The organism is Bradyrhizobium barranii subsp. barranii, from assembly GCF_017565645.3.
Lineage (GTDB): Bacteria > Pseudomonadota > Alphaproteobacteria > Rhizobiales > Xanthobacteraceae > Bradyrhizobium > Bradyrhizobium barranii.
Window position 1 is genome coordinate 3,040,088 of the sequence record NZ_CP086136.1, and the last position, 57,671, is coordinate 3,097,758.

Annotated in this window: 43 protein-coding genes and 17 pseudogenes (1 of these 60 cut by a window edge); 35 read left to right on the forward strand and 25 right to left on the reverse strand. The window is 60.7% G+C overall.

Translation table 11 applies throughout. The features are described from left to right. The 3 genes and pseudogenes from J4G43_RS14660 to J4G43_RS14670 all read left to right on the forward strand — a co-directional run. A pseudogene (locus J4G43_RS14660) lies at positions 1-733 on the forward strand (IS3-like element ISRj2 family transposase); it begins 393 nt to the left of the window's first position. A gap of 374 nt (positions 734-1,107) precedes the next feature. Then, positions 1,108-2,460, forward strand: coding sequence for an HlyD family secretion protein (locus J4G43_RS14665; RefSeq protein ID WP_225004896.1), 1,353 nt, complete (start codon positions 1,108-1,110; stop codon positions 2,458-2,460). Beyond that, positions 2,457-4,402 (forward strand): annotated as a pseudogene (locus J4G43_RS14670) (glycosyltransferase). The gene J4G43_RS14665 and the pseudogene J4G43_RS14670 overlap by 4 nt, the downstream one beginning before the upstream one ends. Before the next feature lie 250 nt (positions 4,403-4,652). Here J4G43_RS14670 and J4G43_RS14675 read toward each other — a convergent pair. Further along, a pseudogene (locus J4G43_RS14675) lies at positions 4,653-5,243 on the reverse strand (ACT domain-containing protein); the annotation flags it as partial. Positions 5,244-5,578: 335 nt separating this feature from the next. Here J4G43_RS14675 and htpG point away from each other — a divergent pair. The 4 genes and pseudogenes from htpG to istB form a co-directional block, all read left to right on the forward strand. Further along, the gene (htpG, locus tag J4G43_RS14680) at positions 5,579-7,456 is read left to right on the forward strand and encodes a molecular chaperone HtpG (protein WP_208085218.1); all 1,878 of its coding nucleotides are present in this window, start codon (positions 5,579-5,581) and stop codon (positions 7,454-7,456) included. 157 nt (positions 7,457-7,613) lie between these two features. Next, positions 7,614-8,083 (forward strand): annotated as a pseudogene (locus tag J4G43_RS14685) (IS5 family transposase); the annotation flags it as partial. Between the two features lie 111 nt (positions 8,084-8,194). After that, positions 8,195-9,721, forward strand: a pseudogene (gene istA, locus J4G43_RS14690) (IS21 family transposase). Beyond that, a pseudogene (gene istB, locus J4G43_RS14695) lies at positions 9,718-10,443 on the forward strand (IS21-like element helper ATPase IstB); the annotation flags it as partial. The pseudogenes istA and istB, both read left to right, overlap by 4 nt. A 60-nt stretch (positions 10,444-10,503) precedes the next feature. Here istB and J4G43_RS14700 read toward each other — a convergent pair. From J4G43_RS14700 to J4G43_RS14725, 6 genes and pseudogenes are all read right to left on the reverse strand, one after another. After that, positions 10,504-11,266, reverse strand: a pseudogene (locus J4G43_RS14700) (IS6 family transposase). A gap of 50 nt (positions 11,267-11,316) precedes the next feature. After that, positions 11,317-11,708 (reverse strand): annotated as a pseudogene (locus tag J4G43_RS14705) (transposase); the annotation flags it as partial. Between the two features lie 200 nt (positions 11,709-11,908). After that, complete coding sequence (locus J4G43_RS14710) at positions 11,909-12,928, reverse strand: IS110 family RNA-guided transposase (RefSeq protein ID WP_208085219.1); 1,020 nt, start codon at positions 12,926-12,928, stop codon at positions 11,909-11,911. A 131-nt stretch (positions 12,929-13,059) separates the two neighbouring features. Continuing rightward, on the reverse strand, positions 13,060-13,293 hold the full coding sequence (locus tag J4G43_RS14715) for a hypothetical protein (RefSeq protein ID WP_208085220.1): 234 nt from the start codon (positions 13,291-13,293) through the stop codon (positions 13,060-13,062). Next, entirely contained in the window at positions 13,290-14,168 is an 879-nt protein-coding gene (locus J4G43_RS14720; protein WP_208085221.1) for an ABC transporter substrate-binding protein, read from the reverse strand. The genes J4G43_RS14715 and J4G43_RS14720 overlap by 4 nt, the downstream gene beginning before the upstream one ends. 86 nt (positions 14,169-14,254) lie before the next feature. Next, a complete protein-coding gene (locus J4G43_RS14725) occupies positions 14,255-15,160 on the reverse strand; it encodes a LysR family transcriptional regulator (protein WP_225004898.1) in 906 nt (301 codons plus the stop codon). Between the two features lie 161 nt (positions 15,161-15,321). On the opposite strand from J4G43_RS14725, the gene J4G43_RS14730 reads away from it, so the two are divergent. The 11 genes and pseudogenes from J4G43_RS14730 (at position 15,322) to J4G43_RS14780 (ending at position 26,252) form a co-directional block, all read left to right on the forward strand. Beyond that, positions 15,322-16,245 carry a VOC family protein gene (locus tag J4G43_RS14730; protein ID WP_208085223.1) on the forward strand — a complete coding sequence of 308 codons (924 nt, stop codon included), beginning with the start codon at positions 15,322-15,324 and terminating at the stop codon, positions 16,243-16,245. A gap of 159 nt (positions 16,246-16,404) precedes the next feature. Further along, a complete protein-coding gene (locus tag J4G43_RS14735) occupies positions 16,405-16,773 on the forward strand; it encodes a Rieske (2Fe-2S) protein (protein WP_100213550.1) in 369 nt (122 codons plus the stop codon). A gap of 75 nt (positions 16,774-16,848) precedes the next feature. Beyond that, the gene (locus J4G43_RS14740) at positions 16,849-17,547 is read left to right on the forward strand and encodes a FadR/GntR family transcriptional regulator (RefSeq protein ID WP_018273767.1); all 699 of its coding nucleotides are present in this window, start codon (positions 16,849-16,851) and stop codon (positions 17,545-17,547) included. A 183-nt stretch (positions 17,548-17,730) separates the two neighbouring features. Then, positions 17,731-18,708, forward strand: a complete 978-nt coding sequence (locus J4G43_RS14745) for an ornithine cyclodeaminase family protein (protein ID WP_018273766.1) — start codon at positions 17,731-17,733, stop codon at positions 18,706-18,708. A gap of 123 nt (positions 18,709-18,831) precedes the next feature. Continuing rightward, positions 18,832-19,800, forward strand: a complete 969-nt coding sequence (locus J4G43_RS14750; protein WP_018273765.1) for a dihydrodipicolinate synthase family protein — start codon at positions 18,832-18,834, stop codon at positions 19,798-19,800. 13 nt (positions 19,801-19,813) lie between these two features. Continuing rightward, positions 19,814-21,241: an NAD-dependent succinate-semialdehyde dehydrogenase gene (locus J4G43_RS14755; protein ID WP_208085224.1), complete on the forward strand. Its 1,428-nt coding sequence runs from the start codon at positions 19,814-19,816 to the stop codon at positions 21,239-21,241. A gap of 89 nt (positions 21,242-21,330) precedes the next feature. Next, entirely contained in the window at positions 21,331-22,464 is a 1,134-nt protein-coding gene (locus tag J4G43_RS14760; RefSeq protein ID WP_208085225.1) for an FAD-dependent oxidoreductase, read from the forward strand. Between the two features lie 132 nt (positions 22,465-22,596). After that, positions 22,597-23,802 carry an MFS transporter gene (locus J4G43_RS14765; protein ID WP_051393982.1) on the forward strand — a complete coding sequence of 402 codons (1,206 nt, stop codon included), beginning with the start codon at positions 22,597-22,599 and terminating at the stop codon, positions 23,800-23,802. Positions 23,803-23,973: 171 nt separating this feature from the next. Next, on the forward strand, positions 23,974-24,234 hold the full coding sequence (locus J4G43_RS14770) for a helix-turn-helix domain-containing protein (RefSeq protein ID WP_018273761.1): 261 nt from the start codon (positions 23,974-23,976) through the stop codon (positions 24,232-24,234). 374 nt (positions 24,235-24,608) lie between these two features. Next, a pseudogene (locus J4G43_RS14775) lies at positions 24,609-25,736 on the forward strand (IS3 family transposase). Between the two features lie 219 nt (positions 25,737-25,955). Next, positions 25,956-26,252 (forward strand): transporter family protein, encoded by a 297-nt coding sequence (locus tag J4G43_RS14780; protein ID WP_208085226.1) that lies wholly within the window; start codon positions 25,956-25,958, stop codon positions 26,250-26,252. Positions 26,253-26,262: 10 nt separating this feature from the next. Here the strand turns inward: J4G43_RS14780 and J4G43_RS14785 are convergent. After that, a pseudogene (locus tag J4G43_RS14785) lies at positions 26,263-27,371 on the reverse strand (IS630 family transposase). 109 nt (positions 27,372-27,480) lie between these two features. On the opposite strand from J4G43_RS14785, the gene J4G43_RS55935 reads away from it, so the two are divergent. Both J4G43_RS55935 and J4G43_RS14790 read left to right on the forward strand, forming a co-directional pair. After that, positions 27,481-27,660, forward strand: a complete 180-nt coding sequence (locus J4G43_RS55935) for a transporter (RefSeq protein WP_080650462.1) — start codon at positions 27,481-27,483, stop codon at positions 27,658-27,660. Positions 27,661-27,669: 9 nt separating this feature from the next. Then, a pseudogene (locus tag J4G43_RS14790) lies at positions 27,670-28,421 on the forward strand (IS6 family transposase). A gap of 117 nt (positions 28,422-28,538) precedes the next feature. On the opposite strand, the gene J4G43_RS14795 reads toward J4G43_RS14790, so the two are convergent. The 3 genes from J4G43_RS14795 to J4G43_RS14805 all read right to left on the reverse strand — a co-directional run bounded on the left by J4G43_RS14795 (position 28,539) and on the right by J4G43_RS14805 (position 31,046). Next, complete coding sequence (locus J4G43_RS14795) at positions 28,539-29,414, reverse strand: beta-keto acid cleavage family enzyme (protein ID WP_018273757.1); 876 nt, start codon at positions 29,412-29,414, stop codon at positions 28,539-28,541. A gap of 23 nt (positions 29,415-29,437) precedes the next feature. Beyond that, positions 29,438-29,971 (reverse strand): cupin domain-containing protein, encoded by a 534-nt coding sequence (locus J4G43_RS14800; protein WP_028182026.1) that lies wholly within the window; start codon positions 29,969-29,971, stop codon positions 29,438-29,440. A 76-nt stretch (positions 29,972-30,047) separates the two neighbouring features. Further along, on the reverse strand, positions 30,048-31,046 hold the full coding sequence (locus J4G43_RS14805) for a fumarylacetoacetate hydrolase family protein (RefSeq protein ID WP_018273755.1): 999 nt from the start codon (positions 31,044-31,046) through the stop codon (positions 30,048-30,050). Between the two features lie 174 nt (positions 31,047-31,220). Here J4G43_RS14805 and J4G43_RS14810 point away from each other — a divergent pair, with 174 nt between their 5' ends. Continuing rightward, positions 31,221-31,895, forward strand: coding sequence for a TetR/AcrR family transcriptional regulator (locus tag J4G43_RS14810; RefSeq protein WP_228411352.1), 675 nt, complete (start codon positions 31,221-31,223; stop codon positions 31,893-31,895). A gap of 21 nt (positions 31,896-31,916) precedes the next feature. On the opposite strand, the gene J4G43_RS14815 is transcribed toward J4G43_RS14810, so the two are convergent. The 8 genes and pseudogenes from J4G43_RS14815 to J4G43_RS14850 form a co-directional block, all read right to left on the reverse strand. After that, complete coding sequence (locus J4G43_RS14815) at positions 31,917-32,402, reverse strand: PaaI family thioesterase (protein WP_208085227.1); 486 nt, start codon at positions 32,400-32,402, stop codon at positions 31,917-31,919. Between the two features lie 24 nt (positions 32,403-32,426). Continuing rightward, positions 32,427-33,650: an MFS transporter gene (locus J4G43_RS14820; RefSeq protein ID WP_208085228.1), complete on the reverse strand. Its 1,224-nt coding sequence runs from the start codon at positions 33,648-33,650 to the stop codon at positions 32,427-32,429. A 103-nt stretch (positions 33,651-33,753) separates the two neighbouring features. Next, positions 33,754-34,516: pseudogene (locus J4G43_RS14825) on the reverse strand (IS6 family transposase). A 234-nt stretch (positions 34,517-34,750) separates the two neighbouring features. Beyond that, positions 34,751-35,557 (reverse strand): amino acid ABC transporter ATP-binding protein, encoded by an 807-nt coding sequence (locus J4G43_RS14830; RefSeq protein WP_018273725.1) that lies wholly within the window; start codon positions 35,555-35,557, stop codon positions 34,751-34,753. 8 nt (positions 35,558-35,565) lie between these two features. After that, positions 35,566-36,216, reverse strand: coding sequence for an amino acid ABC transporter permease (locus tag J4G43_RS14835; RefSeq protein ID WP_018273724.1), 651 nt, complete (start codon positions 36,214-36,216; stop codon positions 35,566-35,568). Beyond that, a complete protein-coding gene (locus J4G43_RS14840; protein ID WP_208085229.1) occupies positions 36,213-36,878 on the reverse strand; it encodes an amino acid ABC transporter permease in 666 nt (221 codons plus the stop codon). Before J4G43_RS14840 ends, J4G43_RS14835 begins: the two co-directional genes overlap by 4 nt. Positions 36,879-36,902: 24 nt before the next feature. Then, complete coding sequence (locus J4G43_RS14845; protein WP_225004900.1) at positions 36,903-37,745, reverse strand: transporter substrate-binding domain-containing protein; 843 nt, start codon at positions 37,743-37,745, stop codon at positions 36,903-36,905. A gap of 129 nt (positions 37,746-37,874) precedes the next feature. After that, the gene (locus tag J4G43_RS14850; RefSeq protein ID WP_208085231.1) at positions 37,875-38,792 is read right to left on the reverse strand and encodes a LysR family transcriptional regulator; all 918 of its coding nucleotides are present in this window, start codon (positions 38,790-38,792) and stop codon (positions 37,875-37,877) included. Between the two features lie 191 nt (positions 38,793-38,983). Between J4G43_RS14850 and J4G43_RS14855 the strand changes: the two genes are divergently transcribed. From J4G43_RS14855 to J4G43_RS14865, 3 genes are all read left to right on the forward strand, one after another. Next, positions 38,984-39,874: an NAD(P)-dependent oxidoreductase gene (locus J4G43_RS14855; protein ID WP_249814780.1), complete on the forward strand. Its 891-nt coding sequence runs from the start codon at positions 38,984-38,986 to the stop codon at positions 39,872-39,874. Between the two features lie 23 nt (positions 39,875-39,897). Further along, positions 39,898-41,403 (forward strand): aldehyde dehydrogenase family protein, encoded by a 1,506-nt coding sequence (locus J4G43_RS14860; RefSeq protein WP_225004902.1) that lies wholly within the window; start codon positions 39,898-39,900, stop codon positions 41,401-41,403. Positions 41,404-41,627: 224 nt separating this feature from the next. Then, positions 41,628-42,476 carry a glutamate cyclase domain-containing protein gene (locus tag J4G43_RS14865; RefSeq protein ID WP_249814836.1) on the forward strand — a complete coding sequence of 283 codons (849 nt, stop codon included), beginning with the start codon at positions 41,628-41,630 and terminating at the stop codon, positions 42,474-42,476. A 185-nt stretch (positions 42,477-42,661) separates the two neighbouring features. Here J4G43_RS14865 and J4G43_RS14870 read toward each other — a convergent pair whose 3' ends face one another. Continuing rightward, on the reverse strand, positions 42,662-43,078 hold the full coding sequence (locus J4G43_RS14870; RefSeq protein WP_225004905.1) for a hypothetical protein: 417 nt from the start codon (positions 43,076-43,078) through the stop codon (positions 42,662-42,664). Positions 43,079-43,162: 84 nt separating this feature from the next. On the opposite strand from J4G43_RS14870, the gene J4G43_RS14875 reads away from it, so the two are divergent. The 9 genes and pseudogenes from J4G43_RS14875 (at position 43,163) to J4G43_RS14915 (ending at position 49,941) form a co-directional block, all read left to right on the forward strand. Then, positions 43,163-43,996: a hypothetical protein gene (locus J4G43_RS14875; RefSeq protein ID WP_225004907.1), complete on the forward strand. Its 834-nt coding sequence runs from the start codon at positions 43,163-43,165 to the stop codon at positions 43,994-43,996. After that, positions 43,993-45,009, forward strand: coding sequence for a glutamate cyclase domain-containing protein (locus tag J4G43_RS14880; protein WP_208085236.1), 1,017 nt, complete (start codon positions 43,993-43,995; stop codon positions 45,007-45,009). Before J4G43_RS14875 ends, J4G43_RS14880 begins: the two co-directional genes overlap by 4 nt. A gap of 17 nt (positions 45,010-45,026) precedes the next feature. After that, the gene (locus J4G43_RS14885) at positions 45,027-45,776 is read left to right on the forward strand and encodes an amino acid ABC transporter ATP-binding protein (RefSeq protein WP_224517330.1); all 750 of its coding nucleotides are present in this window, start codon (positions 45,027-45,029) and stop codon (positions 45,774-45,776) included. A 50-nt stretch (positions 45,777-45,826) separates the two neighbouring features. Beyond that, positions 45,827-46,696 carry a transporter substrate-binding domain-containing protein gene (locus J4G43_RS14890; protein WP_208085237.1) on the forward strand — a complete coding sequence of 290 codons (870 nt, stop codon included), beginning with the start codon at positions 45,827-45,829 and terminating at the stop codon, positions 46,694-46,696. Between the two features lie 53 nt (positions 46,697-46,749). After that, entirely contained in the window at positions 46,750-47,412 is a 663-nt protein-coding gene (locus J4G43_RS14895; protein WP_224517328.1) for an amino acid ABC transporter permease, read from the forward strand. After that, positions 47,409-48,071 carry an amino acid ABC transporter permease gene (locus tag J4G43_RS14900; protein WP_028181947.1) on the forward strand — a complete coding sequence of 221 codons (663 nt, stop codon included), beginning with the start codon at positions 47,409-47,411 and terminating at the stop codon, positions 48,069-48,071. Before J4G43_RS14895 ends, J4G43_RS14900 begins: the two co-directional genes overlap by 4 nt. A 164-nt stretch (positions 48,072-48,235) precedes the next feature. After that, a pseudogene (locus J4G43_RS14905) lies at positions 48,236-48,638 on the forward strand (TrbI/VirB10 family protein); the annotation flags it as partial. Then, the gene (locus tag J4G43_RS14910) at positions 48,635-48,925 is read left to right on the forward strand and encodes a DUF2274 domain-containing protein (RefSeq protein ID WP_166354080.1); all 291 of its coding nucleotides are present in this window, start codon (positions 48,635-48,637) and stop codon (positions 48,923-48,925) included. The pseudogene J4G43_RS14905 and the gene J4G43_RS14910, both read left to right, overlap by 4 nt. 265 nt (positions 48,926-49,190) lie before the next feature. Next, positions 49,191-49,941, forward strand: a pseudogene (locus tag J4G43_RS14915) (IS6 family transposase). Positions 49,942-49,956: 15 nt separating this feature from the next. On the opposite strand, the pseudogene J4G43_RS14920 reads toward J4G43_RS14915, so the two are convergent. The 3 genes and pseudogenes from J4G43_RS14920 to J4G43_RS14930 all read right to left on the reverse strand — a co-directional run. Next, positions 49,957-50,103: pseudogene (locus tag J4G43_RS14920) on the reverse strand (oleate hydratase); the annotation flags it as partial. Positions 50,104-50,148: 45 nt separating this feature from the next. Then, complete coding sequence (locus J4G43_RS14925) at positions 50,149-50,907, reverse strand: glucose 1-dehydrogenase (RefSeq protein WP_026193380.1); 759 nt, start codon at positions 50,905-50,907, stop codon at positions 50,149-50,151. Positions 50,908-52,069: 1,162 nt separating this feature from the next. Then, a pseudogene (locus tag J4G43_RS14930) lies at positions 52,070-53,337 on the reverse strand (IS256 family transposase). Between the two features lie 231 nt (positions 53,338-53,568). Here J4G43_RS14930 and J4G43_RS14935 point away from each other — a divergent pair. Beyond that, positions 53,569-54,141 (forward strand): acetoacetate decarboxylase family protein, encoded by a 573-nt coding sequence (locus J4G43_RS14935; RefSeq protein WP_225004909.1) that lies wholly within the window; start codon positions 53,569-53,571, stop codon positions 54,139-54,141. On the opposite strand, the gene J4G43_RS14940 is transcribed toward J4G43_RS14935, so the two are convergent. Then, positions 54,142-55,410, reverse strand: coding sequence for an IS256 family transposase (locus tag J4G43_RS14940; RefSeq protein ID WP_038952271.1), 1,269 nt, complete (start codon positions 55,408-55,410; stop codon positions 54,142-54,144). 643 nt (positions 55,411-56,053) lie between these two features. Here J4G43_RS14940 and J4G43_RS14945 point away from each other — a divergent pair. Then, positions 56,054-56,816 (forward strand): annotated as a pseudogene (locus J4G43_RS14945) (IS6 family transposase). Positions 56,817-56,935: 119 nt separating this feature from the next. Here J4G43_RS14945 and J4G43_RS14950 read toward each other — a convergent pair. Continuing rightward, positions 56,936-57,529 (reverse strand): HdeD family acid-resistance protein, encoded by a 594-nt coding sequence (locus tag J4G43_RS14950; protein ID WP_208085239.1) that lies wholly within the window; start codon positions 57,527-57,529, stop codon positions 56,936-56,938. Between the last annotated feature and the right edge of the window lie 142 nt (positions 57,530-57,671).

The following is a 57,671-nucleotide window of genomic DNA, read 5'->3' on the forward strand; positions in this document are numbered from 1 at the left end:
GGCCGAGGACCTTGCCTTGATGCGTCGGCTCGATGAGCTGCATCTCGATTATCCCTTCGCGGGAGCGCGTATGCTGCGATCGTTGCTGCGGCGGGAGGGCGTATACGCCGGTCGCCGCCACATCGCGACGCTGATGAAGCGCATGGGGATCGAGGCGGTCTATCGTCGCCCGAACACGAGCAAGCCGGCTCCGGGTCACAAGATCTACCCGTACCTGTTGCGCGGATTGAAGATCGAGCGGCCCGACCATGCGTGGGCAATGGACATCACCTACATTCCGATGCGGCGTGGCTTCGTCTATCTCGCGGCGGTCGTCGATGTGTTCAGCCGACGGGTCCTGGCCCATCGCGTCTCGATCACAATGGAGGCGGCCTTCTGCGTCGAAGCGGTCCAGGAGGCGTTGGCGAAGCACGGCAGGCCCGAGATTTTCAACACGGATCAGGGCAGCCAGTTCACCAGCCTCGAGTTCACCGATGTGCTGCTGGACGCGAAGATCGCCATCAGCATGGACGGCAAGGGCGCCTGGCGCGACAACGTGTTTGTCGAGCGGCTCTGGCGCACGGTCAAATACGAAGAAGTATATCTCCGCGCCTACGACAGCGTGTCCGAGGCGCGAGCGTCAATTGCCAAGTATCTGGCCTTCTACAATCAGGGACGCCCTCACTCGAGCCTTGACGGGCGCACGCCCGACGAGGCTTACTTCGGCACGCAAGCTATGGTGATGGCCGCATGACCGTCGCCGACGGTTTTGTCGTCGCTCTGGTCGGGCTACGCCCTCCCGACGCAACGACAAAACCGTAAAGCCCCGCGTTCAGCATAACCCGGCAGGAATCCACTTAAATCCAGCGGGGCGCTGTCCAAACAACCGGGGCCAGCTCTCGCCCTGAGTAGAAAATGGCTGTTGCAAACGCCTAGGTTGTATGCAACCGTAGGCTTGGGCCTCAGAAACCCGAGATAGCATCAGTGGCCATCAATCGGCCAGCGTATAACAGCCCCGTTCGGTGGGACGGTGCGCCCATGTCGAAGGGGCACCCCAAAAGCACATTGGCCGTTCAGGATTACGGTTTCTGACCCCCGCGCGCACTGACAGTTCAGGGGCCGGTCATCATGAATCAGGAACAGCAGAAGCCCGTTCCCGAAGATCATACGTCCGTCAGCAAGGACGAGGAATCGGGCGCACGAGGGTTGCGGCGCGATTTGCAGGATCGGTTGCAGCCGGCGCACGACGAGCCGGTCAGCGATAGCGCTCCCCATCCCGAAACGCCCCGAGGCTCCAGCCGATGGGTTCGCCGCCTGCTCAAGGTCGGCATCGGCCTTGCCATCGTCGCCGTCTTCGGATGGCTGCCGCTGAAGGCGGTGCTGCAGACCTCGAGCGTGGAGGCCGTGGTCAACGCCAGGATCGTGACCTTGCGGTCCCCGATCGACGGCACCGTGAGTGCGAAGCCGCAGGGCTCCGCGCAACTCAGCGTGGTTCACGAGGGCGACGCGATTCTTCATGTCGTCAACGCGCGCGGCGATCGCGTACGGCTCGATGACCTCCGGCGGCAGATGTCGCGGCTGGAGAACGAGCGCCCGAGCCTGGCCGCCAAGCTCGCGGCCGCCGAGACCGCGCAACAGGACCTCGCCCGCCAGGCGGGCCAGTTCCGCGATGGCCGCATCCTTCAGCTCGAGGCGCGCATCGCCGAAATCCAGTCGGCGATCGAGGCCGCGGCCGCGCGACGGGAGGAGGCCGTGGCCGCCGTCGAGCGGGCCTCTTCACTGATCAAATCGGGCACCGTCTCGACGGTCGAAATGGCCCGCCTGACGCGCGAGCAGGCGATCGCCCAGCAGACCGAGATCGGTGCCCGCCGCCGGCTCGATGCCGCCAAGGTTGAGCTCACCGCTGTCAGGAGCGGCACCTATCTCGGCGACAGCTACAACGACCGGCCGAGCTCCGCTCAACGCGAAGAGGAGATGCGACAGCGCGCCAGCGATCTGCGCGCCGATCTGGCACATGCCGATGCCGAGATCGACTGGCTGACCCACGAGATCGCCGTCGAGCAGCTGCATTACGTCAACCGGGCGGAAGCCGACATCAAGGCGCCGGTCGCCGGGCGTATCTGGGAGATGATGACGTCGCCGGGCGAGGATGTCCGGGCCGGGCAGCCCTTGCTCAAGCTGCTCGATTGCAGCGGCGCCGTGGTCACCGCCAACGTCACCGAAGGCGTCTACAACCGCCTCCGGCTCGGCGAGCAGGCGAGCTTCGAGCCGAATGACGGCAGTGCGGCGATCCATGGTGAGATCGTCAATCTCACCGGCGCATCGGGCGCGCCCGCGAACCTTGCGATCAATCCGGATGCGTTGAACAAAGAACCGTATCGTGTGACGGTCTCGATGCCGGCGCTCGACAGCACGGGCAAGGAATGCGCGGTCGGCCGCACCGGGCGGGTAGTGTTCAACGGGGACGCGGCAAAGTCATGATGGCGGCCTTTGCGCCCGGGCTGGTCGCCTTTGGCGCCTGCCTTGCGATCCTGCCGCTGCTCCGGCGCGAGCACACGCTGGCCCGCGTCATGATGACCGGCGTGTCGTTCGTGCTGCTGCTCCACTACTTCGTCTGGCGGGTGACCCAGACCTTGCCGCCTCCGGGCCTCACCGCCGACGCGCTGGTCGGCTTTCCCTTTGTGGTGGCCGAGGCGGCCTCGATGATCGCGGTGTGCCTGTCATTGCTGTTCCTCTCCAGGACCATCGACCGCTCGCCCGAGGTCAATGCGATCCTTCGCCGATCCAGGGCGTCGACAGATGGGCCGCTCGTCGACGTCTTCATCTGCACCTACAATGAGGAGAAGGCGATCCTGGAACGCACCATCATCGGCGCGACGGGACTGAACTATCCCAATTACCGCGTCTGGGTGCTCGACGATGGGCGGCGGCTCTGGCTGCGCCGGCTCGCCCAGGAGCTCGGCTGCAACTATCTGACCCGTCCGGACAACCGCCACGCCAAGGCCGGCAACATCAATCATGCGCTCCGGCACGTATCCACCCTGCCGGAGAGGCCGGAGTTCATCTCGATCCTCGATGCCGACTTCGTCCCGATGCCGGACTTCCTGACCCGGGCGATCAGCCTGATGCAGGACGGCAGCGTCGGCGTCGTGCAGACGCCGCAGCACTTCATCAATCCGGATCCGATCCAGACCAACCTCGCCGCGACCGACGTCTGGCCCGACGAGCAGCGCTTCTTCTTCGATATCCTGATGCCGGCCAAGGATGCGTGGGGCACCGCATCTGCTGCGGCACCTCATCGCTGATCCGCTTCTCCGGCCTGATGCAGATCGGCGGCTTCCCGACCGATTCGGTGACGGAAGACTATCTCGTCACGCTGCGGCTGAAGGAGAAGGGGCTGCGCACGGTCTATCTCAACGAGCGCCTGACCATCGGCCTCGCGCCGGAGGGACTGAAGGAATACATCACCCAGCGCGGGAGGTGGTGCCTCGGCTTCATGCAGATCTTCAGAGGCCGCAGCGGGCCGTTCTCGCGGCAATCCAGGCTCGCCTTCATCGACCGGCTGTCGCTGATCGATGCCTTCATGAGCTGGTCGGCGGTCTACGGCACCAAGGTGTTCGGCCTGGTGGTGCCCTGGCTCTATCTGCTGTTCGGGATCAAGGCGGTCCATGCCGATCTGTTCGAGCTGCTGAAATATTTCATGCCGTTCTATGTCTGGCACGCCTTCACGATGGCCTGGATATCGCGTGGCCGCTCGCTTGCGATCATGACCGACGTCTCGCAATACATCGCGGCGCCGGCGGTCCTGAAGGCGGTCGTGACCGGCCTCGCCAAGCCGCAGGGCCACAAATTCAAGGTGACCGCCAAGGGCGGCGACCGCAACCTCCGCTTCATCGAGTGGCCGCTGCTGCGGCTCTATGGCGGTGCCTTGCTGATCACGCTGGTGGGGATCGCCTACGCCTTCATCCTGCACCTGCGAGGCGAAAACATCGCCTATGGCGGGCTGGCGCTGGCCTGGAGCCTGCACAATTGCGTTGTGCTCGCGATCGTGTGCTTCATCTGCATCGAGCAGCCGCGGCGCCGCAAGGCCGAGCGTTTCGAGCGCGACGAGCCGATCCTGATCCACGAAGGCGCCGAGCCACGGCTGGTGCGGATGGCCGACATCTCGATCTCGGGCGCGCGCTTCATCGATCCTGCGCCGCCCGCAATCGGCGCCGCGATCAAATGCAATGTCTACGGCCAGAGCGTGACCGCGACCGTGGTCCGCCGCACCCGCGACGGCTTCGGCGTCCGCTTCGAGGATGCGGTCGCGACCCGGGTCAACGTCGTGCGCGCCTTCTATGCCGGCGAATATGTCCGCGCCTTCAGCGGCGTGCGCGCCGCGCCGGTCGGCAAGGCCCTGCTGATGCGGTTGTTCGGCTGACGACGAGCGGCGACAAGCCTGAGTGGCGGCGCAGTCTCTCACCGTCATGCAGTCTCTCACCGTCATCCCCGCGCAAAGGCTCCGCCTTTGTCGCTGGAGGAGCGCGCTCTTGCGCGCGTCTCGAAGGATGCACGGCCCGGATATGTCCGCGGGTTGGGTTCTCACGCGGCGCGAGCCTGGCCATCGATCCTTCGAGACGACCGCCGTGCGGCCTCCTCAGGATGACGGGTCTTGCATGCTCCGCTTTAACCTACGCCGCCGGCTTCGCGGCCTGGTCCTCGCTCGCGGGCAGATGCAGCAGCGCGCTCTTGATCGCGGCCTGCCGGGTCGGCGCCGTGATCTGGGCGCCGAGCAGGTCGGTGACATAGAACACGTCGCGGGCGCGTTCGCCGAAGGTCGCGACATGGGCCGAGGCGATGTTGAGGTTGAGCTTCGAGATCGCGGTGGTGAGCTGATAGAGCAGGTCGGGGCGGTCGAGGCCGGAGACCTCCATCACGGTGTAGCGGTCGGACCACTGGTTACTGATGGTCACGTCGGGCTCGACGATGAACGGCCGCGCCTTGCTGCGCACCGCGCGCTTCGCAACCGCCTCGGGCAGCCGCAGCTTGCCTTCCAGCACCTGCTCGATCATCTCGCCGATCCGCGTCGCGCGGCGGCCTTCGTCATCGTCGCGATCGTATTCGCGCGAGATCGAGATGGTGTCGAGCGCGCGGCCGTCGGTCGTGGTGTAGATCTGCGCTTCGACGATGTTGGCGCCGGCCGAAGCGCAGGCGCCGGCGATGATCGACAACAGCCCGGGATGGTCGGTTGCCAGAATCGTCAGCTCGGTGACGGCGCGGATAGGACAGCGTATCGATTGCGGATCGTGCGTTCGTGGCGATGGCCTCATGGTCGCCACGCCTCATAGCTTCGCAGGCGACGGTTATTCCGAAGCACTCGGTCGCGGGAACGGGGACCACGGACTTTCAGGGACATTTCCTCAGGGGCCGCGGCGGAACTTCTGTGGTCGACGGCTCGTTGTGGTCGCGCGGAGCCTCCCGCTTGCGCCCTTCAGTGGGCCTCGGCCGACCTCCAGCCACAGGCGGGAAAGGTCAACAGTCCCATCACGACTCTTGATCCATCGTATTTCTGCGCTATATCCGGGTTCCCCTTACCCAATTGTGATCCGGTGAATGCATGACGACGTCAGATACGGCTGTGCATACGCAGCCCTTTCAAGCCGAGGTGTCCGAGCTGTTGCACCTAATGGTGCACTCCGTCTATTCGGAGACCGACATCTTCCTGCGCGAGCTTCTTTCGAACGCGTCGGATGCCTGCGACAGGCTCCGCTATGAGGCTATCGCGATCCCTTCATTACTTGGCGAGGGCGAGGCGCTGAAGGTCCGTATCATTCCGAATAAGCCGGCGAATACGCTGACGATCGCCGACAACGGCGTCGGCATGGAGCGGCAGGAGCTGGTCGACCATCTCGGCACCATTGCCCGCTCCGGCACCAAGGCGTTCGTGTCGAAGCTGAAGGAGGCCAAGGACGGCCTAGGCCTGATCGGTCAGTTCGGTGTTGGCTTCTATTCTGCCTTCATGGTCGCCGAGAAGATCGTCGTGATCAGCCGCCGCGCCGGCGAGAGTGACGTCTGGACCTGGACGTCCTCCGGCGGCTCCGGATTCGAGATCGCCCGCGCCAGCGACGAGGACGCAGCGCGCGTGGCGCGCGGCACCGAGATCGTCCTGCACCTGAAGGACGACGCGAAGAAGTATCTCGAGACCTACGAGATCGAGCGCATCGTCGGTGCCTATTCCGACAACATCCTGTTTCCCATTGAGCTCGTGCCCGGTGAGGGCGAGCCGCGCCAGATCAATTCGGCAAGCGCGCTGTGGCAGCGCTCGAAATCCGAGCTGACGGCAGACGACTACAAAAAGGCCTATCAGCAGATCGCTTCCGCCTTCGGCGATCCCGCGATCACGCTGCACTACCGCGCCGAGGGCCGCCACTCCTACGCCGTGCTGCTGTTCGCACCGTCGACGAAGCCGTTCGACCTGTTCGAGCCGAATCGCAAGGGCCGCGTCAAACTCTACGTCCGCCGCGTCTTCATCACCGATGATGCCGATCTGCTGCCGGGTTACCTCCGCTTCATCCGGGGCGTCGTCGACAGCGAGGATCTCCCGCTCAACATCTCCCGCGAGATGCTCCAGAACAATCCGCAGCTCGCGCAGATCCGCAAAGCCGTGGCGACCCGCGTCGTGTCCGAGCTCGAAAGCCTCAACGAGAAGGACCCGGAGAATTTTGCCAAGATCTGGGATGCTTTTGGCGCGGTGCTGAAAGAAGGCATCTACGAGGATTTCGAGCGTCGCGAAAAGCTGCTGGCGCTGTCGCGCTTCACCACCACCTCAGGCGAGAAGCGCTCGCTCAAGCAGATTATCGCCGATTTCAAGCCGAACCAGACCGAGATCTATTATCTCGTCGGTGACAGCATCGAGCGACTGAAATCCAATCCGCGGCTGGAGGCCGCCACCGCGCGCGGCATCGAGGTGCTGTTGCTGTCCGATCCCGTCGACGCGTTCTGGACCTCGATGCCGTCGGAGTTCGAGGGCAAGCCGCTGAGGTCCTTGAGCCAGGGCGATCTCAACCTCGACCTGATTCCGCGCACTGACGAGGTCGACGAAGCGAAGCAGGACGAGCCGGCCGCCGATGAAGCGGCCACCATCGCCTTGATCAAGGCCGCGCTCGGCGAGCGCGTCAGCGACGTCAAGGCTTCCACGCGCCTCACGAGCTCCGCCTCCTGCCTCGTCGCAGGCACTGACGGCCCGAGTCGCGAGCTGGAGCGCATTCTGTCGCAGCAGAACCGCGGCATGCGCACCAAGCCGATCCTCGAGATCAACCTGCGCCATCCGATGGTGGCAGCGATTACCAGGGCAGAGGCCGGCTCCAAGGCCGTCGACGACCTCAGCCTGCTTCTGCTCGAACAGGCGCAGATCCTGGACGGCGAATTGCCGGAGCACGCGGCGGCCTTTGCAGCAAGGCTGAACCGGCTGGTGCTGCAGGGGCTCGGTAGGTAGCCCAGACACGTGCCTCCGGGTGGATAGTGATTTGCCGCTGCGCATTTCCTCCAGATGGAGTTAGAGTCCGGCCGAAGATGTAGCGCTAGGTCGTGTGGACTCGAGGGATTCCCTTTTAGGAGCAAATCAGATTCAAAGCTGCTTTTGGGAGGCAGTCTTGGGTGTGATGGAGCGGTTGGTTTTGAGCGATGCGGCGTGGGAGCGGATGGCGCCGCTGATCATCGGCCGGCCTGACCAGAAGGGCTCAACGGGACGCGACAACCGGATGTTTGTGGAGGGCGTACTTTGGATCGTGCGCACAGGCTCGCCCTGGCGTGACCTTCCGGAGGCGTTCGGCGACTGGAACAGCGTGTTCCGACGCTTTAGCCGGTGGAGCATCAAGGGAGTTTGGGCACGGATTTTCGAGGCGATGTCGGACGATCCGGACTTCGAATATCTGATCGTCGACTCCACCATCGTCCGGGCGCATCAGCACGCCGCCGGAGCGAAAAAAGGGGGTCTGAAGATCAAGCGCTCGGCCGCTCGCGCGGCGGCCTGAGCACCAAGATACATCTGGCCGTCCGAGGCCTGGGATGCCCGGTGCGGTTCACGCTGACCGCAGGCCAGAAGGGCGACGCGCCGCAAGCTGTGTTTCGGCATGGAATAAGGACCCCGTTTTCGGGGTGATCGGCATCCAATCGGGACCCCGGGATAAGGGTCCACAGTGGCTTCCATCGAGTCATGGAAGCCGAGGTTGGGATGCTGGTGGTGGAGACGATTGGTAAGATCCGTCGCGCCTACTTTGTTGATGGTCGTCCGATCAAGGCGATCTGCCGAGAACTTGGCGTATCGCGGAAGGTGGTTCGCAAGGTCATTCGTTCTCAAGCGACGGAGTTCCGGTACGAGCGCGAGACGCAGCCGCTCCCGAAGATGGGTGCCTGGAGTGCCGAGCTTGATCGGTTGCTGGCAGGGAATGAGAGCAAGGCGGCGCGGGAACGGCTGACGCTGATCCGGCTATTCGAGGAGCTTCGCGGCCTGGGTTATGCCGGCGGCTATGATGCGGTTCGTCGATACGCACGACGGTGGAGCAAGGAACGCGGCACCTCGACAGCGTCGGCTTATGTGCCGCTGAGCTTTGCACCCGGCGAAGCCTACCAGTTCGACTGGAGCCACGAGGTCGTCCTGCTGAGCGGCACCACGGTGATGGTGAAGGCTGCTCATGTCCGGTGTAGAAGTTTTCATTTAATCTGACAGAATGGTTTTGGACCGGTGGGAATGGAGCTGCGGGGCGAGCGGGAGACGCAGGAGATGGTGTTCGACGCCCACGACCGAGCGTTCGCGCTGTTCAAGGGCACCTGCAGCCGCGGCATCTACGACAACATGAAGACCGCGGTGGAGACGATCTTCGTCGGTAAAGGGCGTCTCTACAATCGCCGGTTCTTGCAGATGTGCAGCCACTATCTGGTCGATCCAGTCGCCTGCACGCCAGCGTCGGGCTGGGAGAAGGGGCAGGTCGAGAACCAGGTCGGGCTGGTCAGGGAACGCTTCTTCACGCCGCGGCTGCGGTTCAAAAACCTCGACGAGTTAAACGCCTGGCTGCTCGACAAATGCATCGGCTACGCCAAGGCTCATCGTCATCCGGAGCTGGTCGATCAGACGATCTGGGACGTGTTCGAAGTCGAACGCCCTAGGCTCGTTCCCTATGCAGGCCGCTTCGACGGCTTCCATGCGGTGACGGCGTCGGTCTCGAAGACCTGCCTGGTGCGCTTCGACAACAACAAGTACTCGGTCGCAGCCAGCGCAGTCGGACGACCGGTCGAGGTTCAAGCCTATGCCGATCGCATCGTGATCCGTCAGGATGGACGCATCGTTGCCGAGCACCTGCGATCCTTTGGCCGCGGCGATACCGTCTACGACCCTTGGCACTATGTGCCGGTGCTTGCCCGCAAACCGGGCGCCTTGCGCAACGGTGCTCCCTTCAAAGATTGGGTGCTGCCGGCAGCGATCGAGCGGATCCGGCGCAGGCTCGCAAGCACTGACGACGGTAACCGGCAGATGGTCAACATCCTCAACGCGGTGCTGACTGACGGTCTGCCCGCGGTGGAAGCAGCCTGCGCTGAAGCGCTCAGTCACAGCGTCCATTCCGCCGATGTCGTGCTCAATATCCTGGCCCGTCAACGTGAACCGGCCCCGCCGGCCAACATCATGACGCCAGCCGCACTGACGCTCCGTCACGCACCAATCGCCGATTGTGCCCGCTACGACAACCTCCGGAGGACCAACTGATGGAACGAACCCAAATACTTCGATCTCATGAGCGAACTCAAGCTACGGCATGAAGGCTGCCTTCGACGAGATCATGGCGACTGCCGTCAAGCGCCAGCACGAACCTCAGCGCATTGTCGGCGACCTGCTCAACGCCGAGATCAACGAGAAGCAAGTCAGGTCGATCAAATACCAGCTCACTATTGCCAAGCTGCCGCTTGCCAAGGACATCGCCGACTTCCAGTTCGACGGTACGCCAATCAATCAGACTCTCGTCAATGATCTCGCTGGCGGCGGCTTCATCGCCCAACAACGTAACGTCGTTTTGGTTGGCGGCACCGGCACAGGCAAGACCCACCTGGCCATTGCCATCGTCAGAAGCTGCATCCGCGATGGCGCTAGAGGACGCTTCTACAACGTCGTCGACCTCGTCAACCGGCTCGAGACCGAAACCCGCAACGGTCGGCAGGGACGTCTCGCCGAGCATCTGACCCGCATGGACTTCATCGTTCTCGACGAGCTGGGCTATCTGCCGTTCGCGCAATCCGGCGGTCAGCTCCTGTTCCATCTCATCAGTCGGCTCTACGAGCGCACCTCCGTCATTGTCACCACAAATCTTGCGTTCGGCGAATGGCCGAACGTGTTCGGCGATGCCAAAATGACCACCGCGCTACTCGACCGATTGACCCATCACTGCGGACATCGTCGAGACCGGCAACGACAGCTGGCGATTCAAAAGCCGCGACGATGTTCAAACAACCCGCGCTCGCGCCGTCTCCGCAACCGCGACCGGCATCATCAACTTAATCGACCGCCGAGCCGAAGGAGGCGATTCTCAAAGGTTCGAGATTCGGCGATAGCGCTTGTCGTGGAGATTTCGCGCCAAGTCGCAAAGGCTCGCTCGCGCGAAGCACGACGGAAGTCGGCAGTGACAGCTCCGGGATAGGGGATGTGGAAAAGGTTCGCGACCTGATCGTGAACTGACAGAAACCGTTGAGCCTGACGGGACGATTTGAAACGCTTCATGATCCGCTCGTGTCGCCGCGTCGGCTGATGAGAATTCTCGGCCCGATTGTTGAGAGCTTTGTGCTGGCGATGTTCGACGTGAAAGCCCATCTTCGCCCTCGCAGCGCCGTACGAACGGAGCTTGTGCGTGATCATCACGCGCGGCGGCGTGCCGGCGGATTTCAAGAGCTTCTTCATGAGCCGCTGGGCAGCGCGCGAGTCTCTTCGGCGCTGGATCAAGACGTCGAGAACGAAGCCATTCTGGTCGACAGCGCGCCAGAGCCAATGTTGTACGCCCGCGATCGAGATAACGACTTCGTCCAGATGCCATTTGTCACCGCGAGCGGGTGCGCGCTGGCGGATCCGATCGGAGAACGGCTTGCCGAATTTCCGTCCCCACTGGCGCACGGTTTCATAGGTCACGCCAATGCCACGCGCCGCCAGCATTTCCTCGACCATGCGCAAGCTTAAGGGAACCCGGAAATACAACCAAACGGCATAGCTGATCACTTCCGGCGGGAAGCGATGGCGGCGATAAAGAGGGTCCTTGGCAGTCCGCAGGCCGCTCGTCTACCCCCTCCGCCGCTCCAATTCGTTAACTTGACGGTACCGTCCGGTCGCCTGCTGCGGTAGCGCACCGATGTGCGGTCTGCCTCCAGGACTTTGCACGCCCGCCGTTCGCTCACCTCGAAGGTGGTCCGCAGATGAGCGACGGCCTGTCGCCTCGCGGCGGGCGTCACCATTTTTTTGCGGCGACGTCCTTGAGCATGGCGTTGTCGAGCATTGCTTCGGCCAAGAGCTTCTTCAGCTTGGCGTTCTCGTCCTCCAACGCCTTGAGCCGCTTGGCGTCGGACACCTCCAGACCACCGTACCGGGCCTTCCATTTGTAGAACCTTGCGCTGGAGATCCCGTGTTTGCGGCAGACATCAGCCGTCGCCGCACCCGCCTCCTGCTCCCGCAAAATCCCGATGATCTGTTTCTGTATTCGGTCTGCTTCTGTCAATCCCTTAAGAGCGCGTGCCGCGGGTACCTTGCTTCTGTTCGTGGTCGGCAAAGCCGCCACACGATGGGATTCGGTTGAATGGTCGGTTCAAGCTCTTCGGCGTAGTCAGCCGCCTGGAGGGCGGACGCCACGACAGATCATACGAACTCGACCATCCCCACGCCCCGCGACGGGCGTCTCTTGGGATGGCGATGGCGTCCTTACGCCACCGCCGTCCATCGGAATTCGGTTCCATCAACCCACATTCGGTGAAGGACGACCGCCATCTTTCTGGCCAGCGCGACCTTCGCACGCTTGCTTCCTTGCCGGTGGGCAACACGCACCGCCCAAGCCTTCATCGGAGACCATCGGGTTGATGGCCTGAGAACAACGTTGGCAGCTTCGAACAGGGCTGTGCGCGTCTCTCCATCTCCGACTTTTGTGATCCGTCCCACCCGATCAACCTCGCCAGATTGGTATCGCCGGGGCGTTAACCCGAGATAGGCCCCGACGGATTGGGAATGCAGGAATCGCCTAGGATCGTCCACAGTGGAGCGGAAGGTCAACGCAGAGACCGGGCCGATCCCCGGCATCGTCATCAAGAGCCGACAAGCCGGGTCACTGCGCACGACCTTCAGAACCAGACGATGCAGTCGGGCGTACTCCCGCATCAGCGCTTCGCGTCCGGCAAGCAGCGGATTCATGATCGCCTCCAGCAAGGCGTCATCGCCCACCAACTCACGAACTCGCGTCGCGAACAGAGTCCGCGAGACGACTCCGACTTTGAGACCGAGCGGACGCAGAAGTCCGCGGATGACCTGCTCTGCGGCAGCGATGGAGCGGATGATATGCTTGCGAGCCGCGGCCAGCGTCCGCGCCCTTTGGCTGCCGATGCTCTTGACGTGAACAGGCTTGAACCATCCCGTTCTCACCACCTGCGCGATCCCACGGGCGTCATTCCGATCGGTCTTCACCGGCATGGCCGAAAGTGCCGCCTTAACCTGGCGGGCTTCCAAACTGACGGCCGGCAGCCCCAGTTCGATTAGATTTGCGGTCAGCCATTCTGACGTCGGTCCTGCCTCAAGGCCCACCCGTTCAACTTGACCAGCCCATGGTTCGAGGTACTGCACAATCGATGGCGCGTCCGCCAAGGTGGTTCCCTCCCGGATAAGCTTTCCGGTCTCGTCCACCGCACATACCGCAACGGAATTCAGCGAAACATCGAGGCCGACGTAGATCATGACTTTTCTCCTTCGGATGGAGTAGGTCCGTGATCATCAGCCAAAACGTGCCGCGCGGCAAATAGGTCAGGCGATCGGGACCGAATACCCCATCTCTTCCGTGAACCGACTTGGTTTCATGGTCCATCTCCTCAGAGGTGACGGACTCTAACTGCCGCCCGCAAATTGCCGAGAGCTTCCAGAGCAGAATCCCAGTTTCGAAGAAGTTCGAGAACGCTCTTGCCCGCCAAGAGCTCGCGGCTGGTTGCGGGGCAGATGCGAATGAGATCGTCGAGCGCCGCAACACGTTCGCCGATGGCCAAGCCCGCTCGCGGCGTCTCGGCACCACGGCGGAAAGTGGCTACTGCGTATTCATGCAGCGTCATCGGTTGGGCTCCCGTGAATAGCCGGCACTGTCGAAGAGACTGGAATCGACCAGATCTGAATAGGTAACATTGGCCCCGCGCAACCTCGCACGCTCGCGTTGGGCAATGAGGAGGGCGACACCGTCCCGGTCCGGAACGAGCGACCTGGGTAGAATTTCGATCATCGCTTCAGCAGAGGGACTCGACATGCCGGCCTCAATGAGATGCGAGACGGCGATTTTCCTACTTGTCAGCGCCCGCGCCCGCGCGTGATCCAGTGCCGCTTGCCAAGCGATCACACCGGCGCGAACGCGATCGTCTGAGCTGCGCCGCACGACCAGCCCTTGGCCGGGAAATGCAGGATAGCGATCGTTCACGCGTGACAGCACTCGCGCCCCCTGTGCGATGGCCGTGCCGTCGAAGGGGGGCCCGAGCAGGGTGGCGTCCCCTTCTCCGGCCAATAAACTCTGGTATCGTTCACGCACGCCGCCGGCAGCTTTGAGTGCATACGATCCGCTCGGCAATCCGGCATCGTCCAGCAACGCTCTGGCGGCCACCACGAAACCGTTCTTCGTCGAATCGACGAGAAGCTTGCCGCCTCTCAAGTCTTCGATTTCGGAAACGTCCGCACCGGCAATCAGGGAGAGGGGAGTCGTCTGCTCGACTTGCGCGATGATACAGAGATCTCGTCCGAAGTCGCGCATCCTCCAGTCCATCACATTGTCCATGGCAGTGACGACTGCATCTGCCGCCCCGCTCACGAGAGCCACGAACTGCTCATCGGAGGATTTTGTTGCAATGCCGTCAATTCGCGGGCGCGCCGGCGTCGATCGCGTGCTGGCGCGCGCCAGGATCGAGATTGCGGGCTCGACAAACCAATTGACGGTGATTTGCATTCCTCGTCACTCCTCCCGCCGAGGAGAGCTAAACGAAACGTATCGTTGTGTAAAGAACGCGCCGGAATAGCTTTGCTGCCCCGCGGCTACTTCTTCTGCATCTTAGCGGCGGCTTTCTTGAAGATGTCCCGTATCCAAATAATGCCGGGGTCGCGGCTGCGATAGTGGTGCCACTGCATCTGCTGCTCGAACCGCTCCATCGGGAACGGGAGCTCGAGGACTGAAATGGAGAGGTGACGTGCCCAGAGTTGCGCGGTGCGGCGATGGACGACCGCTATGCGGTCGGTCCCGACAACAAGGTGCGGTACGGAAGAAAAAGCGAAGGTCGAGATCTCCGTCCGCCGCGTGATCCCCAATTGATCCAGGAGAACGGAATCGAGCGCGCCCCCCGTCGGCGAGGAAAGATATCGCACGTGACCTGCGGCTGCGAACGCCTTCCGGGTGAGCGGTTCTCGGCCGTACTTGCCGCGACGCCATGCCACGTAACAATAATCGTCGTCGAACAGCTTGATCGACGGGTGTTCCGGTGAACAAACGATACGCGGCGCGAGCAGAAGATCCGCCTCACCCCGTTCCAGATAGACGTTGGGTCGATCCGTCTGCCGCAAGAAATGGAAGCGGATGTGATCGCCGAAGGGGGCCGTGAGCTCGAGTACCGGCGGAATGATGGTGTGAAGCGAGTAGTCGGAGACGAGCAGGCGGAATTCACGGCTCGCCTGTTTGGGATCGAAATCAGGCTTCTTGGCCAAAGCGGCCTCGATGCGCGTGAGCACGTCGGCGATTTCGGGGCGCAGTATTTCGGCGCGTACGGTCAGTTCCATTTTTTGACCAACGCGAACGAGCAGCGGATCGTCGAAATATTGCCGAAGCCGGCCAAGGGCGTTGCTCATCGCGGACTGGCTGAGGTTCATGCGCTCTGCCGTCTGGCTGATGGACTTTGTGACAATCAGGTGGTCGAGCGCGACGAGCAAGTTGAGATCGAGATTGTTCAACCGCAACTTTACCTCCAATTTATTGATCTGATGAATAGATATGATTTAAACTATCCATTTTCTTGATGAATTGCCAGGGCATATGCTGATGTCTCGGATCACCCGCGCAATGCGCTCCTTGGATTGGCGGGTTCCGACAAAGATAATGGAGGAGGAAAGCCTTGAAAATCGTCGGCCCCGATGAGCTTGTGTTCGGTGTTGATAGTGTGGAGGCGTGCGCCGCGTTCATCACCGATTTTGGATTGAAACATGTCGGTGAGAAGGACGGCTCCGGGCTTTACGAGGCCCTCGATGGAACGGGCTTGTCGATCTATCCCAAGGATGATCCCAGCCTGCCGCCGCCGCTGCCGACCAGCAACATGCTCAGAAAGACGATTTATGGCGTCGAGGATCAGCAGACCCTGGATCAGATCAAGGATGAACTCAGCAAGGACCGTCAAGTCCAGGTTCGGCCGGATGGTACGGTTGAAGCGGTGGACGACTTAGGGTTCGCGCTCGGCTTCCGCATTACGCGGCGCCGCCAGCTGACCCTGCTGCCGGAGCGCATCAATTCGCCCGGTGCTGCTCCCCAGCGTGGCTTCAACGAAATCGGCGCTAATGAGGACGCCGCGGCGTTGCCGCGAACCCTGTCGCACGTCGTCTATTTCGTGCCCGATGCGGCAAAGATGGAGGCCTTCTACATCCAGCGTCTTGGGTTTGCCGTGATGGACCGGTTCACCGGGGGCGGTCCATTCCTGCGCCCAGCTTCGAACACCGATCATCACACGCTATTCCTGATCCAAACCCCGGAATACATGAAAGGGATCGAGCATTTTGCATTCCACATGCAAGGTCCGACGGAATTGATGCTTGCCGGATCGCGAATGGTGAAGAAGGGATACCAGTCGTTCTGGGGACCGGGTCGCCACAAGTTCGGCTCCAACTGGTTCTGGTATTTCAACAGCCCAATGGGTACCCACGCTGAATTCGACGCTGATATGGATGTCTTCGATGATAAGTGGGAGCCGCGCGTCTTGCCGATGAGGACCGAGCATTCTCAGATCTTCCTGCTGGAGCATGGGGAAAAATGGGCTCCGGGCGGCTAGGTCGCGGCGGGTACCAACGGGTGCGGGAGTAGGGGGCCGCGCCCGTATTCTTGTTCCGTGAAAATGCAAGGCAGCATGCTTACACAATGATGCGGAAATTTCCTCTACCGCTGCGCGGGGCCTGATTTGAGCGCGGACAAAACGAAGCCGCTAACCAAAGTGCTATGCTGTCTTTCGGATCTGGAGGACGGTGAGGCTCGCGGGTTCGACCCTTTCAAAATAGGGCGCGACACCGTGTTCGTCGTGCGCAGGAGCGACAAGGTCTATGCCTATCGGGACGTATGTCCGCACTATGGCAGCACGCCGCTTCCCTGGAAGAAGAACGCTTATCTGACCAGAGACGCGCAGCACATCTTCTGCAGCGCGCATGGGGCAACGTTCGATATTGAAACCGGCACTTGCACACTGGGCCCGTGCCTGGGCCAATCGCTGACCTCAGTGCAGATCGCGATCTCCCAGGCGGGGGAGATCCGGCTTTTCCTCGAACCGGAGGAGGGCCCGATCCGCACACCGGTTGCCACCGGCTGACCCCTCTGATCGCGATCACGTTCGCTCAGAAAGCTCGGCCTTGTCATTCGGCTGGAATTGGTTGATATTGGGCGGATGAATGAAATCTCTGATTCCCGTCAACCCGCCATCGAAATCCTCCGGAGCTATCTGAAGGAGCGCGGCTTCCGCCCCAACGAACAATTGCCCCCCGAGCGCCAGCTCGCCGACGACCTGAACCTGACCCGTAGTCGCCTGCGCACGTCTCTGGCAAGGCTTGAACGTGAGGGAGTGATCTGGAGGCATGTCGGGCAGGGTACGTTCATGAGCGCGCGGGCGGAAGCGCAGGGCTTGGCTCAGTTTACGGACGCCGGCCCAACCCTGGAAACCAACCCAGCTGAGATCCTGGAGACCAGGCTTACGCTAGAGCCGCAGATCGCCTTCCTTGCGGCGCAGCGCGCGACTGGCAGTGATGTCGAAAGGATCAAGGGAATCCTCGAAACATCGAAGGAAATAGAGGCTTGGGAGGAGTGGCGCGAACTCGACAAGGCGTTTCACCTCGCCATCGCGCAGGCTTCCAAGAACCAGCTGCTGCTGAAAATTCTGGTGATGATTCAGGAAAGCCAGACCCAGAGAAATTGGGGGCGGCTCTCCGACTTGCCGTCCGCGATTGCTAGGCGCAGCCATATTACGCACGAGCATGATGCGATCTTTCACGCCATCCAGTCGCGAGAAGCTCGCGATGCTGCGGTTCTCATGCGCCGACATCTCGAGGAAGTGCGCAAGGCCCTGCTGGGCCCGTTCGCGCCGATCTGACCCCAAACGTAAGCCTCGCAGTATCCTTGTATCGGCATCGGGCCCCGTGCCCGCCGATTGCTATTCCGATTGGGCCAACGCTCAAATTGGTTGATTGACTCTTCCAAATTGGTCGATTATTGATCTTAATTGGGTGGTAATTGGTTATACAAGGATTGGGCCTTGACGGTATCAAATGCGGCCGTGAGCTTCGTGCCGGCCTCGGCAGTTTTGGAAATCCTGGATTGGAAACAGGTCATCGAAAGCCTGTCTCGCGCCTATTCCGTGCCGCACGGGCCGATGGTCAGTCCGCTTCGGACGGTGGCGCGGAATGGCCGGATTTGGCTCAGAAGCCTGACGGCGATTCCACCGGGCGCTCGCTTCATGGGCGGCAAGCTGTTCGGCATGGGGCCGAAGCCGGCGATCAACTATCTGATCCCACTGTTTGAGCAGGAAACCGGCGAGCTCCGCGCGCTTGTCGATGGAGCGTTCATCACCAGCTTCCGCACCGCCTCTACCTCCGCGGCAGCCCTCGACGTGCTCGCACCGAAAGAGGATTTGGTCATTGGCATGATTGGTAGCGGCCAGGAGGCCGTAGCCCACGCCCGCGCCATTCACGCCATTCGCAGGATTGGCGAGCTGCGCATCTTTAGCCCCACGCCGGAAAGCAGGGCACGCTTTGCAAAAACATTTCAGGCCGAGACCGGCGTCACTTGCGTCGCGGCAGATACGCCTGAGGATGCCGTAAGGCCGGCGACCCTCGTGGTCGCGGCAGCGCGCTCGCGCGACGAGTCACCAATCCTGTACGGTGACTGGCTGGATAATTGCCGGGCCGTGGTCTCGGTCGGATCCACGGTCCCCGAACAGCGCGAAATCGACACCAGCGTGGTCGCGCGTTCTGATCTGATCGTGTGCGATGTGCTTGAGGAAGTCATGCACGAAACGGGTGACATGATCGCGGCGAAAAAAGCGGGCGTCAGCTTCGAACAGAAATGCGTATCGCTCAACGATCTCTTGTGCGGAAAGGTCGCGGACAGGGTCAGAAGTGCGAGCATGCCGATGTTCAAGAGCGTCGGCGCCGGTATCCAGGACATCGTCTGCGCCGAGCTTGCTTATGAGCTTGCCGACAAAGCCCGTCGTCTCGTTCCGTTGCCGATCGAGTTCTACAGGAAGACGATCTAGCGCAGAGCTCTGCGTCTCTCTTGGTGGAGTGTTGAGACTGGCCGTGCATGTTCGGCAGTCCGGGAGGAGATAGAAGTGGCCTCTTATTCGAAAAATGAAACACGCGGCTGGACTCGCGAAAGGATGATCGGTGCTGTGAACTGCACCATCCCTTCCTTCACCGGGGACATGAACGGCATCAACGAAACGGCGATTCGCCACGATGTCGCGCTCGCCAAGAAGCACGGCTTCGTCGGGTCGCTTGCCATCGGTGAAGTCAACATCACGCTTCCCGAATACGTCGATTTCGTCCGGATCATGAAGGAGGAGGCCGGCAAGGACTTCTACGTCATGCATCATGCAAGCTGGAATACACTCGAGCAGAACATCGAGGCCGTGCAGCTCGCTGAGCGTGCCGGAGCTGACTACGTGCTCCTGACCTATCCCGCAAACTTTTATCCGCAGTCCGAAGATGAGATCTTCCAATACACCAAGGCGTTCTGTGATGCGACGAATCTCGGTGTCCTGCTGTTTCCGATGGCGATCTGGGGATTTTCTCGGCTGCATCCGGCCGACATCTCATCGAGTGTGATCCGGCGGATGCTGGACGCCTGCCCCAACATCGGCGCCATCAAGGCGGAGGGCGGCCATCCCTCGATCATGAGCGTGATCGAATGCCATCGGCTGTTCGGCGAAGAAGTGGTGATCTCGATGCCGCTGGAATGGGATCTCATCCCGTTGTCACAGCTATTTCCAATCCAGCTCTCGGCGACTTCGGACCACGAGTTCTGGGGCCCGCTGATCCCGCACGTCATGAAGCTGCTACGCGAGCGCAAGTTCGACGAGGCGACCGAAATCTACTGGCGTATGCATCCGGCACGCAAGGTGAAGAACCAGATGACCCAGTCGATGACGGGTGCGTTCATGCTGAACCGCATGCAGTGGAAATTTCAGGGTTGGTTGCAGGGCTACAATGGTGGCCCATTGCGCGGGCCGACGCCGAGGTTGCACGAAAATCACATGCTTGCGCTGCGCAACGCGCAACGGGCCTCAGGTCTTAATCCCAGTGAGGATCCGCTCCACGAGTACTTCATAGGCCGCAGTCCCTCCTGATCAGGACGAGGACATGACGATTGCCAGGAAATATCAGTCCGGCCGCCACCCGATCCTGATCGGAGATTGGCGGGATAGCGAAACCGGCGCGACGATCGAGGTCCGAAATCCCTCGAATGATGAAGTGATTGCCCATGTCGCCAACGCCAGCGTGGCCGACGCGCTTGCTGCCGTAGATGCCGCCGCGGCCGCCGCGCCGGCGTGGGCCGCCGCGTCGCCGCGCCAAAGAGCCGAAATCCTGCGCAAATGCTTCGAACTGATGATCGCAGAGGAGAGGGAGCTGGCGCGCCTGATCTCTCTCGAAAATGGCAAGGCTTACTCAGACGCGCTAGGGGAGGTACGCTACGCTGCCGAGTTCTTTCGCTGGTACAGCGAGGAAACGCCGAGGATCATCGGCGAGATGAGCTTGGCGCCTTCGGGGCAGAACCATATTCTCGTATCCTATGAGCCCGTAGGCATTGCCGTCCTTGTGACGCCCTGGAATTTCCCCGCGGCCATGGCCACGCGCAAGATGGCGCCGGCCCTTGCAGCCGGCTGCACCTGCGTGCTCAAGCCTGCGACGGAAACGCCGCTGACCGCACTCGCGGTGAAGGCGGGTGTCCCAAAGGGCGCGATCAATGTGATCGTGACCTCTCAGTCGGGCAAGTCGGTTGGTGCGATGTTGCACGACCCGCGCGTGCGGACTGTCTCGTTCACCGGCTCAACCGAGGTCGGTCGTATTCTGCTGAGAGAGGCCGCCGACCAGGTTCTCACCACGTCGATGGAGCTTGGTGGCAACGCCCCGTTCCTGGTTTGCCATGACGCGAACCTCAACGCCGCGCTCGACGGCGCCATGGTCGCGAAGATGCGCAACGGCGGAGAAGCATGCACGGCGGCAAACAGGTTCTATGTCGCGCGCAATCTCTACGAGGACTTCACTCAAGGGCTGGCCAGACGGATGTCGGGGCTCAAGATCGGTGATGGGGTCGACGAAGATACGCAGCTCGGCCCAATGGTGAATGCCGAGGCGGTGTTGAAGATCGACGAGCTCGTCCGGGATGCCATCGCGCGCGTCGTTACCGGCGGGCACCGGCTCAATCGCGCAGGCCATTTTTATGCACCCACAGTACTCGCCGACGTCCCTGAGGATGCAGCCATCCTGAAGAACGAAATCTTCGGACCCGTTGCGCCCATCGTGCCGTTCGACGACGAGGCGCACGCCATGAAACTTGCCAACGACACCGAATTCGGACTGATCTCCTATTTGTACACCGAGGATTTGAAGCGAGGTTTGCGCCTGTCGGGGCAAATGCAGAGCGGCATGGTTGCGCTCAACAGGGGGCTGGCAACTGACCCTGCCGCGCCCTTCGGCGGCAGCAAGGCAAGCGGTCTGGGGCGCGAAGGTTCGACCGAAGGCATCAAGGAATATCTCGAAACCAAGTACATCGCGGTCTCGCTGTAACGAGCGACAAGGAGCCGTTTGCTGATCATTGCGTGGCCCGTGTAGGACCGGGAGCCAAAAAAATAGAATACCACGAGAAGGAGGATAACATGGGCGCGGTGAAGAAGGCTTTCGTCGTGGGCGGCGGGATTGGCGGCTTGACGGTCGCCCATGCGCTTCAGCGGATAGGCGTATCCACCAGAGTCATTGAAATGGGCGACAGGCATGACCGGATCGGCACCGGCATTACGCTGCTTGGGAATGCCTTGCGGGCACTCGCCGAACTGGGATTGGTGGATGCTTGCCTCGAAGGCGGCCATGGTTGGGACATCGTGTCGGTGCGCGATGGTGCCGGAACGGTCCTGAGCGAGCAATCCTCGCCAAGAATTTGGGACCCCAATCGTCCGGCTGCGCTGGGGATCATGCGCCCGCGTTTGGGGCAGGTCCTGGAGGACTTTGCGACGAAGAGCGGCGCGAAGATCGATTTCAATACAACGGTCACCCAGATTGACCAGGACGATGATGGGGTGACGGTTCATCTATCGAACGGCGAGACAGATCGCGCCGATCTGCTGATCGCCGCGGATGGCGCTTATTCGAAGATACGCCAGAAAATCTTCGGCGAAGAGTTCAAGCCGCATTATGCCGGCCAGGGGGTGTGGCGTTACACGGTCTCCCGCACCCAGTCCATGAATGGCTTCGTCCTATACCGTCTTCCGACAGGTCGAATGGTGGGCTCGCTGCCGCTGTCGAAGGAATTGTGCTATCTGTTCTTCCTGGAAAGCACGGATGAAAAGCTTCGTGTCCCGCAAGATCAGGTGTGCGATTATCTCCGTAACCTGCTCACCCCCTTTACGGCGCCCGAACTGGTCGCGGCTGCTGAAATGGTCGGCGTGGACAAGCACATAAGCTACCGCCCATTCGATGTCTTGATGATGCCGGCTCCCTGGCACTGCGGCCGGGTCGTGCTGCTGGGCGATGCGGCCCATTCACTGACGCCGCAAATGACGTCTGGCGGCGGTATGGCGATTGAGGATGCGCTGGTTCTCTCTCAGGAACTGGATCGGAACGACGATCTGGAGACTGCGCTCGTGAGCTATTGCCGTCGGCGCGAGGAAAGGGCCAGGCGCGTCTACGACATCGCATACGCCATTTGCCGGGAAGAGCGCAAACCGGAGCATGGTCGGGACTATTCGATGGGCCTTCTTCGCGAAGGCTACGCGTTCCTGGCCGCGCCTGTCTGATTGCGGGTAGGCGAAGTCGAACCGGAATCAACGGACGTCGCTTCCACGGTGATAGGGCCCATCCGAGGACAGAAGGCAAACTCCGTCACTTAACTTCGGCCTACGACAAATAAATCACGAGAGGGGGAATGCATGACAAGGCAAGCGGGCTCGTTGCAGGGATGGATCTTGACGTCTGCTCCATGGATGACGGTTTTTGGGGTGGTTCTGTTGTCGCCGGTCCTGCCGTTCATGATGAAAGAGTTTGCGCAGCACCCGAATGCGCAGGTATTGGTTACGACGGTACTTGCCGGCCCTGCGTTGATCATCGCGCTGCTGTCTCCTTTCGTAGGCGTTTTGGTCAAGCGCGTCGGACGCAAGAATGCCCTGATAGCGGCTATTGTCGTTTACGCTATCGCGGGATCGGCGCCGGTCTGGCTCAATGATATCTACCATATCATTGCCAGCCGCATGATCGTCGGCGCGACCGAGGCGGTACTGACGGCGGTGGCCACTGTCTTGACGGTGGACTACTTCTCTGGCCGGGCGCGAGAGCGGTGGCTGGCATTCCAATTCGGCTCTGCATCGGTGATTGCGGTGATCGCGTTCGGCCTAGGTGGTGCTTTGGGCGGGCTGGCGTGGGGGTGGCACACCCCCTTTCTTGTCTATGGCTTCATGATCCTGCTGTTGCCGCTCTTCATTTTCTTCCTCTGGGAGCCAACTCAGCCGATCGATCGGCTTACGGACGAAGCCAAACAATCAGCGCCGTTCCCTTGGCTGCACATTGCGCCGCTTTGGTTGATGACGATGCTCTCATCCATCGCATTCTACGTTGTGCCGGTCCAGCTCAGCTTCGTGCTTAATTCTCGCGGGCTTGCAACGCCCGAGAGTATTGGTTTGGCGAGTGCCATCGCCAACCTCGGTGTTCCGCTGGGCTCCTATCTTTTCCAGGCCTTCGCGCGACAGCCGGTGATGCGCCTCCTGACCTCGGGTCTCGTGTTGTTCGCGGCTGGATTTGCGATCGTTGCCGCTGCCGGAACTCCTCAGCTCACGGTCGTTGGTGCGTTCATCGCATGCATTGGTGGCGGCCTCGTCATCCCGCTTCACCTGACGTGGATCATGTCCAGGCTTCCTTTCGAACAGCGCGGGCTGGGTGCTGGCGGATTCTCCGGTGCGTTCTATGTCGGGCAATTCTTCAGCCCGATCGTTGCCGGTATTCTTGCTGCGGGAGCAGGCGGACTTGACGCTGCGATCGGCATACTGGGATGGACCGCCGCCGCAGCCGCCATCATCGCTCTGGTCTACGGCCTGACACGGCTGGGCGGGACTATCCGACTTGAACTGGCAGAAGCAAAGTAGGGCGTGGTGAATGAGCGCGCGGGCATTGATCGATCACTGCCATTGGCGACTGGAGGCAGCCGATCATGCCCGCCACTGTCCGCGTATTCCGTGCGCATCGCCCACGACGTCTACGAAGCAAGGCATGTGATGAACGCCACAGAGCGCTTGTTCTTGAAGGTGACCTAGCCGATGTTGGTGATCGCGCGTCAAATCAAAGCTGCGCGGTCGCTCCTCGGTTGGGAGCAGCACGATCTCGCGGCGCGATCAGGCGTGGCGATCTCGACGATACGCCGGCTCGAAGGCTTCAAGGATGCGCCGTTGGGCGCGCATGTCGAGACGCTCACGAAGATAAGTCGGGCATTCGAAGCAGCAGGAATCGAATTTCTGAACGGCCCAGGGCCGGGAGTGAAGCTTTCTGCCGAGCCGTCAGTAAACAAGCTGGCGGAATGAGGTGGGCGCAGAGCCACAAGCCGGCGCTTCAAGTATATCATGTCGTATCGCAGAACCGAATGCTTGTATCTCAAATACAAACTAGTGTGATTACTGTAATTAACTGGATTATTTGAATATTCCATCGCGTCATCTATTGATGACGCGTGATTTTTGTACTGCTCTACCCCCGCAATCCGCTTGGCGGATACTGGCAAAGAGTCCGTTGAAACGGGATATTTGGAAACGCGGGAGGGGGAATGATGAAGAAACGCAACGTGGCCGTGATGGTCGGAACGCTGACGTTAGAGCTGGCCCCGCAAATTCGGACAGTAGCTTGAGTGGATTTTCTGCCTGACAGCGGCGAGGATTCTTGCTGCGAATCAGGAGCGAAGATGACGAAGAAGAGCCGCCGGACGCATTCTCCGGCATTCAAGGCGAAGGTTGCTTTGGCTGCGGTCAAAGGCGACAAGACACTGGCGGAGCTGGCGCAACTGTTTGATGTTCATCCGAACCAGATCACGATCTGGAAAAACCAGCTCCTGGAAGGCGCCGCCGGCGTGTTTGGGCATGACAAGACATCGGCCGAGACGCCGGTCGATTTAAGGCGTTACATGCCAAGATCGGCGAGCTGGCGTTGGAAAACGATTTTTTGTCCGGCGCGCTCACCAAGGCGGGCCTGCTGAGCGCAAAGCGATGATCGACCGCGATCATGATCTTTCTATCGTGCGCCAGGCGAAGGTCCTGAAGCTGGCTCGCAGCACGGTCTACTATGAACCTCGGCCAGTTTCGGCCGAGGACCTTGCCTTGATGCGTCGGCTCGATGAGCTGCATCTCGATTATCCCTTCGCGGGAGCGCGTATGCTGCGATCGTTGCTGCGGCGGGAGGCGTATACTCCGGTCGCCGCCACATCGCGACGCTGATGAAGCGCATGCGGATCGAGGCGGTCTATCGTCGCCCGAACACGAGCAAGCCGGCTCCGGGTCACAAGATCTACCCGTACCTGTTGCGCGGATTGAAGATCGAGCGGCCCGACCATGCGTGGGAAATGGACATCACCTACATTCCGATGCGGCGTGGCTTCGTCTATCTCGCGGCGGTCGTCGATGTGTTCAGCCGACGGGTCCTGGCCCATCGCGTCTCGATCACAATGGAGGCGGCCTTCTGCGTCGAAGCGGTCCAGGAGGCGTTGGCGAAGCACGGCAGGCCCGAGATTTTCAACACGGATCAGGGCAGCCAGTTCACCAGCCTCGAGTTCACCGATGTGCTGCTGGACGCGAAGATCGCCATCAGCATGGACGGCAAGGGCGCCTGGCGCGACAACGTGTTTGTCGAGCGGCTCTGGCGCACGGTCAAATACGAAGAAGTATATCTCCGCGCCTACGACAGCGTGTCCGAGGCGCGAGCGTCAATTGCCAAGTATCTGGCCTTCTACAATCAGGGACGCCCTCACTCGAGCCTTGACGGGCGCACGCCCGACGAGGCTTACTTCGGCACGCAAGCTATGGTGATGGCCGCATGACCGTCGCCGACGGTTTTGTCGTCGCTCTGGTCGGGCTACGCCCTCCCGACGCAACGACAAAACCGTAAAGCCCCGCGTTCAGCATAACCCGGCAGGAATCCACTTAAATCCAGCGGGGCGCTGTCCAAACAACCGGGGCCAGCTCTGTTGTCAGCTGTTGCTACGGTGGCCAATGCGTATGAGTTTGGATCGTCCGGTTGGGCTCAAAAGCCCGGGATCGTGCTTGGAGCTGCCGCCGCGGCGCCGCCGCCTGGCCTCTACGGATTCGATCAGGTGTTCACCTATCAGTCGAACCTGGTCGGTCCAGGAGCCCCGGTTAATCCCGGAGGAGCGTCGACCGGCGTGAAAGCCGATGTCTTCGCGCAAGGCCTGCTCTGGGTGCCCGGCTGGAATTTCCTCGGCGCGACCTATGACGTTGTTGGCGTGGTGCCATTCATTTCGGCGAGCGTTGGTCCTCCGATGGACGCCAACCCCTCGGGCATGCACAACATGTTTCTAGCCAACGAATTGAGCTAGTCACGTGAATCTAAAGTTCGCTACATAAAGTCTGCTGGGCTCTGTGGCAGAAGCGTTTGACGGAAGCCAAGATCTGGTCTGCGGACTTGGTCCATTTGAAGGGCTTCGGGTTATTGTTGTGCAGTTCGATGAAGGTACGGATGTCGGCCTCGAGCTGCCTGACGGAGGTGTGAACACCTCGCTGGATCTGCTTTCTGGTGAGTTCAGCGAACCAGCGCTCGATCTGATTGATCCATGACGTGGAAGTCGGCGTGAAGTGGACATGATAGTGCGGCCGGCGAGCGAGCCACGCTTTGATCTTGGGTGTCTTGTGGGTGGCGTAGTTGTCCATGACGATATGGACAGCGAGCCCCTCAGGGATTTGAGCGTCGATCTCTTTGAGGAACTTCAAGAACTCGACCGCCCGATGGCGCTTGTAGCATTTGCCAATGACAAAGCCGGAAGCGACATCGAGCGCGGCAAACAGCGTGGTCGTACCATGCCGCACATAGCTGTGCGTGCGACGTTCCGGCACCCCGGCATCATCGGCAAGACCGGCTGCTCGCGATCGAGTGCCTGGATCTGGCTTTTCTCATCGACGCTGAGGACAACGGCTCGGGTCGGTGGAGACAGGTAAAGCCCGACAATATCGCGGACCTTGTCGACGAACAGTGGATCGCTCGACAGTTTAAATGTCTGGCTGCGGTGAGGCTGCACGCCGAACGCCGCCCACATTCGGCGGATCGTGGTGTGAGAAAAGCCAGCTTCCGCAGCCATCGAGCGGATCGCCCAGTGCGTCGCGTCGCGCGGCGTCGTACGCAATGTCCGCTCGATTACCTCAGCAACCTGATCGTCGTCGATGGTTCGAGGGCGGCCAGGGCGGGCTTCGTCAAGCAGGCCATCACAGCGATCCTTCAAGAATCGGCGGCGCCACTTGCCAACGGTGTGTTCATGGATGCCAAGTTCGGCAGCCACAGACTTGCTTGGCAGACCATCTGCACACCGCAGGATCGCGCGGCACCGCTCAGATAGCGATCGGGCTACACGATGACGACGAACTTGCCTCTCCAAGTACGCCCGCTCCTGCGCACTCAGCACTAACGGCGCAATCGGCCGGCCCCGCACACCTGCATTCGCCACTAGCACTCTGCTCTCTAGAGATTCGAGCTATCAACTAATGTGACGAACTTGCGTTCCAGATGACTAGAGACTCGGCGATAGCGGGTTCTTCGTCAAAGCCGCTCTGGGCATGTATATACCCACCGGCACTTTGCAGGGACCTGCGGGGCTCTCCAATGTGGGGGATCCGTGGTGGACCTTTCAACCCAACCTGGCCTTCTCCTACCTGAAGGATGGATGGAATCTCACGGTCAACGTGTTCGACGAGAGGTACCGTCAAGTTAACGAATTGGAGCGGCCAAGGGGATAGACGAGCGGCATGCCGATCGCCCGGGACCCTCTTTATCGCCGCCATCGCTTCCCACCGGAAGTGATCAGCTATGCCGTTTGGTTGTATTTCCGGTTTCCCTTAAGCTTGCGCATGGTCGAGGAAATGCTGGCGGCGCGTGGCATTGGCGTGACCTATGAAACCGTGCGCCAGTGGGTACGGAAATTCGGCAAGCCGTTCTCCGATCGGATCCGCCAGCGCGCACCCGCTCGCGGTGACAAATGGCATCTGGACGAAGTCGTTATCTCGATCGCGGGCGAACAACATTGCTGTCGACCAGAATGGCTTCGTTCTCGACGTCTTGATCCAGCGCCGAAGAGACTCGCGCGCTGCCCAGCGGCTCATGAAGAAGCTCTTGAAATCCGCCGGCACGCCGCCGCGCGTGATGATCACGGACAAGCTCCGTTCGTACGGCGCTGCGAGGGCGAAGATGGGCTTTCACGTCGAACATCGCCAGCACAAAGATCTCAACAATCGGGCCGAGAATTCTCATCAGCCGACGCGGCGACGCGAGCGGATCATGAAGCGTTTCAAATCGTCCCATCAGGCTCAACGGTTTCTGTCAGTTCACGATCAGGTCGCGAACCGTTTCCACATCCCCTATCCCGGAACCGTCACTGCTGACTTCCGTCGTGCTTCGCGCGAACGAGCCTTTGCGACTTGGCGCGACATCTCCACGACAAGCGCTATCGCCGAATCTCGAACCTTTGAGAATGGCCTCCTTCGGCTCGGCGGTCGATTAAGTTGATGATGCCCCCCGAACCGGTTTGATCGCTTCACGAAACTGCTCGAGGCTTTTCCGGGTTTCCATCGATCAGCTCTGGACCCTCATTCTCGCACCGTTTTCGCCGGCAAGCGAGTTAGCTGCCGAGCAACAGCTTCCTCGCCTCGCTCGGCGAAGCCGGCCTCGACCCGTGCCGCATCACAATCCGAGCCGCCTCTTCGACAAGCTCCGCGTTGTTCCCGGCGAGCTTACCTTTGGCGATGTAGAGATTGTCCTCGAGGCCGACGCGCACGTGCCCGCCAAGCTCGCACGCTGCGGCGGCGATCTTGAACTGGTCATGCGAAATGCCGAAGGCACTCCAGAGCGCTCCGGATGGCAGCATGCTGCGCATCAGCTGCAGCACATCGGCTTGGGCCGGCGCGCCCCAGGATACGCCGAGACAGAACTGGAAGAAGGTGGGTGCTTTCAGCACCCCAATTTCCAGCAGATGTTTGGCCAATCGTATGTGGCCGAGATCGAAGACCTCAATCTCCGGCTTGATGCCGGCGTCGGATATCGTTCGCCCCATGAACTCGAGATCGCTCACAAGGTTGACCATTGCTATTCGTCCGAAGTTCAACGTCGCCACGTCGAGGCTGCAGATTTCCGGCTTGAGCTTGAGGATATGGTCGAGCCGCTGCTGCGGCGTCATGGGTGGATTGACTCCGGGGGCTGGCTGCAGCCGCAAACCATCTGGGGCATATAGGGAGCCGGGTCCGCTGGTCAGGTTGATGATGACGTCCGTCGATGCCCCCCTGATGCGCTCCACGACCTCCGCGTAAAGTTCGAATTCGACCGACGGTGCGCCCGTCGCGGGGTCGCGCACATGAATGTGGACGACCGCAGCTCCAGCATTCGCCGCGTCAATGGCTTGATCGGCGATCTGCTTTGGCGTGACGGGGACCGCCGGACTCCTGCCGACGGTGTCCCCCGCACCGGTCAGGGCACAGGTAATGATGGTCGGATTGGACATCGAATTGCGCGGCTCCCAGCTTTCTATTGGTGCTCGGCATCGATCAGCACGAACGCGACCCTGGAGATCCGGTCGGAACGATTGGACCACGCATGGTTGGTGCCGCGCTGGATCAATACATCGCCGGGCCGCATCAGCGTCTCGCCCTCGTCGAGCAAGGCCCAGATCTCTCCTTCCAGCACGATCGCGTAGTCGAGCGTATGCGTCTTGTGGAAGAAGAAGTGCCGCGCCTTGGTGTCGAAGGCTTCGGGGCTGCCGATCCCCGCCCTGAACTTCTCGAGCTCGTCGCGAGAGTAGAGGCTGTCCGGCGGGAATTCGGCGATACGCAGAACGTTCCCTCCGGCTGGAGGCTCGATGGCGAGCTTGCGATCCCCTGGAGCGGGTTCCTCCTGCTGCACGATGTCCGCGGGAGTTTTGTCGGCAACCCAGATTACGGTTCCTGCCAACCCCGGTGTCCCCGGCACAACATGCACGTTGGGTGCTGCACCATCCGAGACAATGACTGACCGGCCATCGGCGCGATGGCCGGTCACGATACGGCGAACGGGTTTTGCCATGATGATGTAATTCTCGATTGGATCTGAGCGGGTTGGGTTCGGGCGCTCCTGCCCTGACTAGGCTGTCCCAAGCGGATCACCAGAACTTCTGGCGCCTCTCGGGCCACCAGCGCTTTTCTTCCGGAGGGCCGATCTTGGTGCGGAGCGTACCGATCCGAGAGACCTCGAGTTCAAGGACGTCACCGGCTTCAAGTTTCCGGCCGATCTCCAGGCCGGATCCGTTGCCGACGGTGCCCGAAGCAAACAGGTCTCCCGGCTGCACGTATTCCGAGATCGACATGTAAGCCAGCGACTCACCCGGCGTCCAAATAGTCTCGGCACTATCTCCGCGCGAGCATTCCTTGCCGTTGATGCGAACCGCCATCTCAAGATCATCGAGACGGCCGATCTCATCCATCGTTACGATCCACGGACCGATACCGAAGGCACAATCCTTGCCCTTTCCGGGGCCCATGCCGATCTTCATCTCGAGCTTCTGGATGTCGCGCGCGCTGAAATCGTTGAAGATCGTCACGCCGAAGATCGCCCGCTGCGCCTCGTCGGGCGTCAGGTTGTGGCAGACGCGTCCGACGATGTAGCCAAGCTCCAATTCGTAGTCGAAATAATCGGTATAGAACGGCTTGGGCACTTCGGCATCGTGCCCGACGGCGGTGAACGGGGTACCCTTGAAGTAGCCCGGAATCTCAAGCAGCGCCTCGGTCGGCTCGGCCCCAATGCGCTCGTGGAATTGCTTGATGTGCTTGACGAAGGTGAGGCCATCCCGGATGACCGGCGGATCGATCGCGCTCAGCCAGTTCACGCTTGAGATTGCGGTAGAGGCATCATCGGCGCGCGCCTGTACGGCCTCATGAGCAGCCTCCAGGAAAATGTCGCCAAGACCGATCGCAGCCGACATGCTCCCTGGGAAGATCGCCGACGCCAACCGCTGGGCGCCCTCCTGCGTGGCCCCCTTCGCTTGCCGTCGCAGGATCTCCGCGGTCGCGAGGTCGATGACCCTGCTCTTCGCGGTATCCACCGCGACGAGGCGCGCGACCGATCCGAACGGCGTTCCGACTGAAATTCGTCCGAGCTTCACGTCGTCCTCCTTATTTATTATACGATACGTTTCGTATCGTTTCTGCTGCGGAGAGTCAAGCGGGCCGCTGCCGTCTTTCCGACCGGCCTTAATGGAACTCGTTTGTCGAAGGACGTGACGCCGTGCTACGGAAACGCACTGGCTCGATATCCATTGAATTGCTCGACACTGGCTATGGCATCAACCAAACGCGCTACTGCAGGCGGACCGATGAGTTCTCAAGATACCGAACCATCGGATTCAAGGCCGATCGGAAGACCGCGCGATCTCGCCTCCAAGCGGTCGATTTTGTCGGCCACAATGGGCCTTCTGCAAACGGTCTCGGTCGCCGATCTCGCGATCGAAACAGTGGCGCGCGACGCCAGGGTTTCAAAAGCCACGATCTATCGCTGGTGGGACAGCAAGGGCGCGCTGGTCATCGACGCGTTCATGGAGTCCCATTTCAGCAATACTCCGATGCCAACGGCGGTCGACCCGCGGACCGCTATCAAGCGGCACCTCACCTCCCTCGCGCAATATTTCAGCGGCCGCGCCGGGAAGCTGGTCGTTCAAATCCTGTGCGAAGGCCACGACAACGATGCGCTTTTGGCAGAGTTCAATGAACGGTTCGCGAAGAACCGTCGGCGTCTCGTTCAGGAAACCTTTGAGCGTGGACAGCAGGAGGGACTATTCAGGCGCGGCATCGATGCAGCCTGGGCTGTCGAGATGCTGTACTCGCCGATCTACCGGCGCTTGATCTTCGGCCAGCCGCTGGATGCAGAGTTCATCGAGCTCCTTTGCGGGAGCGTCGACTCTATGTTTTCCACGGATGTCAAGTCCAAGACGTCGCGACAGAAATCAAAAGCATAACTCTCGCTGGACTTCACAATCTCACGCGGTCTCGGCGCCAGCAAATGGCTCGATGCCCGACTTGCGGCGCGCCGCCACGACGGCCAGCGAGGACACAGAGGTGGCCACTGCCTTGCTTTCGCGATCCAGAAGCTGTGCACGCGTGAACACGACGGCCTTTCCGCAGCGTTCGACTTCGGCGACTGCTCTGTATTGGCCCGGCTTAGCCGACCTGAGATACGAGACGTTCATGTTGATCGTTGCAACGGAAAGTCCATCAGCAATTGCCAACAGCGCCGCATAGGCCATGGCGAAGTCGAGCATCATCGCGACCGCGCCCCCGTGAACGACGTCCTCGGCCTGCAAAAATTGCTGACCGACAATAAAGGACAGCTCGATGCGTGGCCCCGCGAGGTCGATTTTTTCGAGGTTGATTTTCAATGATTCGGCAAGGGAGCTCGATTTGACAGCAACCGGCAACCCCTCCCCCGACTGGTATTGACGCAGAAGCTTTTGATCCAGGTTCATTGCTGATTCCAAATCGCTATCGAGTCATGCCACGCTCGGCGCGATCGAACTGTCGCGGAAGACCGAAGATCGACCAATCAGGCAAAGAATGGACGAGACCAGCAGGCAGGTAGCGGCGACAACAAACCATGGCAGGTAGTTGCCGGCCCGATCATAGAGCATCCCGGCCAGGATCGGCCCACCGCCGCCACCGACCGACACCGCGAGAAAAATGCCGCCAAACAGCGTGCTGAAGTGAGCTGGCGGGAAGCGTCTTCCGACCAGGAAAAGAGCGAGATCAAACTCCGAGCCAATGGTGAAACCCATGGCCAGCGTTCCCGGCAAGATCAGCTCCGAGTTGCCCGACGCCAACATGAGCACACCGCAGGCAGACAACAGAAAAATCGCGGCCGCAAGCAGGTTGGTTTCGATGATATCCAGCAGGAATCCTGTAATCAGTCGCCCCGCGATAACAGCAAAGCCTATCAAACCCGCTAGTCCCGCAGCGGCTGCAGCCGGAGTACCGCGGTCAGTCAGCATCGGGACGAAATGGACGATCGTGCCGAAGATTCCCGTCGATGCCAGCAGGAAGATGATGGCGAGCAGCAGAAAGCGTCGATCGGCGTACAGACCCCAGTTCTGCCGTGCCGCGCCGGGCTTGGATCTTTCGTGCCCAGCCTGGCTCTTCAACAGCAGCGCGATGATCGGAATCATGCCGAAAGTCAGTATAGCCAGCCCGATATAGGCTCCCCTCCATCCGTAAGCGTCGAGTAACCGCCTGACCAGCGATGGAAACGTCAGAGCAGCGAGGCCAGGCCCGCAATACACGATCCCGTAGACAAGCCCCAAGCGTCGCGGAAAATTGCCGACGATCATGCGGCCGTAAGAGACGGGAGTCGTCGCGCTACCAAGAACAGCCAGAACGAACGTGAGAAGAAGGAAGCTGACGAGCCCGCCGGTTACCAGACCCAATAAAAGGAACGAAAGCGCTAACGCGCCTCCCGACAAGAGCGCCATTCGAAATGCACCGAACCTGTCCACCAACCGCCCCGCAAAGGGACTAGCCACACCGATGGTCAGTATTCCGATCAGTGGACCGAGAGACGCCATCCCGCGCGTCCAGCCGTACTCGGCGGCAAGCGGCTTCAAGAACAGGCCCGAAGTATAGAAATAGATCGATGAGACGCTCATCATCATGCCGAGCAGGCAACCCACAATCAGATTCCGGCCCCGCCAAAGCTCGCGTCGCGAGCTGATTTCGCCGTCCATCCTTTTCCTCCCAATAGGCCCGTAGCAGGCTTTTTATAGTTATTAAACGTATCGTTTCGAAAATACTTATGTCAAGAGAAGCCCTCCGCGCGGCATCGTCAACTTAATCGACCGCCGAGCCGAAGGAGGCGATTCTCAAAGGTTCGAGATTCGGCGATAGCGCTTGTCGTGGAGATGTCGCGCCAAGTCGCAAAGGCTCGCTCGCGCGAAGCACGACGGAAGTCGGCGGTGACAGCTCCGGGATAGGGGATGTGGAAAAGGTTCGCGACCTGATCGTGAACTGACAGAAACTGTTGAGCCTGACGGGACGATTTGAAACGCTTCATGATCCGCTCGCGTCGCCGCGTCGGCTGATGAGAGTTCTCGGCCCGATTGTTGAGAGCTTTGTGCTGGCGATGTTCGACGTGAAAGCCCATCTTCGCCCTCGCAGCGCCGTACGAACGGAGCTTGTCCGTGATTATCACGCGCGGCGGCGTGCCGGCGGATTTCAAGAGCTTTTTCATGAGCCGCTGGGCAGCGCGCAAGTCTCTTCGGCGCTGGATCAAGACGTCGAGAACGAAGCCATTCTGGTCGACAGCGCGCCAGAGCCAATGTTGTTCGCCCGCGATCGAGATAACGACTTCGTCCAGATGCCATTTGTCACCGCGAGCGGGTGCGCGCTGGCGGATCCGATCGGAGAACGGCTTGCCGAATTTCCGTCCCCACTGGCGCACGGTTTCATAGGTCACGCCAATGCCACGCGCCGCCAGCATTTCCTCGACCATGCGCAAGCTTAAGGGAAACCGGAAATACAACCAAACGGCATAGCTGATCACTTCCGGTGGGAAGCGATGGCGGCGATAAAGAGGGTCCTTGGCAGTCCGCAGGCCGCTCGTCTACCCCGCTTCACGGCCACCTTGGCACTATTTGTCGGCGCACGAGACTCGTATCCGCAACCGGTTCGCTATACGCGGTGGGATCAGGGGCAGGGCGGTCTTGTTTGAAATTCGATTGCGTTCGTTGCGCTCTGGTTGGGGTGTTTCTGGCGTGAAACTGGCTCGGTGATTCCTCATCTCTCCGTCCTCCGCACCAGCGCCAGTGGCTCCCGTAAAGAATGGTCGCTAGGTGTCTTGAACTTCGTTGACGGATCGATCCATTCCGAGAAACGACCGAAACCTCTCAGTTTGAGGATTGGCCATGATGTCGTGCGGCGCGCCGTGCTCCATGATCACGCCGCCGTCCATGAAAATAACGCGATCGGCAACCTCCCGGGCGAAGCCCATCTCATGCGTGACGACGATCATCGTCATGCCCTCGTTGGCCAGTTCCCGCATGACGCGGAGCACTTCGCCGACGAGCTCGGGGTCGAGGGCCGACGTCGCTTCGTCAAAGAGCATGACAGCGGGTCGCATCGCGAGCGCGCGGGCGATTGCCACGCGCTGCTGCTGGCCGCCGGAGAGGCGGGCGGGATATTGGTCGGCCTTGTCGGTCAAGCCGACCTTCTCTAGCAACTCCAGCGCGTGCTTCCTCGCCTCAGTCCTGTCTCGGTGCTGGACCGACACGGGCCCCATCATGACGTTCTGAAGGACGGTCCGATGCGGGAACAGATTGAAGCTTTGAAAGACCATTCCGACATGCTCACGGTTCTTCGCAACTACCTTCTCATCGAGCATGCGGCGACGGCCTGCGCTGTCGCTCTGATAGCCGACCGGTGCCCCATTGACCGTGATTGTGCCGTCCTCGAATGTCTCAAGGAAGTTGACGCAGCGCAGCATCGTGGACTTGCCTGATCCGCTCGGGCCCAGAACGACAACGACTTCACCACGCCGGACATCGAAAGAAACCCCGTTCAGGACACGATGCGCCCCGAAGGATTTCACGAGGCCATTCACTGATACGATAATGGGCGATCCGGCGGAGATGGTCATGGGCACCCTCAGTGATCGAAGGAGAGTTTCCGCTCGCAATAGTTCGCGAGCAGCGAAATGGGGTAGCAGATCAAAAAGTAGATCAGCATGACACCCAGGAAGATTTGGAAAGCCGCGAGTGTTCTCTCCACGACCTCGCGAGCCGCAAAGGAGAGTTCCCAGGCTCCGACGACCGAGGCGTAAGAGGTCTGCTTGATCGCCATAAGCGAGATGTTGAGGATCGGCGCAATCGAGAGACGGGCTGCCTGAGGGAGGACGACCTCACGGAGCATCGTCAGCGGCCGCATGCCAAGGCTCTTAGCTGCTGCGATCTGGCCGGTCGGCACGGCTGCGATGGCGCCGCGCACTGCCTCGGTGACGAAGGCGCCGACATAGAAGACCATCGATATCATGACTGCGGCGTAGGCGCTGAGACGGATTCCAAATGCCGGGAAAGTGTAGAAGCCGAGAAACATCACGACCAATACCGGAATGCCCCGAAACACGAAGACGTAAGCCGTGACGAGGGACCGAAGGATCGGTCCACCTCCGCTCGAGATCGTTCCGACGACCGCGCCAAGAAGCGTGCCGGCTATGACGACGACGAAGGCGAGCCATAGTGTGACCAGCGCACCCTGCAACAGGTAGGGCAGGTTTGCGATAAGGACGGATATGCTCATCCGAGCCTCCGCGAGAAGCGCATCTCGCTGACTCGAAACCCGGCGCCGATGACGGAAGTCAGGATTAGATAGAGCGCCGCAACGAGGATGAAGACCTCAAAGGACGCTCCTGATCTTTCGATGATGACCTTGCCGGACAGTGTCAGGTCAAGCACACCGATCGCCGATACGAGAGACGTGTCCTTCACAAGGACGATCAGTTGGTTCGAGACGGGTGCCATGACCTTGATAGCGGCCTGTGGAAGAACGATCTGGCGAAAAATCGCCCAGCGGCGCATGCCGATCGCCTGTCCCGCCTCCCACTGCTTGGCGCCCACGGCCGCGATGCCGCTGCGCAAGAGCTCAGACAAAAAGGCTGCGTGCTGAAGCGCGACGGCGAGGACACCGCAGGTGATCTCACCCCAGAAGATTCCCACGAGTGGCAGGCCGAAGAAGAGGAGGTACATCTGGACGAGGAGCGGTGTATTCCTCATCACCTCGACATAGGCTCGTACAAGAGCGCTGGATAGCCGCCAGCCGGCAACGCGCGGCACAGTGAGAAGCACGCCGATTGCGAGAGCCGTCGGCGCCGCGAGCGCCGCGACAGCGATGGTAACGAGCATCCCGTTCCAGAGTTGCGGAAGGTAGCGGACGGCGAAGTTGCCAAACTGTGACCAATCCATCACCCGCCCTCTCTGCGCAGTCGATCAGTTATTGTTGAGATACCACTTCGCATTCTTCGGCTTTTCGCCGAACCACTTCTCGTAGATCGCGCTGTACTCGGCGAAGAGATACCCGCCGGTCATCTCGGACACGACGAGATCGAGGTATTGCCAGAGCCGGAAGTCGCCCGGCTTCATGAAGATACCCGTGTTGACGACATCCGTCAGGCGAGTTTCCATCACGCGCATGTCCGGGTTGGACTTGACATACCATGCGGCTACGGGAGCATCGAGCTGAGCGGCCTGGGCTCGGCCAAGCTTCACAGAGTTGAATTGCGAGGCGATGCCGTCAAAGGTCTGGAGCTTGGCCTGCGGGAAGAGGCGCTTGGCGCGCTCCTCCTGGGTCGGCGTGGTCAGATTGGCGATGGTGACGTTCGGCTTGTTCAAATCGTCGAGCGTCTTGAAGGGCGCATCTTTGCGGACGATGAGGACGATGCCGCCATCGATATAGTTGCGGGTGAACGCGACCCGCTGCGCGCGGTCGGCGTAGATGGTTGTCGTCTGCGCGCCAAAGTCGATCGTGCCGTTCTGGGCATTGGGCCAGCGCTGGGCTGCGCTCTGGCGAATGAACTCGACCTTGTTGGGATCACCGAAAGTCGCTTTGGCGATCAGCCGGGCAACATCGATGTCGAAGCCCACCAGCTCCCCCTTCTCGTCGACGAAGCCGAAAGGAGGTGACTCGCTCGACACGCCGACGACCAGCTTGCCCCGCGCCAGGATTTCATCCAGCCTGGACTTCTCCTGAGCGTGGCTCGCCCCGGCCGCGAGCGCGAACCCGCAGAATGCCGCAACCAGACCGGTGACGAACCGCAGTCCATAGCTTCGCATGTCCATGCTCCATTGGTTGTTGGAAAGATAGAAGTGTGGCCTTTGCTCAACGACTAGCGCTCGTCTTGCCGCGGCGAAAGAACACGTCTCCTGACGGAGCACGTTAGAAATAGTTACGCTGCCAACGTTTTAGAGGCGGCAATTGAGGGCCGCTCGCTCCAGGGCCGCCAATGCAGCGGCAACGATAGGGCGTCGGGATGTGCCCTTGGGAACGGCGCTGAATATGTGTCTGTGTAAGGCGGGCGCAATGGGAAGAACGCGAAAGTCGGGATCCTTGTCGAGGGGCTGCACCGCAAGACCGGGCAGGACTGTTACGAATTGTCCGGTGCGTACCATCTCAAGGGTGGCAGAAATATTACGAGCGCTGCAGCCAATCTTCATTTCGAATCCGGCAGCCAAGCACGCGTTAGTCAAGTTCTGCTGATAGGCGACCGCCGTTTGGTTGATCGCCCACTTCTCGTTCGAGAGATCCTTGAGCTCTATGCTTGTCAAGTCGGCCTTCGCGAAGCGGTGGTCTGACGAAAGGATCGCATTCAAGGCGTCGACATAGAGGGGGTGGAATTCGAGGGCCTGTCGGTACGCACTTGCATCGGCATAATCGTCGACAATTGCGATATCGACCTGCTTGGCGACGGTTGCCTTGAGGCCCTCGGTCGGCTCGAGTTCGACGAAGCTTGCATCGATCAGGGGGTGTGTCTTGTGGAGATAGCCCAAGGCTCTTGGAACGATGCTGGTCGCGACACTCCCGAATGCGGCAAGTCGTAGTTCGCCCGCAGGAGGTCCGTCCTTCTCGTCGAGTTCGGCTTCGATGCGCTCTGCCAGTTGCAGCAGCGGCGTGACGCGATCTAGGAGTTGCTGCCCTTTGGTTGTCAGGCGCAGCCCTCCTGCCGAACGCTCGAAAAGTACCGCTCCCGCCTCGCGTTCGAGCAGCGCCAACTGTTGAGACACGGCCGGCCGTGTTTGGCCGAGCGCTCGTGCCACTGCCGAGATCGTGCCGAGCTCGGAAAGCTCATGAAAGAGACGTAGTCGTGAAAGACTGAGGGCCAAACTGGCATATCTCCAAAGAACCCGAGAGTAAGAATTTCTTTCGCCTCGCGTCAATTGGACTGGTCTTCCGGGGCCGGTCGAACCGGCCCAAAACCGCCGGCATCACCCTTGTGATCGCGATCATCGCGAAGATGAGGCTGCGATCGCCGAGTTTTGACCGGCCTATCGGCCAATATCGCGAGGATTTATCGATGCCGACGATCGCCTTCTTGGGTGTTGGCCGCATGGGTTCACATATGGCGCGTCGGCTTGCCGAAGCCGGACATAAGGTGCGGGCCTTCGATCCCAACGCGCCGGCCGTCGCCAAGCTTGCCCCGGCTGGCGTGGAAGCTGCCGCAAGCCCCAAGGCCGCTGCCGCTGGAGCCGATTTTATTCTGGCGAGCCTCCCTTCTCCAGTGGCCCTGACGGCGGCCGTAACCGGTGAGGACGGGATCCTCGCCGCTGCGAAGAAGGGCGCGACTGTGGTCGATTTCAGTACGGTAGACCCCGAGACCACCAAGGCGGTCGCTGCAGTCTGCGACAAAGCTGGGATCAACTATCTCGATGCGCCTGTCAGCGGCGGCGTCGCCGGCGCAGAAAATGGCAAGCTCCTGATCATGATCGGGGGCGACCAGACCGTGCTGGATGCGACGCGCCCTGTGCTTGAGACGCTGGCTGGCAAGATCATTCATTGCGGCCCGGTCGGTTCCGGACAACTTATGAAGTTGAGCCACAACCTGTTGACCGCGATCAACACGGTAGCACTCGGCGAGGTGCTGGCAGCTAGCGTGAAGTCCGGCGCGAAGCTCGACGTGTTGCTCGAGGTTCTCGGCGGAGGTCTCGCCGGCAGCAAGATGCTGGATTGGCTCGGCAAGACGCTCTTTACGCAGGAGCGGCCAGCCTTCTTCGCGCTCGACCTGATGCACAAGGACATCTCGCTCGCACTCGACGACTTCACGGCTTCACCGATGTATCTCGGGCAGCTCGTTCGCCAGATCTACAATACGGCCCGCGCGGATGGTCTGGGCGGAAAGGATTCCACTAGCGTCTCGGAGGTCTACGAGCGACTGCTCAAGGTCAATCTCCGTCACCCCGCAGCATGATTTCGAAGAACAGGAACGAACAAATGAGAGCGCAACGCGCCACCACCAGCTACGATTCCGAACTGACGTTGCCGCGCTCCGGGCTGCTTGGCAACTTCATCGGAGGAAAGTGGATCAAGCCGGTCTCGGGCCGCACGATGGCAGTCGAGAATCCCTGCCGACGCGACACCATCGCCATGGTCGGGGCTGCGGACAAGCAAGACGTCGATGCCGCAGTCGCGGCGGCCAAGGCGGCCTTTCCGAACTGGCGCCGCATGGCGGCACGAGCCCGCGGTGCGCTATTGACTGAACTCGGCAATCGTGTGTCGGCGCATGCCGAAGAGATCGCCAACATCCTCGCGGCCGAAACGGGTAACGCGCTGCGCACGCAAAGCCGACCTGAGGTCGCGAGCACTGCCGAGGTCCTGCGCTACTACGGCGGCGTGGTATCCGAGCAGAAGGGCGAGACGTTGCCGCTCGGCCCGGGGATATTCAGCTACACTACGCGAGAGCCGCTTGGTGTCGTCGGCGCGATCATCCCCTGGAATTCGCCCCTCGTACTCGCAGCCGTGAAGATCGGCATGGCGCTCGGCACCGGTAACACGCTGGTTCTGAAGCCTGCCGAGGACGCGCCGCTAGCGGTCATCAAGGTCGCGGAACTTGCAGCCGACATGTTCCCAGCCGGCGTCTTCAATGTCGTCACCGGAACGGGCATCGAGGCCGGTGCGCCGCTTTCGAACCATCCCGACGTGTCGAAGATCTCGTTCACAGGCTCGGTCGAGGTGGGAAAGCTCGTGGCGCATGCCGCCGCCGACCGCATTGCGAAGGTCACCCTTGAGCTCGGCGGCAAGAGCCCCTGCGTCGTCTATCCAGATGCGGCGACGCCGGAGCAACTCGATACCTGCGCGACAAACGTCATCAATGCCATGCGCTTCGCGCGCCAAGGGCAGTCCTGCACGGCGGGCTCGCGGCTCTTCATCCACCGGGACGTGTTCGAGCCGGTGGTTGCAAAGGTTGTCGAGAAGCTGAAGGCCATGAAAGTCGGCGACGCGCTCGACGAGGCCTCCGACATCGGCGCGATCATCAACGCCGAGCGCTACGGAGAGGTTTGCGCTTTTATCCGCGAGGCCGTCGATCGTGGCGCGAAGGTGGAGATCGGCCAGGTCCCAGCTCCCGCTAACGACACCGACGGCTTCATGCCGGGCCCCGTCGTGCTGACGGGTGTCGACAATAGCTGGCGTGTTGTGCGCGAGGAGGTCTTCGGGCCTGTCCTGGTTGCGATCCCCTGGACGAACGAAGACGAGATGATCGGCTGGGCGAACGACACCCATTACGGTCTCGCTGCCTACATCTTCACGAACGACATCACCACTGCCCTGCGCGCAGCGGAGCGAATCGATGCAGGCTGGCTCCAGATCAACCGTGCCGGCGGTCAGATCCCAGGCATGTCCTACGGCGGTGCCAAACAGAGCGGCATCGGCGCCGAATATTCTATCGAAGGGGCCCTCGAGAGCTACACCTATCGCAAGAGCGTGACCGTCACGGTGTGAGCCGAGAGACAGCCCAAGAGGTCTCCATCGTTATGCTCTTAACCGAAGACTCCACGGGTCCGGACCCTCTTCTGGCCACGGCGGGCGAGCGGTTCGATCGCCTGATGACGATTGAATCCCGTCCTCTCGCGGGCGGGCTTCCACCGGGTCTCGTCGTTCCGATGTACGAGATCTGCCGTCGTCATCACGGCGAGCCGTTGTCTACGCTGGCAGCCAGAGCCCTGATGTCGCGCGTCGCCTACGGCGACCACGTCATCGTGGCGACGGGCGCCGGCGTTCCGCCTAAACTCCCGCAGGGCGAGACCGACGGACCGCCAGGCGCCGCTGTCCTTGCACGGGCTATGGCCCTCGGTCTTGGCGCCCAGGTCACGATCGTCTCGGAAGAGGCTCATTCTAAGCCAGTGGAAGCTTGCGCCGCGCTCGTTGGATCCTTCACGGCAAGGCCGATCAAGGTGGAGACTATCCCGCCTCATTCCAAGTATGGGCCCAAGGCCGTCGAGGCGCTGCTGGCACGACACCAGCCATCGGCAATCGTCTTCGTCGAGCTCGATGGCCCCAACCCGGATGGTTTTTTCCACGGCGTCCGCGGCGACCGTCGCCCTGCCGGCACGATGGCGCACCTCCATTTGCTCGCAGAGGCCGGACACGCGGCGAAGCGGTTGACGATAGGAATTGGCGACGGCGGTAACGAGGTCGGCTTCGGCGCGGTGCGGACGGCGCTTGCCGCTTTTCATCCAAATGGCTTCGTTGTCACGGCGGTCGAGACGGACGTGATCGTCAGCGCCGCAATATCGAACTGGGGCGCTTACGCCGTTTGCGCCGGACTTGCTGTCGGGCTCGGCAGTCCTGACCTGCTACACGACGAAACTCTCGAAGGGGAGCTGATCAGAGCCTGCGTTAAGGCCGGCGCTCGTGATGGCGCGACGGCAAGCACCGAACCCCTCGTTGATGGTGTCTCTGAGAGCGGTCATCGGGGTTTTGTCAGTCTGCTCCAAAGCATCGTTGCAAGTTCGTCAAGCGAGCTTGGTCCGGATTCGTCGTCGCGTCAGCGATCTCGCGAGGTGACCCAATGACGCCGAGCTACGACCCCGCTGTTGGGCCCGACTTCGTCGGTCTTGTACCGGGCTTGAAGCATCGAGAATGCCTCGTCTGGCATATTCGCGCGGCAAGACGCTTTCGCCGAACGCTTCTGACAAGAACGCCCATTTCATCGCGCGTCGCCGGTCACCTTGGCTCCCTGGTTGTCCGCATCGCCAAGTCACACTGGTTCTAGGAGAAGATGATGACAGCCGTCGCCTCGGAGTCGAAAACGCAATCCCCGAAGCCCACAGATCGCTTCGGTAATCCCATCGATCCCATTGTCGGCTTTGCGCGTGGTACCATCATCCGATCCAGTGTCGACGAAGCGCGTCGCCTTCGTCAGGGGCAGGTCGTAGCGGCCAATCGTGTCCGCAGGCTCGGCCCGCATTCCATCGGCGTGTTCACAGGAAATCAGCGAGACTTTCCGCTCAAGGCGGAAGATCTCGCGACACTTTGCGAGGAATGGGTTGGCCCGGGCCTCTTCGCCGAAGACCTCCGAGAAGTCGCGATCAATCACCTTGGTGGTGAGGACGGGGATGGCGTCGCTGTATTCAAGCGCACCAGCGCGGGAATCATTGCTACCATCGTCGCTCATGCCGGCGGCAGCCCCGTGATTTCGATCGTCCCTCCGGGTGGGCGATCGCACGCTTCGGTGATCCGAGGCTGTTCCATCGCTCGGGTGGAACTCGTCGAAATCGGGGGCGATCGCGACTGGCAGGCAGCTCTGACCAAGGCGAAACCCAACCTCGTCGTCGTCACCACCGTAACGAGCGCCCTCGAGCTTCTGGACGACACCGTGACCTCGGCTGTCGTCAAAGCCACTCACGCGGTCGGCGCCATTGCGTTCGTGGACGACGCTTATGGCGCCCGTCTGCGTCCTGTGCTCCATGGCGGTAAGCCGGGCCTCGCCCTCGGCGCCGATCTCGCGATTACCAATTGCGACAAGGCGGGTCTCGCCGGACCGCGCGCAGGCGTCCTTGCCGGCCGCCCCAATCTTGTCACGGCGGCGTCAGCGAAGGGCGCTGAATTTGGGATGGAGGCACGCGCACCGATCGCCGCTGGCGCCATGCGGTCTCTCCAGGCTTTTCGGCCTGACGACCTGCGGGAGGAAGCTCGCTCCGGACAGGCGCTCGCCGTCGCACTCGCCGAGAAGCTCGGTCGCGACCTCGTGGTTGTCAGCGATCTCGGACCAATGGTCGACGAGCAAGATGTGCTCGCCGTTGTCCTGCGGCGCGCCCGCCGTTCCGCCGAAGACCTCGGGCTCGTTCCGTGCGAGGTCTCCTCTGCGCTCGGCATGGTCCTCCTGCGCGACGATGGAATCCTCACGGTCAACACCCACGGACAGCCTGGGGCTCGTGTGTCGCTGCGCCTGAAGCCGACACTCGACGCGATCGGGCGAGTTGGCGGCCAGGATGCCGTCGTCGCCGCCGTCGATACTGCACTCGATCATCTCGCCTCGCGGATCGGCGATGTCTCCGCAATCTCACAGCTCGTTCTCGGAGAGCAGGCATGAGCAACGCCAACACTACCTTTGCGGGCATGGATGACCGGCTCGACCGACTGGTCAATCTCGATCTCGGGGGCCGAGGCGTCGAGCATCTTTACGAGGCGGCTCGCGCGCGGCAAGGCGGTGCCCTGTGCGGCGCGGCCGCCGAGGCGCTCGCCGCTATCCCGGTGGGGGCGACGGTCGTGGTGACGACGGGCTCCGTCTCGCGGGCCTGGATTTCGCCCACTATCGGCGAGAACGACGGGCCTGCCGGCGCCGCCGCGGTCGTGCGAGCGCTTGCCCTATCCAAGCGAGCGACCTGTGTCGTTGTCGCGGAGGAGACCCTGCTCGACGGCACCGCCAAGATCCTTACCAGCGCCGGCCTGTCGGTGCTCCCCTACGAGCAGGCGCGGATTGCGAGCGGCGACGGAAGCCTCGCGGTCGCCAGCACGCGCTCCTTTCCCGTGACGGACACCGAGGCGAAGGCCGCCTCCGCCGCCTTGCTCGATGAATTCAAGCCTGCCTTGGTCTTCTCAACGGAGCGGGTCGGCCGTAACGCCGACGGCATCTATTGCTCGATGCGCGGCATCGACTACGGCATGGGGCGGGCCCGGATTGACTACTTGTTCGACGAGGCGCTCGCCCGTGGGATTCCTAGCGTCTGCGTGGGCGACGGGGGCAATGAGATAGGCATGGGGGTCGTCGCCGACGCCGTGCGGCGCCATGTGAAGTTCGGCGACGCGCGGCCGGAAGGCGGTGCCGGCATCGGAGCGGTGACTGGCACCGATGTGCTAGTCACCGCAGCCTGCTCGAACTGGGGTTGCTACGCCATCCTGGGGGCGCTTGCGGCCCGTCTGAAGAGGCCCGACCTCCTCCATGCGCCAAAAATGGAAGAACACCTGCTGCGTCGCGGTGTCGACATCGGCTTGATCAACTCGGTCGGCAACGTCGTCGATGCTGACGTCGATGGGATTCCTCTCCAGACGCATGTCGCGATGACCGACTTGATCTCCGCGGTCGTTCGACCAGCGTTGCGCTGAAAACAGAGAGGCGCCCAGTGTCAACCGAACCGATTGCACCCTTCCTCGATCTGCGTGGCATACGCGTTTCGTACGGATCAAACGAGGTTCTGAAGGGCGTCGATCTCTCGGTTCGTCAAGGCGAGGTCGTCGTCATCATTGGCCCGAGCGGCAGCGGCAAGAGCTCGCTCCTGCGAACGGTTAACATGCTTCAGCCGGTCGTCGGCGGTGAGATCGTGCTGGAAGGCCAGGACTTGCTCTCCGGCAAGCAGGACGTGAATAAGGTCCGCCAGCGCGTGGGAATGGTGTTCCAGCACTACAACCTGTTTCCGCATCTCACCGTTTTGAAGAATCTCACCTTGGTTCCGCGTCGCGTTTTGAAGGAGCCGACTGCGGAATCGGAAGCTCGCGCCCGAGAGTTGCTCGCGAAGGTCGGTTTGGCAGACAAGGAGAGCAGTTATCCCGACCAGCTTTCGGGAGGCCAGCAGCAGCGTGTCGCGATTGCCCGAGCCCTAATGATGCGTCCTCACGTGATGTTGTTCGATGAGGTCACATCGGCGCTCGATCCTCAGCTCGTACGCGAGGTCTTGAACGTCATGAAGGATCTCGCGCGCTCCGGCATGACTATGCTCGTCGTGACGCACGAAATGAGTTTCGCGCGAGAGGTCGGCGACACACTCGTATTTATGGCCGACGGTGTGGTCGTTGAGAAAGGGCATCCGGCCGACGTCCTCGATCGACCAAGCCACGACCGCACGCGCCAGTTCCTGTCGCACACTGACGTCTGACCTACTTATTTCGCCATACCAAGATCAACAGGAAAGCGGAGATTATGAACATGCTGAAATGCCTAGCCGCGATCGCGGCCCTGTCATTTTCGATAGTGGCGTTGCCGGCCATCGCGCAGTCGAAGGTGGACGTGCCGCTGCCCACGGACCTCGCCACGCCAAAGGTGCTGACGATCGGCATCAATTGCCAGTATCCGCCCGCCGGCTATGTCGGGCTCGATGGAAAGCCTGCCGGCTTTGAGTATGGGCTCGTCAAGCGCATCGCCGAGTTTGCCTTCGGCACCGAAGCCGGTCTCCAGACCCAATGTATGAACGACAGCAACCGTATCCCGTTCTTGCAGTCCAGCAAGGTCGACCTCGTGCTCGCCTCGCTTGCCAGAACTCCGGCGCGCGCCGAGCAAATCGACTTCTCGGATCCGATCTGGTTGAGCAATCTCCAGCTTGTTGTGAAGAAGGATTCTCCCATCAACAACTACGCCGACCTCGCCGGTCGCACGGTCGTGACGCCGACAGGGAGCACCTACCAGACCTGGTTACAGAAGTGTCATCCGAAGGCGAACCTGATCACGGCCCAAAGCCCGGCCGATTCCTCCACGATGCTGATCCAGGGGCGTGCTGACGCCTTCGCCTATATCGACGTCTACGACTACAACTTCGTGCAGAACAACAAAAAATTCAAAGTCGTTGGCGAACTCGCTTCACCTGCGATCCAGGGTATTGGCGTCAAGAAGGGCAATGCGGCCATGCTTGCCTGGATCAACGCAGTGATCGCCAAGATGCGCGAAGAAGATGCCTTCTACAAAGCCTTCGCCGAAGAAGTCAGGGATCCGACGATGGTCGCGAAGTATCGCAATGTCGTCCCGGGACCGAAGGTCAAGCTCGACTATGCCGGCGTCGATCCCATGGAGTGCAAATCTTGAGGGTCCCGGCAGCGCGATAGCGTCCCAATTCGGCTTGGGCGGAGGTGCGGATCGTGCAGAACGATCTCATGAAAGAGGTAACTGAGCTGCTGGCGGGCCTCGGCAACAGCCTCCTCATCAGCGCGATCGGCATCGCGCTCGGAATTGGGATCGGGCTCGTGCTCGGGGCAATACGCTATGCACGGATTCCCATCACCAACATTGCAATCGTTGGATTCGTAAATGCATTCCGCTGCACGCCGCTCCTCGTACAGATATTCCTTCTGTTCTACGCGCTACCCGACATAGGCATCCGTCTGACGCCGTTCGAGACTTCCTGGCTAGCGCTCGCATTGTGGGGCGGTGCTTATCAAACGGAGGTCTTCAGGGCCGCATTCGAAGCTGTGCCGAAAGGCGAAGTGACGGCAGCTCGCGCTCTCGGCTTGCCGGCGTTCCAGACCTTTCTTGACATCACACTCCCGATCGCGTTGCGCGTCGCGATCACCGGAACAACAACCACGGCGATCACGCAGTTCAGGTCGTCCTCCTTCATGATCGTCGTCGGCTATCAGGAATTGACCTATGTCGCCAACCGGATCGTGTCAGATACGTTTAAAGTGTTTGAGACCTTCGGCATCGCTTGTCTCATGTACCTGCTGGTGTGCAGCATCCTAAGCGCTTTGTCTCGTACGTTCGAGCGCAGGCTCGCGATTCCGGGGCTGGGAGTAGTTAAATGAACAACTGGGTTTGGCCTGTCACCCTTTACCTTGGTAAGGGCCTTTTGGTTACTTTGTGGATCTCGCTGCTCACCGTCATTTTGGCGACAATGCTTGGTCTCCTGATCGCGGCGCTGTCGCAAAGCACGCTCACGTTCGCGCGCTTTGTCGGACGGCTTTACGTTGAGTTGTTCCGCGGCGTGCCGTCGCTTATGATACTCCTCTTCGTGTTCTTTGCCCTTCCGCAAATTGGTCTCCGCACGGGCCCACTCACGGCCGCAATAATCGGATTGGGGCTCTGGGGCGGGGCGAACATCGGTGAGGTCTTTCGAGGCGCCTTGGATTCAATTCCACATCGCCAAGAGCAGGGCGCCCGAGCGCTTGGCTTGAGCGCAACGGAAGCGCTTGTGTTCGTCATTTTGCCACAAGCATTTCGGCGTGCGTTGCCGCCCTACGTCGGGCAGCTCACCGTTCTCGTCCAGGCGAGTGCACTGACGTCCGTTGTCGGCGTGTCGGATCTCTTGGGATCGGCGCGTCAAATGATAGAAAGACTAGCGTATGTCGGAACCGGAGACTCACACGCCATCGAGATCTATCTGGGCGTGCTGAGTATATTCTTTGTGATCTGCTACGCGTTGACCGGGCTGGCCAGTATGATCGAACGCCGTCTTCGAGTCTGAAAACAATTCCTAGTCGATCGAAACCTTCGAGGGAAAGGCAATTGCGCCGTTTGAGCGAACCCGCTCGACTCCATCGAGCGCTTTGCGCGGAGACATGTTCTAGTTCAAGCAAAGCCCAAACTGCACCGAGAGCGCGCCCACGCCAGTCAGATCATCGCCTGAAAAGCGGCCGTGCGGACGGCCAGAGTCGAATCCTCTTGGTCTGGACTCGCATCATCATACCGGACGGCAACTCGATCGTGCTGGAGCGCCAGCCGGGCGCCGACACTGGTGGTTATGCCGGACTCGAGGACGATGTCGACAACCACTGGGGCATGCTATTCAAGGCCGCCGTTCTCTCGACCATGCTCAGCGTCGGAGCGGAGGCGGCACGAGCCAAATGAGAACAACCTCGTTCAAGCGATTCGTAGCGGTGCGTCCAACAGCATCAGCCAGACCGGCCAATTGGTCGTGCAGCGTCAGCTCAACATCCAGCCGACGCTGACCATCCGGCCAGGTTTCCCGGTCCGCGTGATCGGCACGCGCGATTTGGTGCTGGCGCCCTACAGCAATGGAGGAACGCCATGACGAAGCTCAAGCTTGGGCCGCTTGAAGACGACAAGCCAGTCAAGCTCACGATCGAGCTGCCGGCGGCGGTCTTTAGGGATCTCAGAAGCTACGCCGAGATCCTGACGCATAGCGTAGGTCTGATGACGCGGACCGAGCCTGCTAAACTGATTGCGCCGATGATCGAGCGTCGCATGGCGACCGACCGCGCCTTCGCGAAAGCACGGCGAAATGCCACTCAGCTCGCACCTCGGTATAGCGTTCACGACGCAGGTCAAGAAACGGACGCAACGATGGATTGCCGTTAGCCTGCCGCCAGTAAGCGCGAAAGCTGAGCACCGGGTTTGCCGGTTCGGGAAGGCAAGGCGTCCAGCCATAAGATGTATTGGCCGAACAATTCGGTCGTCAAATCGGCCGGCGCCTGAACCTGCCGCTATCGGCGAGAAAGCGGGCAAAGAACTTCAGTGCTTTCCAGCATTGGTGACGCGTGCTAGGTGACGACGCTGCATGATGCCCCCGGAACGGTACCGTCAAGTTAACGAATTGGAACGGCGGAGGGGGCAGACGAGCGGCCTGCGGACTGCCAAGGACCCTCTTTATCGCCGCCATCGCTTCTCGCCGGAAGTGATCAGCTATGCCGTTTGGTTGTATTTCCGGTTTCCCTTAAGCTTGCGCATGGTCGAGGAAATGCTGGCGGCGCGTGGCATTGGCGTGACCTATGAAACCGTGCGCCAGTGGGGACGGAAATTCGGCAAGCCGTTCTCCGATCGGATCCGCCAGCGCGCACCCGCTCGCGGTGACAAATGGCATCTGGACGAAGTCGTTATCTCGATCGCGGGCGAACAACATTGCTGTCGACCAGAATGGCTTCGTTCTCGACGTCTTGATCCAGCGCCGAAGAGACTCGCGCGCTGCCCAGCGGCTCATGAAGAAGCTCTTGAAATCCGCCGGCACGCCGCCGCGCGTGATGATCACGGACAAGCTCCGTTCGTACGGCGCTGCGAGCGCGAAGATGGGCTTTCACGTCGAACATCGCCAGCACAAAGCTCTCAACAATCGGGCCGAGAATTCTCATCAGCCGACGCGGCGACGCGAGCGGATCATGAAGCGTTTCAAATCGTCCCATCAGGCTCAACGGTTTCTGTCAGTTCACGATCAGGTCGCGAACCTTTTCCACATCACTATCCCGGAGCCGCCACCGCCGACTTCCGTCGTGCTTCGCGCGAGCGAGCCTTTGCGACTTGGCGCGAGATCTCCACAACAAGCGCCATCGCGAGCTCTCGAACCTTTGAGAAGCGCCTCCTTCGGCTCGGCGGTCGATTAAGTTGACGATGCCGTCGCCACGCATCTGCCCGTCGCGGATCAAGAAGGCCGCGCCGGAGAGCGCAGCCAACCCCGAACCAACGAACCAAGCTGTCTTGCTATCCACGCCGGCGGGTTTGCGGGGCCGAGCAAAAGCTTCGTAATTTCCACTGGTGTAATACATCGCGACATTCCATCTCGTTTGATGTGACAATCCGTCCGCTGATAGTCAGAAGATGTTTTCGACCGCCTGACACTTTTGCGGGACGCCGATCGTCAGACCGCCATCGACGACGATTTCGGAGCCCGTAAAATAAGAGGACTCGTCGCTAAGCAGGAACAAGACTGCCTGTGAAACTTCCTGCGGCTCGGCCGGCCGCCCGAGCGGAATTGGAAAACTGGAAAGATCGATGTTCTCTGTCATCCGAGTGTTGATGAAGCCCGGATGGATAGAGTTTATGCGAACGCCGGACGCGGCGGCCTCCAAGGCAGCGGACTTCGTTATGCCACGCACGCCGAACTTGGAAGCAACATAGGCGTGAAGCCCAGCACTACCCCTCAGCCCCTCGACCGACGAGATGTTGACGATCGACCCTCCGCCCGCGCGGCGCATGGCAGGTAGGGCAGTCTGCATTCCCAAGAACACACCAGTGAGATTGACAGCCAGGGTCTTCTCCCACTGCTCGAGCGGAAACAGCTCGATGGGAGCCATGCTGGCTATGCCTGCATTGTTGACGAGGCCGTGCAGCGCGCCGAACTTGCTCTCAACAGCCGCGATCGCCTGGCACCATTCCTCTGGCTGAGCGACGTCTTGATGCACATACATCGCGGATGGGCCAAGTTCGGCCGCGAAAGTCGCTCCTTCATTGTCAAGAATATCGGTGATCACGACTTTCGCGCCCTCGGCTACCAGCAGGCGCGCATGAGCGGCCCCCATCCCTCGAGCCCCGCCGGTTACCAAAATGACTTTTTCGCTCACACGTCCCATAACTCTTGGTTCCCTCGATCAGTGGCGGTGCAGGGTTTTTCAGCATCAAAAAGGATGACGGGCATGTTGATCAAAATGGTTGAGAACGAGCGTTGAAAGTCGGGCAAGCCAAGAGTTGCGGTCTGCACCACGCCCCGGACTCTTGCCGATCTGCCCTCTGCTACGCATCATCTTTGATGCCCAAAGCCTGTGCGCAGTACCCGTGTAAATTGGCGCTAAAGCACTTCGATAACGATTTCACATCGCGAACGTGCTTCCGCCGCTCAGGCGTTAGCCATCCTTCGGATTGTTGCATTGGCTTTGCCGACTACCCCACCTTCTAGACGCCGACAATTTGCGACCGAATTTCCTCCGGTTTCGGAGATAGGATCGGTACCCGCGAGCGGAGCGATACCGGTGCCGAACGGTGCTGAGCTCCTTGTGGATCGAAAAGTGGGGCGCAGAACGCATGAGGTTCTCCTAAGTCTTGCGAATTGGAGTATCCATTCCGTGCAATCGGCGCGCCGAGACTCTGATGGGAAGTCAGCCTCACGTGACTCTGCACAGGCGCTGGAGGTCTTCCGACTCTCTACCGAGACGGTGATGTCAGGGCCTGCGTTTTCTACCATCCGCAGCGATAATGTTACGCTGATCTGGTTTAATCGAGACACAATGGCGATAGCCATGCTGTTGCGAAAACTCGTGAGAGAGCCTCATCAACTTTCTGTCCGGATACTTGATCATGTCGGGCTTTCGACATCGCGTCGTCAATCGGACAAGCGAGGAAGACAACAGAACAAGAGTCGAAAGTTGTCGGGTCACTCGTACCCAATTTGACGTCAGCCGGTGAGCCGTATAAACCGCACGTGGTGCCTGGCATCGACGTTGCATAACGACTGATAGACAAATAGGAATCACCCACTCGCCTTGACGTCATCATCGGTGAGCACGCTCCGCCGGAATGGATGGACAATCAGGCGCATTCGGCAGCACAGGACAGCTGCCGGCTTCTAGAATGGAAAAGGTCAAGCGTGTTGGATGTTTTCGGATCGTTTAATCCGGCGGATTGAGGTGCAAGGCGCAGAAACGGCACTGCGGCCTCGCGTAGCGAAGATCGCTATCACCGGATCGATGTGCCGTACGGACTACCGAGCTATGGCTGATTTTGGGTGACGCGGCCTGATCAGGCGGCGTGGCTTTCAGTGTTCGGAATGACTTCGATTCCGTCGATGAACTTTACACCGGCGATGACTTTCGGCAACTGGTTCGTGCTCTTCAATCGCCGCCAGGTCTTCGATGCGGCGTCGATGAGCTTGAACACCATCAGCTTCGCAGTTTGTTGCGACAGCGATCCCTTGGTCCGCACCGTTCGGTGGCGCACCGTGGCGAAGACGCTCTCGATCGGGTTCGAGCTGCGTAGGTGGATCCAGTGCTCAGCAGGGAAGTCGAAGAAGGCGAGCAGCGCATGGCGATCCTTGATCAGGCACTCCACCGCACGTCCGTATTTGACGTGGTATTTCTCGACGAAGACGTCGATCGCGGTTTCAGCTTCGGCCCGGTGTGGGGCCAGATAGATGTTCCGCAGGTCGTTCTTCATGGGGCCCTGCACGGATTTGGCGACCTTGTCGAGTACGTTGCTCACTTTATGGCACCAGCATCGTTGGTGCCGCGTGCCGGGAAAGGCCTCGTCCAGTGCCTTCCAGAAGCCGAGGGCGCCGTCGCCGATGGCGAGTTGCGGGGCAATCGTAACCCGCGTTGCCGCAGGTCGATCAGGAGTTCGCGCCAGCTCTGCGCGCTCTCGCGCACGCCGACCTGGAAGCCGATCAGCTCCTTCTTGCCTTCCGGCGTGGTGCCAATCAGCACCAGCATGCATTCGCTGTGATCTTCCATGCGGGCCTGCAGGTACACGCCATCGGCCCAGATGTAGACATAGCGACGCGCCGACAGATCGCGTCTCTGCCAGCGTTCGTACTCGACCTGCCAATCGGCCTTCAGGCCGGCGATCACCGAAGGCGACAGGTTCGGCGCATCCTTGCCGAGCAGCGCCGAGAGCGCCTCCTGGAAGTCGCCGGTCGAGATGCCGCGCAAATAGAGGACCGGGATCAAGGCATCCAGGCTCTTCGTCCGCCGCGCCCATAGCGGCAGGATTGCCGAACTGAAGCGGAGGCGGTCGCCTGGCCCGCTCGCTCCGCGGTCGCGGACCTTGGGACGAGCGACCTCCACCGGACCGATGCCGGTCGCAATCTCGCGCACCGGACCGTGCCCATGTCGGACCAGGCGCGCTCGACCGTCGGGCAGCGTCAGATTGGCCGTGCTGGCCAGAAACGCGCCAACCTCGATCTCGATCGCCCTGGCAAGCAGGTCCCGCGCGCCGGCACGAACGATATCGGTCAGTGGATCATCAACCGCGGACGGCTGACGGAAAGCAAGAACATTGGTAGTCTCGGTCATGGCGTATCGCTCTCCTCGAGAGGTTCTGGCAGGCTCGTCACCCGCCTCGATACGCCGCCTTCCTCACACCGTCATCACCCAGATTCCGCCATAGCTCCGGACTACCGAACCCACATCGCTGCCAGCGCAGTACAGTCGCTTCAGGGGCGCTTCAACAACCGGAGAGGCGAGGTGAGATGAATAGCTCAATCTCCAACCGCGCGAAATTGTTCTGAGATTGAGGAGGATGCGATGCCCGACGTCAAAGGCATTCCGCTTGATGCGCCGCTTTACCATGGGGGCAAAAATCGTGGCAGTGCGTTTCTCGGCTGCCAAGCCATAAACCTTATGTTCAGCGTGGGGCACGAGGCGAATTGTTTATTGCCGAAGGAGCTAGCACCTGCAGCAAACCCTGCAATCGCCATTGTGGGGGTCGCGAGCTATCGCTCAAGCACTGTCGGGCCATACTTGGAGTGCTATTCAGGAATTCAAGTTCGTGATCCCGACGGTGAGACTGGCTACTACATCCCTTACATTTACGTGACGGTAAATGATGCAGCTCTCGCCTCGGGACGAGAGGTTCTTGGTGCTCCAAAAAAGCTGGCGCACATTAGACTGATCAGAGAAGGCGGTCTAATTCAGGGTACGCTCGAGCGTCCGAAAGGCAAGCGCCTGCTGACCCTTACCGCTCAACCAGACGAGCGCATGAGCTCGGATTCGCGACAGATATATTCTGCGCGGACGAATTTCTACTCGGTTCGGCAGCTGCCGCCCATTATTGAGTCCGGGAAGGAGCTATGGCTGATTTTGGGTGACGCGGCCTGATCAGGCGGCGTGGCTTTCAGTGTTCGGAATGACTTCGATTCCGTCGATGAACTTTACACCGGCGATGACTTTCGGCAACTGGTTCGTGCTCTTCAATCGCCGCCAGGTCTTCGATGCGGCGTCGATGAGCTTGAACACCATCAGCTTCGCAGTTTGTTGCGACAGCGATCCCTTGGTCCGCACCGTTCGGTGGCGCACCGTGGCGAAGACGCTCTCGATCGGGTTCGAGCTGCGTAGGTGGATCCAGTGCTCAGCAGGGAAGTCGAAGAAGGCGAGCAGCGCATGGCGATCCTTGATCAGGCACTCCACCGCACGTCCGTATTTGACGTGGTATTTCTCGACGAAGACGTCGATCGCGGTTTCAGCTTCGGCCCGGTGTGGGGCCAGATAGATGTTCCGCAGGTCGTTCTTCATGGGGCCCTGCACGGATTTGGCGACCTTGTCGAGTACGTTGCTCACTTTATGGCACCAGCATCGTTGGTGCCGCGTGCCGGGAAAGGCCTCGTCCAGTGCCTTCCAGAAGCCGAGGGCGCCGTCGCCGATGGCGAGTTGCGGGGCAATCCGTAACCCGCGTTGCCGCAGGTCGATCAGGAGTTCGCGCCAGCTCTGCGCGCTCTCGCGCACGCCGACCTGGAAGCCGATCAGCTCCTTCTTGCCTTCCGGCGTGGTGCCAATCAGCACCAGCATGCATTCGCTGTGATCTTCCATGCGGGCCTGCAGGTACACGCCATCGGCCCAGATGTAGACATAGCGACGCGCCGACAGATCGCGTCTCTGCCAGCGTTCGTACTCGACCTGCCAATCGGCCTTCAGGCCGGCGATCACCGAAGGCGACAGGTTCGGCGCATCCTTGCCGAGCAGCGCCGAGAGCGCCTCCTGGAAGTCGCCGGTCGAGATGCCGCGCAAATAGAGGACCGGGATCAAGGCATCCAGGCTCTTCGTCCGCCGCGCCCATAGCGGCAGGATTGCCGAACTGAAGCGGAGGCGGTCGCCTGGCCCGCTCGCTCCGCGGTCGCGGACCTTGGGACGAGCGACCTCCACCGGACCGATGCCGGTCGCAATCTCGCGCACCGGACCGTGCCCATGTCGGACCAGGCGCGCTCGACCGTCGGGCAGCGTCAGATTGGCCGTGCTGGCCAGAAACGCGCCAACCTCGATCTCGATCGCCCTGGCAAGCAGGTCCCGCGCGCCGGCACGAACGATATCGGTCAGTGGATCATCAACCGCGGACGGCTGACGGAAAGCAAGAACATTGGTAGTCTCGGTCATGGCGTATCGCTCTCCTCGAGAGGTTCTGGCAGGCTCGTCACCCGCCTCGATACGCCGCCTTCCTCACACCGTCATCACCCAGATTCCGCCATAGCTCTCCGGGAAGGGAGAGGTCACGCAACTCGTCAGATGGTGTACGGACCGAACGCTGCGACGCGACGAGCGTGGCGAAGAAGTTCTATTTACTGGACCAACCTCCCTAACTTACGACTCCCCCTCGATTATCGATCCCGTGCACAACTTGACAGTTGGCCAAGCCCTGCTCGGCACAACGAGGAGTATGACGCAAGGCTCGAGGCCATTGATATCCTTTCGGAGGAATCAAACCCGGTAAATAGATGATCGACGAGCTTGAAGAATTCATCCAATCCTAAATTGCTGCCAGGGCTGTCGGTTTGCCGGCTCACGGGCGGTTATTGCAATGTGAGCTAAAGTCCTTGACTCACTGCATGACATCGCAAAGCAGGGACGACGCCTCGCCTGCCGCGTGTGCCATATGTAACAGGCATGCTCGCACCAGGCGCCTGCATGATGAGTGGCCCATCCGGGGGTGGTGGTCGTATCGGCCATGATGGCTGGAGAATAACCACAGCGGTACCGTCAAGTTAACGAATTGGAGCGGCGGAGGGGGTAGACGAGCGGCATGCGGACTGCCAAGGACCCTCTTTATCGCCGCCATCGCTTCCCACCGGAAGTGATCAGCTATGCCGTTTGGTTGTATTTCCGGTTTCCCTTAAGCTTGCGCATGGTCGAGGAAATGCTGGCGGCGCGTGGCATTGGCGTGACCTATGAAACCGTGCGCCAGTGGGGACGGAAATTCGGCAAGCCGTTCTCCGATCGGATCCGCCAGCGTGCACCCGCTCGCGGTGACAAATGGCATCTGGACGAAGTCGTTATCTCGATCGCGGGCGAACAACATTGGCTCTGGCGCGCTGTCGACCAGAATGGCTTCGTTCTCGACGTCTTGATCCAGCGCCGAAGAGACTCGCGCGCTGCCCAGCGGCTCATGAAGAAGCTCTTGAAATCCGCCGGCACGCCGCCGCGCGTGATGATCACGGACAAGCTCCGTTCGTACGGCGCTGCGAGGGCGAAGATGGGCTTTCACGTCGAACATCGCCAGCACAAAGCTCTCAACAATCGGGCCGAGAATTCTCATCAGCCGACGCGGCGACGCGAGCGGATCATGAAGCGTTTCAAATCGTCCGATCAGGCTCAACGGTTTCTGTCAGTTCACGATCAGGTCGCGAACCTTTTCCACATCCCCTATCCCGGAGCCGTCACTGCCGACTTCCGTCGCGCTTCGCGCGAGCGAGCCTTTGCGACTTGGCGCGAAATCTCCACGACAAGCGCTATCGCCGAATCTCGAACCTTTGAGAATGGCCTCCTTCGGCTCGGCGGTCGATTAAGTTGAAGATGCCTTGTGCGATGATGTTTCGCAAATGCAGTCTCAGCGGCTGAGGCTGCACGCTCCAAGCTGTTATTTTTCTGCATGTCTTTCTCCTTCGAAACCAAGGGCGCCCGGCAATTACGTCGACGATCGTGCCTTCACGATGGGACTGCGGCGTAGGCCGAAGCTGACTCCAATCCAGCTCGCGCCCGCCACGAGTAGATCGACGCCGAGAAACAGGCCCAGAATATAAACACTGTTTATCGGCCAACGCGCTAAGATCAACGATCCAATCAGCAGAGTAATGACGCCGGATATCGCCAGCCAGGACCGGGGCGTTGCGCGTTTCATGCTGAACGCCAGGATCAGGCGCATGATACCGGCGGCGACCAGCGATGCGCCGAGCGCCAGCGTAAGCAGCACAGCGGCGAGCGTAGGATTATCAAATGTCAGAAGCCCCGCGACGATGTAGAGCGCACCCAAAAGAGCGCATAGCAAGAGCCTGCCCCAGGTCTTAACCTGGAAAGCATTGATCATTTCGGCAACGCCGGCGACGATCATCATCACGCCAACTAGCACCACACTCGCCACCGTCGCGAGCGCAACGCTACCAAGCGCCACGAAGCCAGTGATCAGATAAACTACGCCGAGGGCGAAAACCCAGCCCCACTTCGGCAGCGAAGCGGTGCCCGGACCAGCTCGAAGCCGCACGATATCAGACAAACTTGTCATTGAGGTCTCCGGTGCCAAAGCTGCGCCGCAGCATGGCGCGCCTAGCCATCGCTTTGTTGCGATTAGGGTTGAGCTTGCGGGTCGTTGCGAGCAGCCGACTCAGTGTGCCCATCAGGGAGGACCACATTACTAAGCCCGGGGA

Excerpts from the sequence above, each read along its gene's own strand:
- J4G43_RS14770 (WP_018273761.1), top strand. The coding sequence starts at position 23,974 with ATGTTGGTGATCGCGCGTCAAATCAAAGCTGCGCGGTCGCTCCTCGGT.
- J4G43_RS14860 (WP_225004902.1), top strand. The coding sequence starts at position 39,898 with ATGAGAGCGCAACGCGCCACCACCAGCTACGATTCCGAACTGACGTTG.
- J4G43_RS14830 (WP_018273725.1), bottom strand. The coding sequence starts at position 35,557 with ATGACCATCTCCGCCGGATCGCCCATTATCGTATCAGTGAATGGCCTC.
- J4G43_RS14940 (WP_038952271.1), bottom strand. The coding sequence starts at position 55,410 with ATGACCGAGACTACCAATGTTCTTGCTTTCCGTCAGCCGTCCGCGGTT.
- J4G43_RS14870 (WP_225004905.1), bottom strand. The coding sequence starts at position 43,078 with ATGAGCGACGATGGTAGCAATGATTCCCGCGCTGGTGCGCTTGAATAC.
- J4G43_RS14810 (WP_228411352.1), top strand. The coding sequence starts at position 31,221 with ATGGCATCAACCAAACGCGCTACTGCAGGCGGACCGATGAGTTCTCAA.
- J4G43_RS14740 (WP_018273767.1), top strand. The coding sequence starts at position 16,849 with ATGAATGAAATCTCTGATTCCCGTCAACCCGCCATCGAAATCCTCCGG.
- J4G43_RS14900 (WP_028181947.1), top strand. The coding sequence starts at position 47,409 with ATGAACAACTGGGTTTGGCCTGTCACCCTTTACCTTGGTAAGGGCCTT.
- J4G43_RS14840 (WP_208085229.1), bottom strand. The coding sequence starts at position 36,878 with ATGGATTGGTCACAGTTTGGCAACTTCGCCGTCCGCTACCTTCCGCAA.
- J4G43_RS14755 (WP_208085224.1), top strand. The coding sequence starts at position 19,814 with ATGACGATTGCCAGGAAATATCAGTCCGGCCGCCACCCGATCCTGATC.
- J4G43_RS14910 (WP_166354080.1), top strand. The coding sequence starts at position 48,635 with ATGACGAAGCTCAAGCTTGGGCCGCTTGAAGACGACAAGCCAGTCAAG.
- htpG (WP_208085218.1), top strand. The coding sequence starts at position 5,579 with ATGACGACGTCAGATACGGCTGTGCATACGCAGCCCTTTCAAGCCGAG.
- J4G43_RS14820 (WP_208085228.1), bottom strand. The coding sequence starts at position 33,650 with ATGGACGGCGAAATCAGCTCGCGACGCGAGCTTTGGCGGGGCCGGAAT.
- J4G43_RS14855 (WP_249814780.1), top strand. The coding sequence starts at position 38,984 with ATGCCGACGATCGCCTTCTTGGGTGTTGGCCGCATGGGTTCACATATG.
- J4G43_RS55935 (WP_080650462.1), top strand. The coding sequence starts at position 27,481 with ATGTATATACCCACCGGCACTTTGCAGGGACCTGCGGGGCTCTCCAAT.
- J4G43_RS14880 (WP_208085236.1), top strand. The coding sequence starts at position 43,993 with ATGAGCAACGCCAACACTACCTTTGCGGGCATGGATGACCGGCTCGAC.
- J4G43_RS14665 (WP_225004896.1), top strand. The coding sequence starts at position 1,108 with ATGAATCAGGAACAGCAGAAGCCCGTTCCCGAAGATCATACGTCCGTC.
- J4G43_RS14720 (WP_208085221.1), bottom strand. The coding sequence starts at position 14,168 with ATGCAAATCACCGTCAATTGGTTTGTCGAGCCCGCAATCTCGATCCTG.
- J4G43_RS14950 (WP_208085239.1), bottom strand. The coding sequence starts at position 57,529 with ATGACAAGTTTGTCTGATATCGTGCGGCTTCGAGCTGGTCCGGGCACC.
- J4G43_RS14845 (WP_225004900.1), bottom strand. The coding sequence starts at position 37,745 with ATGCGAAGCTATGGACTGCGGTTCGTCACCGGTCTGGTTGCGGCATTC.
- J4G43_RS14865 (WP_249814836.1), top strand. The coding sequence starts at position 41,628 with ATGTCGCGCGTCGCCTACGGCGACCACGTCATCGTGGCGACGGGCGCC.
- J4G43_RS14890 (WP_208085237.1), top strand. The coding sequence starts at position 45,827 with ATGCTGAAATGCCTAGCCGCGATCGCGGCCCTGTCATTTTCGATAGTG.
- J4G43_RS14710 (WP_208085219.1), bottom strand. The coding sequence starts at position 12,928 with ATGATCTACGTCGGCCTCGATGTTTCGCTGAATTCCGTTGCGGTATGT.
- J4G43_RS14835 (WP_018273724.1), bottom strand. The coding sequence starts at position 36,216 with ATGAGCATATCCGTCCTTATCGCAAACCTGCCCTACCTGTTGCAGGGT.
- J4G43_RS14760 (WP_208085225.1), top strand. The coding sequence starts at position 21,331 with ATGGGCGCGGTGAAGAAGGCTTTCGTCGTGGGCGGCGGGATTGGCGGC.
- J4G43_RS14925 (WP_026193380.1), bottom strand. The coding sequence starts at position 50,907 with ATGGGACGTGTGAGCGAAAAAGTCATTTTGGTAACCGGCGGGGCTCGA.
- J4G43_RS14715 (WP_208085220.1), bottom strand. The coding sequence starts at position 13,293 with ATGACGCTGCATGAATACGCAGTAGCCACTTTCCGCCGTGGTGCCGAG.
- J4G43_RS14765 (WP_051393982.1), top strand. The coding sequence starts at position 22,597 with ATGACAAGGCAAGCGGGCTCGTTGCAGGGATGGATCTTGACGTCTGCT.
- J4G43_RS14935 (WP_225004909.1), top strand. The coding sequence starts at position 53,569 with ATGCCCGACGTCAAAGGCATTCCGCTTGATGCGCCGCTTTACCATGGG.
- J4G43_RS14750 (WP_018273765.1), top strand. The coding sequence starts at position 18,832 with ATGATCGGTGCTGTGAACTGCACCATCCCTTCCTTCACCGGGGACATG.
- J4G43_RS14800 (WP_028182026.1), bottom strand. The coding sequence starts at position 29,971 with ATGGCAAAACCCGTTCGCCGTATCGTGACCGGCCATCGCGCCGATGGC.
- J4G43_RS14815 (WP_208085227.1), bottom strand. The coding sequence starts at position 32,402 with ATGAACCTGGATCAAAAGCTTCTGCGTCAATACCAGTCGGGGGAGGGG.
- J4G43_RS14795 (WP_018273757.1), bottom strand. The coding sequence starts at position 29,414 with ATGTCCAATCCGACCATCATTACCTGTGCCCTGACCGGTGCGGGGGAC.